50 protein-coding genes and 1 riboswitch (1 of these 51 only partly in view) are annotated in these 57,671 nt (G+C 33.1%); of the genes, 37 read left to right on the forward strand and 13 right to left on the reverse strand.

All coding sequences use genetic code 11. From position 1 onward, the window contains the following. Nucleotides 1-130 precede the first annotated feature (130 nt). The 6 genes from ACUUYC_RS11595 to ACUUYC_RS11620 all read left to right on the forward strand — a co-directional run bounded on the left by ACUUYC_RS11595 (nucleotide 131) and on the right by ACUUYC_RS11620 (nucleotide 7,634). A complete protein-coding gene (locus ACUUYC_RS11595; protein WP_474266000.1) occupies nucleotides 131-775 on the forward strand; it encodes a bacteriocin fulvocin C-related protein in 645 nt (214 codons plus the stop codon). 110 nt (nucleotides 776-885) lie between these two features. Further along, complete coding sequence (locus ACUUYC_RS11600; protein WP_474266002.1) at nucleotides 886-1,629, forward strand: TlpA family protein disulfide reductase; 744 nt, start codon at nucleotides 886-888, stop codon at nucleotides 1,627-1,629. 157 nt (nucleotides 1,630-1,786) lie between these two features. Beyond that, nucleotides 1,787-2,632, forward strand: coding sequence for a GLPGLI family protein (locus tag ACUUYC_RS11605; protein WP_474266003.1), 846 nt, complete (start codon nucleotides 1,787-1,789; stop codon nucleotides 2,630-2,632). 11 nt (nucleotides 2,633-2,643) lie between these two features. Then, nucleotides 2,644-3,828, forward strand: a complete 1,185-nt coding sequence (locus ACUUYC_RS11610) for a retropepsin-like aspartic protease (protein WP_474266004.1) — start codon at nucleotides 2,644-2,646, stop codon at nucleotides 3,826-3,828. A 150-nt stretch (nucleotides 3,829-3,978) separates the two neighbouring features. Next, complete coding sequence (locus tag ACUUYC_RS11615) at nucleotides 3,979-4,866, forward strand: GLPGLI family protein (protein ID WP_474266005.1); 888 nt, start codon at nucleotides 3,979-3,981, stop codon at nucleotides 4,864-4,866. 47 nt (nucleotides 4,867-4,913) lie between these two features. Next, the gene (locus ACUUYC_RS11620) at nucleotides 4,914-7,634 is read left to right on the forward strand and encodes a carboxypeptidase regulatory-like domain-containing protein (protein WP_474266006.1); all 2,721 of its coding nucleotides are present in this window, start codon (nucleotides 4,914-4,916) and stop codon (nucleotides 7,632-7,634) included. 81 nt (nucleotides 7,635-7,715) lie between these two features. Here ACUUYC_RS11620 and ACUUYC_RS11625 read toward each other — a convergent pair whose 3' ends face one another. Beyond that, complete coding sequence (locus ACUUYC_RS11625; protein ID WP_474266007.1) at nucleotides 7,716-8,051, reverse strand: hypothetical protein; 336 nt, start codon at nucleotides 8,049-8,051, stop codon at nucleotides 7,716-7,718. A 272-nt stretch (nucleotides 8,052-8,323) separates the two neighbouring features. Between ACUUYC_RS11625 and ACUUYC_RS11630 the strand changes: the two genes are divergently transcribed. From ACUUYC_RS11630 to ACUUYC_RS11645, 4 genes are read left to right on the forward strand one after another with little or no spacing between them, the layout of a single operon-like run. Continuing rightward, entirely contained in the window at nucleotides 8,324-9,076 is a 753-nt protein-coding gene (locus ACUUYC_RS11630) for a hypothetical protein (protein ID WP_474266008.1), read from the forward strand. Between the two features lie 10 nt (nucleotides 9,077-9,086). Next, entirely contained in the window at nucleotides 9,087-9,737 is a 651-nt protein-coding gene (locus ACUUYC_RS11635) for a hypothetical protein (RefSeq protein ID WP_474266009.1), read from the forward strand. Further along, the gene (locus ACUUYC_RS11640; RefSeq protein ID WP_474266010.1) at nucleotides 9,713-10,495 is read left to right on the forward strand and encodes a sensor histidine kinase; all 783 of its coding nucleotides are present in this window, start codon (nucleotides 9,713-9,715) and stop codon (nucleotides 10,493-10,495) included. Before ACUUYC_RS11635 ends, ACUUYC_RS11640 begins: the two co-directional genes overlap by 25 nt. Then, nucleotides 10,492-11,151 (forward strand): response regulator transcription factor, encoded by a 660-nt coding sequence (locus tag ACUUYC_RS11645; protein WP_474266011.1) that lies wholly within the window; start codon nucleotides 10,492-10,494, stop codon nucleotides 11,149-11,151. Before ACUUYC_RS11640 ends, ACUUYC_RS11645 begins: the two co-directional genes overlap by 4 nt. Before the next feature lie 144 nt (nucleotides 11,152-11,295). Here the strand turns inward: ACUUYC_RS11645 and ACUUYC_RS11650 are convergent, their stop codons facing one another. The 3 genes from ACUUYC_RS11650 to ACUUYC_RS11660 all read right to left on the reverse strand — a co-directional run bounded on the left by ACUUYC_RS11650 (nucleotide 11,296) and on the right by ACUUYC_RS11660 (nucleotide 14,256). After that, nucleotides 11,296-12,570: a paraquat-inducible protein A gene (locus ACUUYC_RS11650; RefSeq protein WP_474266012.1), complete on the reverse strand. Its 1,275-nt coding sequence runs from the start codon at nucleotides 12,568-12,570 to the stop codon at nucleotides 11,296-11,298. A gap of 67 nt (nucleotides 12,571-12,637) precedes the next feature. Then, nucleotides 12,638-13,630: a Gfo/Idh/MocA family protein gene (locus tag ACUUYC_RS11655; protein WP_474266013.1), complete on the reverse strand. Its 993-nt coding sequence runs from the start codon at nucleotides 13,628-13,630 to the stop codon at nucleotides 12,638-12,640. 65 nt (nucleotides 13,631-13,695) lie between these two features. After that, a complete protein-coding gene (locus ACUUYC_RS11660) occupies nucleotides 13,696-14,256 on the reverse strand; it encodes a hypothetical protein (RefSeq protein WP_474266014.1) in 561 nt (186 codons plus the stop codon). A gap of 283 nt (nucleotides 14,257-14,539) precedes the next feature. On the opposite strand from ACUUYC_RS11660, the gene ACUUYC_RS11665 reads away from it, so the two are divergent. After that, on the forward strand, nucleotides 14,540-15,121 hold the full coding sequence (locus tag ACUUYC_RS11665) for a hypothetical protein (RefSeq protein ID WP_474266015.1): 582 nt from the start codon (nucleotides 14,540-14,542) through the stop codon (nucleotides 15,119-15,121). Between the two features lie 194 nt (nucleotides 15,122-15,315). Here ACUUYC_RS11665 and ACUUYC_RS11670 read toward each other — a convergent pair whose 3' ends face one another. The 3 genes from ACUUYC_RS11670 to metK all read right to left on the reverse strand — a co-directional run bounded on the left by ACUUYC_RS11670 (nucleotide 15,316) and on the right by metK (nucleotide 18,244). Further along, nucleotides 15,316-15,840, reverse strand: a complete 525-nt coding sequence (locus ACUUYC_RS11670) for a DinB family protein (protein WP_474266017.1) — start codon at nucleotides 15,838-15,840, stop codon at nucleotides 15,316-15,318. A gap of 72 nt (nucleotides 15,841-15,912) precedes the next feature. Continuing rightward, on the reverse strand, nucleotides 15,913-16,668 hold the full coding sequence (locus ACUUYC_RS11675) for an eL34 family ribosomal protein (protein ID WP_474266018.1): 756 nt from the start codon (nucleotides 16,666-16,668) through the stop codon (nucleotides 15,913-15,915). A gap of 319 nt (nucleotides 16,669-16,987) precedes the next feature. Then, nucleotides 16,988-18,244, reverse strand: coding sequence for a methionine adenosyltransferase (metK, locus tag ACUUYC_RS11680; protein WP_474266019.1), 1,257 nt, complete (start codon nucleotides 18,242-18,244; stop codon nucleotides 16,988-16,990). Nucleotides 18,245-19,230: 986 nt separating this feature from the next. Between metK and ACUUYC_RS11685 the strand changes: the two genes are divergently transcribed. The 20 genes from ACUUYC_RS11685 to metF all read left to right on the forward strand — a co-directional run bounded on the left by ACUUYC_RS11685 (nucleotide 19,231) and on the right by metF (nucleotide 46,302). Then, the gene (locus tag ACUUYC_RS11685) at nucleotides 19,231-20,526 is read left to right on the forward strand and encodes an O-acetylhomoserine aminocarboxypropyltransferase/cysteine synthase family protein (protein WP_474266020.1); all 1,296 of its coding nucleotides are present in this window, start codon (nucleotides 19,231-19,233) and stop codon (nucleotides 20,524-20,526) included. An 11-nt stretch (nucleotides 20,527-20,537) separates the two neighbouring features. Further along, the gene (locus ACUUYC_RS11690; RefSeq protein WP_474266021.1) at nucleotides 20,538-21,530 is read left to right on the forward strand and encodes an alpha/beta fold hydrolase; all 993 of its coding nucleotides are present in this window, start codon (nucleotides 20,538-20,540) and stop codon (nucleotides 21,528-21,530) included. Between the two features lie 20 nt (nucleotides 21,531-21,550). Further along, nucleotides 21,551-23,953 carry a bifunctional aspartate kinase/homoserine dehydrogenase I gene (gene thrA / locus ACUUYC_RS11695; RefSeq protein ID WP_474266022.1) on the forward strand — a complete coding sequence of 801 codons (2,403 nt, stop codon included), beginning with the start codon at nucleotides 21,551-21,553 and terminating at the stop codon, nucleotides 23,951-23,953. Between the two features lie 65 nt (nucleotides 23,954-24,018). Beyond that, nucleotides 24,019-25,197, forward strand: a complete 1,179-nt coding sequence (locus ACUUYC_RS11700; protein WP_474266024.1) for a trans-sulfuration enzyme family protein — start codon at nucleotides 24,019-24,021, stop codon at nucleotides 25,195-25,197. Nucleotides 25,198-25,322: 125 nt separating this feature from the next. Then, nucleotides 25,323-25,574 carry a DUF2061 domain-containing protein gene (locus ACUUYC_RS11705; protein WP_474266025.1) on the forward strand — a complete coding sequence of 84 codons (252 nt, stop codon included), beginning with the start codon at nucleotides 25,323-25,325 and terminating at the stop codon, nucleotides 25,572-25,574. A gap of 1 nt (nucleotide 25,575) precedes the next feature. Beyond that, nucleotides 25,576-26,190, forward strand: a complete 615-nt coding sequence (locus ACUUYC_RS11710) for a phosphoadenosine phosphosulfate reductase domain-containing protein (protein ID WP_474266026.1) — start codon at nucleotides 25,576-25,578, stop codon at nucleotides 26,188-26,190. Between the two features lie 10 nt (nucleotides 26,191-26,200). Beyond that, a complete protein-coding gene (gene cysD, locus ACUUYC_RS11715) occupies nucleotides 26,201-27,106 on the forward strand; it encodes a sulfate adenylyltransferase subunit CysD (RefSeq protein WP_474266027.1) in 906 nt (301 codons plus the stop codon). Nucleotides 27,107-27,122: 16 nt separating this feature from the next. Further along, nucleotides 27,123-28,370, forward strand: coding sequence for a sulfate adenylyltransferase subunit 1 (locus ACUUYC_RS11720; protein WP_474266028.1), 1,248 nt, complete (start codon nucleotides 27,123-27,125; stop codon nucleotides 28,368-28,370). A 182-nt stretch (nucleotides 28,371-28,552) separates the two neighbouring features. Beyond that, nucleotides 28,553-30,646 carry a HEPN domain-containing protein gene (locus tag ACUUYC_RS11725; protein ID WP_474266029.1) on the forward strand — a complete coding sequence of 698 codons (2,094 nt, stop codon included), beginning with the start codon at nucleotides 28,553-28,555 and terminating at the stop codon, nucleotides 30,644-30,646. Beyond that, nucleotides 30,639-31,415, forward strand: coding sequence for a uroporphyrinogen-III C-methyltransferase (gene cobA / locus ACUUYC_RS11730; RefSeq protein ID WP_474266030.1), 777 nt, complete (start codon nucleotides 30,639-30,641; stop codon nucleotides 31,413-31,415). Before ACUUYC_RS11725 ends, cobA begins: the two co-directional genes overlap by 8 nt. Before the next feature lie 4 nt (nucleotides 31,416-31,419). Beyond that, the gene (locus ACUUYC_RS11735; RefSeq protein WP_474266031.1) at nucleotides 31,420-32,001 is read left to right on the forward strand and encodes a precorrin-2 dehydrogenase/sirohydrochlorin ferrochelatase family protein; all 582 of its coding nucleotides are present in this window, start codon (nucleotides 31,420-31,422) and stop codon (nucleotides 31,999-32,001) included. A 40-nt stretch (nucleotides 32,002-32,041) separates the two neighbouring features. After that, a complete protein-coding gene (locus ACUUYC_RS11740; protein WP_474266032.1) occupies nucleotides 32,042-33,097 on the forward strand; it encodes an NAD(P)/FAD-dependent oxidoreductase in 1,056 nt (351 codons plus the stop codon). Nucleotides 33,098-33,232: 135 nt separating this feature from the next. Continuing rightward, on the forward strand, nucleotides 33,233-33,475 hold the full coding sequence (locus ACUUYC_RS11745; RefSeq protein WP_474266033.1) for a hypothetical protein: 243 nt from the start codon (nucleotides 33,233-33,235) through the stop codon (nucleotides 33,473-33,475). Nucleotides 33,476-33,498: 23 nt separating this feature from the next. After that, entirely contained in the window at nucleotides 33,499-33,750 is a 252-nt protein-coding gene (locus tag ACUUYC_RS11750) for a hypothetical protein (RefSeq protein WP_474266035.1), read from the forward strand. A 22-nt stretch (nucleotides 33,751-33,772) separates the two neighbouring features. Next, nucleotides 33,773-33,904 carry a hypothetical protein gene (locus tag ACUUYC_RS11755; protein WP_474266037.1) on the forward strand — a complete coding sequence of 44 codons (132 nt, stop codon included), beginning with the start codon at nucleotides 33,773-33,775 and terminating at the stop codon, nucleotides 33,902-33,904. Nucleotides 33,905-34,186: 282 nt separating this feature from the next. Next, nucleotides 34,187-39,703, forward strand: coding sequence for a GEVED domain-containing protein (locus tag ACUUYC_RS11760; protein ID WP_474266038.1), 5,517 nt, complete (start codon nucleotides 34,187-34,189; stop codon nucleotides 39,701-39,703). Nucleotides 39,704-39,926: 223 nt separating this feature from the next. After that, nucleotides 39,927-40,907: an SAM-dependent methyltransferase gene (locus tag ACUUYC_RS11765; protein ID WP_474266039.1), complete on the forward strand. Its 981-nt coding sequence runs from the start codon at nucleotides 39,927-39,929 to the stop codon at nucleotides 40,905-40,907. Between the two features lie 101 nt (nucleotides 40,908-41,008). After that, nucleotides 41,009-41,111, forward strand: a riboswitch (SAM riboswitch). A 235-nt stretch (nucleotides 41,112-41,346) separates the two neighbouring features. After that, the gene (locus ACUUYC_RS11770) at nucleotides 41,347-42,348 is read left to right on the forward strand and encodes a homocysteine S-methyltransferase family protein (RefSeq protein WP_474266040.1); all 1,002 of its coding nucleotides are present in this window, start codon (nucleotides 41,347-41,349) and stop codon (nucleotides 42,346-42,348) included. A gap of 253 nt (nucleotides 42,349-42,601) precedes the next feature. After that, the gene (gene metH / locus ACUUYC_RS11775; RefSeq protein WP_474266041.1) at nucleotides 42,602-45,277 is read left to right on the forward strand and encodes a methionine synthase; all 2,676 of its coding nucleotides are present in this window, start codon (nucleotides 42,602-42,604) and stop codon (nucleotides 45,275-45,277) included. A 68-nt stretch (nucleotides 45,278-45,345) separates the two neighbouring features. After that, nucleotides 45,346-46,302, forward strand: coding sequence for a methylenetetrahydrofolate reductase [NAD(P)H] (metF, locus tag ACUUYC_RS11780; RefSeq protein ID WP_474266042.1), 957 nt, complete (start codon nucleotides 45,346-45,348; stop codon nucleotides 46,300-46,302). Nucleotides 46,303-46,388: 86 nt separating this feature from the next. Here the strand turns inward: metF and ACUUYC_RS11785 are convergent, their stop codons facing one another. The 4 genes from ACUUYC_RS11785 to ACUUYC_RS11800 form a co-directional block, all read right to left on the reverse strand. Then, nucleotides 46,389-46,583 carry a hypothetical protein gene (locus ACUUYC_RS11785; protein ID WP_474266043.1) on the reverse strand — a complete coding sequence of 65 codons (195 nt, stop codon included), beginning with the start codon at nucleotides 46,581-46,583 and terminating at the stop codon, nucleotides 46,389-46,391. A 31-nt stretch (nucleotides 46,584-46,614) separates the two neighbouring features. Beyond that, a complete protein-coding gene (locus ACUUYC_RS11790) occupies nucleotides 46,615-46,815 on the reverse strand; it encodes a hypothetical protein (RefSeq protein WP_474266044.1) in 201 nt (66 codons plus the stop codon). A 91-nt stretch (nucleotides 46,816-46,906) separates the two neighbouring features. Beyond that, nucleotides 46,907-47,098, reverse strand: coding sequence for a hypothetical protein (locus ACUUYC_RS11795; protein ID WP_474266045.1), 192 nt, complete (start codon nucleotides 47,096-47,098; stop codon nucleotides 46,907-46,909). A gap of 37 nt (nucleotides 47,099-47,135) precedes the next feature. Beyond that, the gene (locus tag ACUUYC_RS11800; RefSeq protein WP_474266046.1) at nucleotides 47,136-47,327 is read right to left on the reverse strand and encodes a hypothetical protein; all 192 of its coding nucleotides are present in this window, start codon (nucleotides 47,325-47,327) and stop codon (nucleotides 47,136-47,138) included. A 204-nt stretch (nucleotides 47,328-47,531) separates the two neighbouring features. Between ACUUYC_RS11800 and ACUUYC_RS11805 the strand changes: the two genes are divergently transcribed. From ACUUYC_RS11805 to ACUUYC_RS11830, 6 genes are all read left to right on the forward strand, one after another. Then, complete coding sequence (locus ACUUYC_RS11805) at nucleotides 47,532-48,626, forward strand: acyloxyacyl hydrolase (protein WP_474266047.1); 1,095 nt, start codon at nucleotides 47,532-47,534, stop codon at nucleotides 48,624-48,626. 231 nt (nucleotides 48,627-48,857) lie between these two features. Continuing rightward, nucleotides 48,858-49,649: a PfkB family carbohydrate kinase gene (locus tag ACUUYC_RS11810; RefSeq protein WP_474266048.1), complete on the forward strand. Its 792-nt coding sequence runs from the start codon at nucleotides 48,858-48,860 to the stop codon at nucleotides 49,647-49,649. A gap of 161 nt (nucleotides 49,650-49,810) precedes the next feature. Next, complete coding sequence (locus tag ACUUYC_RS11815; protein WP_474266049.1) at nucleotides 49,811-50,317, forward strand: nuclear transport factor 2 family protein; 507 nt, start codon at nucleotides 49,811-49,813, stop codon at nucleotides 50,315-50,317. Nucleotides 50,318-50,468: 151 nt separating this feature from the next. Next, nucleotides 50,469-51,035, forward strand: a complete 567-nt coding sequence (locus tag ACUUYC_RS11820) for a hypothetical protein (protein WP_474266050.1) — start codon at nucleotides 50,469-50,471, stop codon at nucleotides 51,033-51,035. A gap of 20 nt (nucleotides 51,036-51,055) precedes the next feature. Then, nucleotides 51,056-51,580: a hypothetical protein gene (locus tag ACUUYC_RS11825; RefSeq protein ID WP_474266051.1), complete on the forward strand. Its 525-nt coding sequence runs from the start codon at nucleotides 51,056-51,058 to the stop codon at nucleotides 51,578-51,580. Between the two features lie 118 nt (nucleotides 51,581-51,698). After that, the gene (locus ACUUYC_RS11830; RefSeq protein WP_474266053.1) at nucleotides 51,699-52,442 is read left to right on the forward strand and encodes a head GIN domain-containing protein; all 744 of its coding nucleotides are present in this window, start codon (nucleotides 51,699-51,701) and stop codon (nucleotides 52,440-52,442) included. 6 nt (nucleotides 52,443-52,448) lie between these two features. On the opposite strand, the gene porU is transcribed toward ACUUYC_RS11830, so the two are convergent. Together porU and gldA are read right to left on the reverse strand one after the other, a co-directional pair. Beyond that, nucleotides 52,449-56,339: a type IX secretion system sortase PorU gene (gene porU / locus ACUUYC_RS11835; RefSeq protein ID WP_474266054.1), complete on the reverse strand. Its 3,891-nt coding sequence runs from the start codon at nucleotides 56,337-56,339 to the stop codon at nucleotides 52,449-52,451. Nucleotides 56,340-56,939: 600 nt separating this feature from the next. Beyond that, nucleotides 56,940-57,671: the 3' portion of a gliding motility-associated ABC transporter ATP-binding subunit GldA gene (gldA, locus tag ACUUYC_RS11840; protein WP_474266056.1), read on the reverse strand. The gene runs 165 nt beyond the window's last position; 732 of the gene's 897 nt are visible here — the last part of the coding sequence; the start codon falls outside the window, past its right edge — the gene reads right to left on this strand; its stop codon occupies nucleotides 56,940-56,942.

The raw sequence follows: 57,671 nt of genomic DNA on the forward strand, positions 1-57,671 counted from the left end.
ACAAAAAATAACTTTTGTAAAATGACGATCTAATGACGGAAAAAATAAACATAATTGTAAGTAAATTATATTAAAAAATAATATATCTTAGTTTGTTTTTTAATTTTTAACCTTTAAAATGAGACAATTTATGAGAAAATTATTGTTGTGTGTATGTGTATTACAATTTATTTTGATAGGATGTACGCAAGAAGAAACTTGTTATAGTTGCGACGAAAGTGTAGATGCTTTTGTGAAAGAAAACCTAAAGGCGATTCAACAAATGGATCGCGCAGAAATTATCACCTATTCAGACGAACAACAACGAGCCATGTATAGGTTATTATCCCCTGACAGAAAAAAAGAAATATGGAAAGATAAATTCGGACAAATAAATTCCTTAGATTTGAGTGAAGACGAACGTGCTTTACTAAATAAATTTGAAGATTTTGTCAATAAAAGCGACTTTTCAACTTCCATAACACAAAAAGAAAAATACTATTTAAACAGCTTACGCGATGAAGGAATGCAAAAGTTCAATTGGTCGCAACGTTTTGTAGTAAGTGCATTTGGGTATTTAGAAAATATTGATAGAAACGGAATCATTATACAAAATACGAACGCCACAGAAGATGCATTTGACCCAGGAACACCAAAATGTGACTGCGATTGGGGATTTGGTTGTTTAGATGGTCCATGTGATAAAAGAAAAGATACTTGTGAGATAACACAAACTGATTGTGGTTGGTGGTGGAATGACAAGTGTATTGGTTTATGCAGTCCAGAGTTAGGATAATTATGAAAAAAGAAACGAGAAAAAAATACCTTAGATATTTTTTAAATTCCTTATTAGGAATATGTATTTATCTTTTTTTTGGTGTGATTTTCAATGGAAATAATACAAAAATGTTTCCAGCAATTTGTTTGACATTTTTTTTCGTAGCTTTTTGGATGGCAAGAAAAGAGCAATCTATAGCGCGCGATATTAGTTTATTCTTTCTAATGACCTTAAATATAGTATTAGTATTTATTTTTTCTGAAAGATTAGCAACTACAGCTGGGACAATTTTGTATATAATAATGATACCAGTAAGTGTACTTTTAGGAAGCTGGACCCAGAAGAAGAAATTAATGATTATCTACTTTATAGTATTTATTTTCTTTATAAGTTATGCTGCGAGACCAAATTTAATTCATTATTACAGAAACACAGATGCATTTCAAAATAAAAAACTTCCAAGCATAGCTTTTTATTCATTAAATCAAGAGCAAATAAACTTTGATACGGAAGTAACTGTTGTCGATCTGTGGTCAACAACATGTGGTGTTTGTTTTGAAGAGTTTCCAATATATGAAAAGCTAAAGCAAGAATTTGAAGGAAATTCCAAGATAAAATTTTATAGTGCAAATGTTCCGTTAAAACGCGATACTCGTGAAAAAACATTGGGCATTATTAAAGAACTCAATTATGATTACGAAACGGTATTTGCAGAAAAATTTGAAATGATTCGAGATAGTTTGGGAATCAATGGTTTTCCGCATTTACTCATTGTCAAAAATGACACGATTCGCTATTTGGGCGATATGGAAACGGATCGTAAAATTGTATTGACAAACACTCGAAATGTCATCAAAAATATACTTGAATAAAATATCAACATATAGTTGACTCTAAAAGGAGGCTGTTTAATTTTTTTAAATAGCCTCTTTTTTTCTTGCTTAACACTCGTTAACGTTCGTTAACCAAATAAAAATCTTTTCTCGCTCATATTTGTAACATCAAAAAACTAAAAAATAGCTAATACATATGAAAAATTACGCACAATCAATTATTGTATTTGTCTTCATCTTGGTCAGTACACTAGTAAATGCACAAGAGTTTCAAGGTGAAGCGACATACAAAACAAGTCGCAAAATGGATTTCAAAATGGACGATAAAGAACATCAAGGAATCGATGATGATATGAAAAAGAAGCTAAATGAAATGTTGCAAAAGCAGTTTCAAAAAGAATACAAACTTACCTTCAATTCTTCAGAGTCAATCTATAAAGAAGTAGGGAAATTAGCTGCGCCACAACCGAGTAGCGGTGGCATGCAAGTTATGGTTATGGGAAGTAGTGAATCGAACATATTATATAAAAATATAAAGGAAAAACGGTACACTAATCAAGAAGACATTTTCGGAAAAGTTTTTCTAATAAAAGATTCACTAAAAAATAAGGAATGGAAAATGGGTACGGAGACAAAATTTATCGGACAATATCAATGTTTTAAGGCAACGCGAACTATTGAAATGGAGAAAATGGAATCCATTTCATTTAATGATACTGATGAAGAGCCAAAAATAACCAAAGAGGAAGTAACGCTAACTGCTTGGTATACGATGGAAATTCCGGTAAATTCAGGTCCAAGAATGTATGGAGGATTACCAGGTTTAATATTAGAAGTAAATGACGGTTCGGAGACAATTATTTGTAGTAAAATTGTATTAAACCCTAAAAATAAAGTAACCATAAAAGAGCCAACAAAGGGTAAAAAGGTAAACCAAGAAAAATTTGAGGCAATCATGAAGAAAAAGTCAAAAGAAATGATGGAACGTTATAGAGGTAACGGAAGAGGTGAAGAGACTATGACAATTAAAATTGGCGGATAAAACATTAAACTATGAAATTATACTTAAGAAAATACAGCTTATATATGCTTCTTTGTGTATTTGTGAGTATTTCTACAATACAGGCACAAGTTGCAACAATTCCTTTTGAAAATGATAATTTGATGTTTATTAAAGTAACGGTAAATGATCATTCAGAACCATTAAACTTTGTGTTTGATACTGGCGCATCAACAATTGTGTTAGATGAAACTGTTGCTAAGCAATTAGGAGTAGAGGCTAATTATCAGCAAGAAGCAGGAGGCGCAGCAGGAACAGAAGTATATAATGTTGCTTTGTCGCAAACATTACACATTCAGGATATTACACTTGCTAATACACATATGGTTTTGGTAGATTTATCGCGATTGTCTAAAAGAGGAGATCAAAAAATTGATGGAATAGTTGGAGCAGATATTATGCAAAAATTTGTTACACGACTCAACTTTGATGAAAGTCAAATTGAACTTTACAAAAGTGTAGATGATATTGAAAATGTGAATGAATATAAAGCATTACCTGCATCATTAGATTTTGCAAATATACCTCAAGTTAAACTCGAATTTACACTTGAAAATAATCAAAAGTTTAATGGAGAATTTCTTTTTGATTCTGGTGCAAACATGACATTTCTACTAAATACACCTTTTGTAAAAGAGCAAAAAATTGAAAGTACTATTGGAAAAACGATTGAAAACAAAGCAGAAAGTTTAACAACTTCATCAACGTTTAAAATAGGGAAAATAGCCAGCTTAAAACTTGCTGATTTTGAATTTGGAGAAATGCCAATAGACTTATCAAACAGTAAATCAGGTGTGATGGCTTCTGAAGCATATGCTGGAATTTTAGGTGTGAAAATTATTAATCGATTCAATTCAATATTAGACTACAAAAACAAGAAGATTTATTTAAAACCCAATAAAACATATACAAATGAATTTGAATTTCCATTAAGTGGAATTTCCATAGAAAAAGAAGCTGAAAAAATTCAGATTTCAAATGTAGTTAAAGATTCTGAAGCCTTTACAAAAGGAATCCGTGAAGGCGATGAAGTAGTATCTATTGATGGTAAGAAACTATCAGATATAAAATTGTATCGAAAACTTTTAAAACAAAAAAACAAAAAAGTTGAGCTCATTTTAAAAGACAAAAACGGAAGTGCTAAAACGATTATCATCACACTAAAACGTCTCATCTAAATTGAATTTAGTTAAAAATTAAGACAATTTTAACAGAACTTAATTAAACTCAAACGGAAAAGTTAGGTCTAAATGATGTTAAAAGTGTAACTTTTCACTAAGTTACATACTAATTATCAAAAGAGTTAAAAAAATAAACACCTAACAAGAATGAAACGTATTTTAATTTGGAGCTTACTTATATGTACAACAGGTATGTTTGCTCAAGGTTTTCAAGGAAAAGCATACTATCAGTCAAAAACGACGATGGATACGAACTGGGGCGGAAGACAAATGTCTGAAGAACAGAAAAAACGAATCGCTGACCGAATGAAAGGTTTCTTAGAAAAAGTCTACATTTTAGACTTTAGTCAGTCAGCATCAACATACAAAGAAGAAGAAAAAATTGAAGCGCCAGGACAAGGTGGAGGAAGAGGTTTTGGACGTATGATGATGGGAAGTTTTTCTCCTGGAAAACAATACAAAAGCGTTAAAGATGGTGTCATGATGGAATCTAAAGAGTTCTTTGGAAAAGAATTCTTAATCAAAGATAGTTTGCCAAAGCTCGAATGGAAAATGGAAGGAGAAACTAAGCAAATTGGAAAGTATCTATGTTTCAAAGCAACTGCCTTAAAGAAAGTTGATGAGTTTGATTTTAGAAGCATGCGTAGAAGACGTAACAATGATAATAAAGACAAAACTGCTGAACAGAAAAAGCAAGATTCTATAAAAGCAACAAATGATCCAATGAGTCAAGTTGAAGTGCCTAAAGAAATATTAGTAACTGCTTGGTATACATTAGATATTCCCGTAAATCAAGGTCCTGGAGAATATTGGGGATTACCAGGCTTAATCTTAGAAATAAACGCATACAAAACAACAATTCTATGTTCTAAAATTGTAATGAATCCTGATGAAAAAGATCCGATTGAGGAACCAACAAAAGGAAAAGAAGTTACACGTACAGAATACAATGATATTGTGAAAAAGAAAATGCAAGAAATGCAAGACATGTATCGCGGACGCGGACGTGGCGGTAGAAGAGGAGGAAGAGGATAAAACCAAATCCAAACCAAATCTCTAACTAATCAGAGAAAACAAAATCAATGAAAAAAATAGTACTTATGTTGCTATGCTTAGGCATGGCACAGATAACTTATGCCCAAATTACATTTGAAGGTGTTGTAAAAGATACACTTGGAAAACCATTAGAATTGGCAAATGTAATTGCGCTAAATAAGAAAACAAATGCACTAGATTCGTACGGAATTACTAATCATGAAGGACGTTTTCGCCTCTCATTAAAGAAAAATACAAACTACGCTATCAAAGTAAGTTACATAGGATTTGCTACGATTAATGACTCTTTGACAACGACAGAAGTTGATCTCAAAAAAGACTTTGTAATGAAGACTGATAAGAGTTTGGATGCAGTTGAATTGACCTATGAAATGCCTGTAACAATCAAAGGAGATACAATTGTCTACAATGCAGATTCCTTTAAAAATGGCTCAGAAAAAAAATTGGGTGATGTTTTGAAAAAATTACCAGGTGTTGAGGTTAATGATGAAGGAGAAATAAAAGTTGAGGGAAAAACCGTTTCAAAAGTAATGGTGGAAGGAAAAGAGTTTTTTGATGGAGATAGTAAACTAGCCACGAAAAACATTCCAGCGGACGCTATTGATAAAGTAGAAGTACTGAAAAATCACAATGATGTTTCTCAAATGCGTGGACTTGGAAACGATCAGGATAATGTGGCAATTAATATCAAACTAAAAGAAGGAAAGAAAAATTTCTGGTTTGGAGAAGTAACTGCCGGAGTTGGTCCAGAAGAACGATATGTTGCGAATCCAAGGTTATTCTATTACAGTCCAAAATATAGCGTAAACATTATTACTGATTTTAATAATATAGGTTCAATTCCGTTTACACGAAGAGACTTCTTTAACTTTTCAGGTGGATTTAGAAATGTATCTCGTAACACGGGAACGAATTTTAATGTAGCTTCAAGTGATATCGGATTCTTAACATTACGAAACAATAGAGCACAAGCAATTGATTCCAAATTTGGCGCAGCAAACTTTAGTTATGAAGTAAAGAAAACATGGGATATTAGTGGTTTTGCAATCTATTCTGGTTCTCGAACGGAAATCAGCGAAAACAGTGTCAATGATTATTTAGATGAAAATATTCCTGACGAAAATACAGTCACAAACACACGTCAAAAAAGTGATTTAGGATTGTTTAAGTTGAGTACAAAGTATAAACCAAATTCAAACAATCAGTTAGATTACGATGCTTTTGGAAAAGTTTCCAATCAAGGTGAACGTACAGATTTCTTCTCATCTTTGTTAGGTGATATAGATGAAAATCAAACACAAAATCCGTACAGTATTAATCAAAACCTTAATTACTATTATACAGCAAACGAAAAAAATATATTCGCTTTTGAAGCGCAACATTTATTACAGGATGAAGATCCTTTTTATAATGCCAAATTAGCGCAAAGTGAACAATTTCGTTTTACAGATTTATTAGGTTTAAATACAACACAATCAGGCTTGAATATTGGACAAGATAGACGTGTGAAAACAAACAAGCTAGACGCACGCGTAGATTATTGGTATGTATTAAATAATAAAAGTAATATCAACATTACAGCGGGAACGACACTAAGTACACAAAATTTTGATTCTGAAATCTTTCAAATTTTGGACAATGGAAGTGTGTCTCCACTTACAAACTCATTAGAAGAGGTTACGAATGATGTAAAATATAACTTCAGCGATACATATGTAGGTTTACATTATAAAATTAAAGCTGGAAAATTCACATTCACGCCAGGAATTACAGCACATGCTTATGGTTTGAAGAATATTCAGTTTGGTTCAGAATTTAAAGATAACTTCACACGATTCTTGCCAGATTTAGACATTCGTTTACAATTAAAAAACTCTGAAAATATCAACTTTAGATATCAGATGCAAACCGATTTTACAGATGTAAATAATTTGGCAGAAGGATTAGTGTTTAACAATTACAATTCATTATTTAGAGGAAACAGAACTTTAGAAAATGCATTGTCACACAACTTGAATTTAAGTTACTTTAGTTTTAATATGTTCAATTACACAAACATATTTGCATTCCTAAACTATAACAAACGTGTGGATCCAATTAGAAATCGCTCTCAATTCTTAACGATTCCAGGAGCAAATCCAGGTGATCCAGATGTATTAAGTACAAACAGTGTTTCGTCTCCTTTTAACTCTAATTTTGCAGATGAAACGTTTACAGCGAATGGACGATTTGAACGCACATTTGGGAAACTAAAAGCTTCTGTTGGTGGAAACTTGTCATTGTCAAAATTTACACAAGAAATTAATGGAACTAGAAATGTGAATGAATCGTTTACACAAGGATATCAAACGCGTTTAAGCACCAACTTTAGAGATGCGCCAAATATTGAGATAGGGTATAATTTGACCATTAATAAATACGATCAAGGAAATATTACAAACACATTTACAACCAATAGTCCGTTTGTAAATGTAGATGCATATTTCTTAAAAAGTTTCGTCTTTACAGCAGACTATTCGTATTTCAATTACAAAAGTGAAGAACGTACCATAAACAATTACAGTTTCTTAAAAGCAGATTTAGCATATCAGAAAAAAGATAGTAGTTGGGAATATACGATTAGTGGAACCAACTTGTTGAATACAAAATCATTGAATCAAGACAATTCTAGTAATTTTTCAACTAGTACGAGTGAATATTTCATACAACCGCGATACCTAATTTTAAGTGTGAAGTATAATTTATAAAATTTATTGAGTAGCTATAAAGAAAGCCTTTCCACTATGGAAAGGCTTTTATTGTTGTAAATTTTTTAAAAGAAATTAGTTTTATCCTTTAGTAATAATTTGCTCCATATATACATAAGGTCCATCTGGTGCTGATTGTGCAATACGCGCGCAATACCAATCAGATCCATAATCGATGCCTGAATTCCAACCGCCAATTGGACTATTTGATTCTGCCCAAGTCCAAGCTTTTGCTTCCGAATCTGGGTTGTTTGGCCATTTCCCTTTGTATACCTCAATTTTATCTTTCTGTGCTCTAAAAGGCGCATCTGTTCTCCATTCTAACCATAATTTGCTTTGTTTTTCGAATGTTACTAATTGCCAAGAATAACTTTTTTCAGCCATTTGACGTCTTGAAGTTTTTTCTTCATTTCCCATAATGTAATAGTTTTAAAGATTTGCCTACTCTATAATAAGGTTTTCGGCTTCGCCTAGTTTTGATTGTTTGATGTTTCAAAATTCATCATAACACAGAAAAAATAATAGACTGTAAGTACTGAAAATACGCTTCCGTAGTTTCCCGTGATTTGCTGTGGTTTTTACGTATTTATAATATTATAGCTAGTAAACACAGGGTTTTTTAGCTAGTTTTATATCATAATTAAAGAAGAAAACACTACCAATTATATTAATCATATAAAATTTCACACATGAAAAAACAAAAAAACAAAATAACCGAAAAAGCATTTTTAAAGTATATAAGACGTTGGGAACGAGAAGATATGTTGCAATTATCGCATCATTTTCATAAAATAACAACTAATGGAAACCAGTATACAAGAACTAGTGATTTTCAAATGAGTGCTGATGAGGTGAAAGAGTTTGAAAAAATAAAGGATGGAATTGACACTCTTGAAATTTATTTAGGATTAAAAAAAGCAAACAAGAAAAAACAAACCTTTTTTCCAATCTTAAAAGTAACGGATGTACTTAAAAATAAACATTATTTTAGATTAGATCCTATTGAGACTATTGATGATTCAAAAGAAAATGCTGACCCGTATGAAGAAGTTCCAGGAGTATTTAAAGATATGGTTTGTAAAAATTGGAATGAGATTGATGTTCATTTAATCGATGATTTATTTACAGCACGTGCTAAGAAAAAAGTAGGAAAACGTATTGTAGAAGCTACAGAACGTGTTTTGAGTTATAAAGTGAATGACGCTATGATAAAAAACGTCATACAGAAACTGATAGGGATTAATGAAATTACCTTATATTCTGGAATCGATATGAATAAATTTTCAAGCAAAGAAGTCATCTCATTCACACCAGTACTTGGATTCAAATATGAAAAACGCAACAAAAAAGAAGAAACATTAGGACTTAAAGGAATAGTTGAATTTACAGGAGGAAAAGAAGTGTTTATTGAATATACAAGCCCATGTCCGCCAACGTGTTAAATGTAATAAAATGAGTAAAGAATTCTTTGGAAATCTGCGATTGATATCGTCACTTACGATAGTACTTCCGTTGCTTATAGCGATATGGAAGTACCATCGTTTATCGCAAATGCAGCGAAAATTATTCTATTTAATTATTCTATTTTCCATCACAGAACTCATTGCAAATATTTTATGGTATCAAAAAGAGAATAACTTACCTGTATATCATTTTTATACAATTATTGAATTCCTATGTATTATTTACATTTATAAAGATGCCTTGCATAAACTATTTCCCAAATATGTTTTTACCACAGCAGCCATAGTATTTACGGTATTTTGTATTGTGAATATGTCCTTTTTTCAAAGTATACGTACGTTTAATTCAAATGCAACAACAACATTAGGACTATTAGTCATCTTTTTAACCATAAGCTATTTTTATGCATTACTAAAAGAAGTAAAATATGCTTCGCTAGAACGGAATCCAATGTTTTGGCTTAATGCAGGGTTTTTAATATATTTTTCAAGTAACTTGCTCTTATTCTTTATTAGTAATAGTTTGTCTACAAAAGCTGCTGAGGTTAATTTCTTAGTTTGGGGATTGCATGCTATTGTTAATATTGTATTAGTCATTTTTTTCATAATAGCTATATGGGTGAATCCGAATCAACAATAACGTTACAAGTCATAATCATCGGAATGGTTATGATTTTTGTGCTTGCTTTAGCGGTAATTTTATTTTTTATTGTCTATCAAAAACGATTACTAGCACAACAAAAAAATCATCAAAAAATTGAAGCTGACTATCAACGAGAATTGTTAGCCGTTGCTATTGAAGGTGAAGAAAAAGAACGTACCCGAATTGGAAAAGAATTGCACGATGATGTTGGCGCTTTGTTAACGACAACCAAACTATATTTGAGTCAGGTTTCTTCGGAGCTTTCTCCAGAAGAATTAATGGCAACTACCGATAAAATGCGTTCACTTTTTGACAATATGATTCAAAGTGTTCGGAATATTTCACAAGACTTACGACCTGTAATTTTAGAAAAATTAGGATTAATAGAAGCTGTTGCTAGTTTAGCTCAAACAGTGAATGATACAGGTAAAATAAAAGTAACTTTTACAGATTTTACAACGAGTTCTATCGCGAAAGCAAACGAATTAAACACGTACAGAATCATTCAGGAATTAATCAATAATACCTTAAAACATGCATTAGCATCAAACATGTCAATCATGATGAGTACTGAAAGAAAAACGTTGAAAATTGTATATGAAGATGATGGAATTGGGATGCAACAAGAATATGTAAATCAAAAAGGAATTGGACTAAAAAACATAGAAAGTAGATTGTCTGTACTAGAAGGAACCATTAGTTTTAGTGCTCAAAAATCAGGAATGAAAGCAACGATTAATATACCAATAGCATGACTGAAAACAACATACAATTAGGCTTAGTAGACGATCATAATTTATTCCGAGAAGGTATAAAATCATTGCTCGATAAAATTTCAGGTGTTACATTGGTTTTGGAAGCTGTCAATGGAAAAGATATGTTTACAAAGCTGAAAAATGATGTGCCAGATGTCATATTGTTAGACTTAGAAATGGAAGAAATGAATGGTGTTGATGCGACGTTGAAATTGCAAGAAGAATATCCGGATGTGAAAATTTTAATCTTAACCATGCACAAAGAAGAACGCATGATTTCATATTTAATGGAAATTGGCGCAAATGGTTATTTATTAAAAGATACAACACGCGAAGAACTGGAAGAAGCCATAAAAACAGTTGTGAAAAATGGTTTTTATTTTAATGAATTTGTATCGCAAGCATTGTTGAAAGGATTAAAAAATAAATCTGGAAGACCTTTAAAAATAGGAAAAGATTATCACTTAACTGCGCGCGAATTAGAAGTGTTAGAACTCATAGCACAAGAATGCACAACTGTCGAAATTGCCGAAAAACTATTTCTCAGTACGCGGACGATTGAAGGACATCGTAAAAACTTAATCAGCAAACTTGGTGTAAAAAATATTGCAGGTTTAGTAATCAAAGCCATCAAAGAAAAGTTGATTGTTATTTAAGTCACTTCGTCATTCCGAACTTGATTCGGAATCACACATATAACTGTTATGAGAAGCTGAATCGAGTTCAGCTTGACGTTTAATTCGTTGCAATCTGTCTCATTAGATAACAGATTCTTCATTATTTCATAATGCTGTTTTAAGTTACGTTGCTTTCGATGTATCAATCAATTTCTGAATCGTTTGTGAAATAAAAATACTCATAATCACAAACCCCATAAAAAAGAAAAAACCGTTTTGAAGTTCGGAATTGTTTGTTGTCAATACATGTAAGCTTGACGAAATGTTTTCTAGCTGATCTAACTGGCTCGAAATGATTCCTGTAAAGCCAATATATGACATAAAAATTGCAACAACCATGACATCAGCCATTGACCATTTCCCACTTTTAAACACTAAAAAACGAATGATTTTATTATTCTGAAGAGACTGTTTAAACAATAATAAGATACTTGAAATTAATTTCGATACAGGAAAAATAACACTAAATAATAATACCAACAATCCAACCAACATCACTTTGATTTCGCCTTGTGATAACATCACTTTTGAAACTTCCATGATACTTTTGCTTTTATAATACAACACTTGATTTGTAAATGAAATTGGTTCGCCCATGAGTTGTAATTCCATCGAAGAAATTCGTGCATCAATAGCAATCATAGGAAGAAAAACACCTAAGATTAGTAAATGCAAAGCTGCTAAAATATAGAGTGTAATTTTTAATTTTGAATGGTTTTTTACGAAGAAAATCATCAATAAAATACTTAGAAACGAAAACAATAAAACTAAGTTTATAATGTTTTGTTTCCCGTTGATTTCTTCAAATTTTTCAGAAATCAGTTCTTTACAATCGCCTCCAGATTGCGCATTGTATTTGCTAATAATAGTATTGTACGTACTGTAATCTATCTTTTGAAAAGTTCCGTCTGTATACGAATTTATTTGTTCAAGAATGTACTTTTTAATGTTGTCTCGATTTTCATCATTCTCCAAGAAATCAAGAATATCTTCAGTAATGACAGGAACATGTTGTTTTAATTCACCAAAAATTTCAAAAAAGTCTGCGCCAAAATTTCGTAATACAGATCCGAAATCTGCTTTTCGGTCATTTTCAGCTTTGTAACTTGTTTCAAACTTATCAATAGCTTCATATAAAAAAGCTTGAACTTTAGCGCGTGCTTCTTTCCGATCGCTTCCTGTGAGTTTTAATTCTTTTAGTTTTTTCGTGATAATTTCAGCAAACTGTTCTTCCCATTTATCAATATTAAACATACCATACTTGATGTCCGAAAGTTCAATAAGATCAGCTTTTAACGTCCTTTTTTCGTTTTCTAAACGATACGATGTAAATGCTGTAAAACTTATCACAAGCAATAATAAAATCAGGATGCTATTTGAAATACGATTTTTATTCACGTTGGTTGTTTTGGAAATAGTATACTTAAAAGACGAACTATTTCGACTTTTGTTTCATTCTGTAAAATTAAGCGTCAAAATTATCAACTTCGTAGTGTAACCCAATTTGCGATTTTACACGATCTATAATTTGAATTAATTGTTCACTAATTGCTAGTGGTAATTTAGAACTTTCGGTTTCACCATTTCGAATACATTTGTTGACTTCTTCAATTTCATGAACATATCCGTTTCCTGTATATGGAAGTTCAAAAACAGTTTCTTCGTTGTTTTTAAACAGTGTAATTGTTGAAGGTTGATGGAATCTGCGGTGTAATTTTATAGTGCCTTTTGTCCCGTGAATATAAGCTTCCGTAGGAGTATCAGCTTCAATAGTAGAAGATAAAATTGCTTTTTCTCCATGTTTATAATCAAACAACATCGCGCAAAAACTATCAACATTTGTTGTAGTCATTCGCGCCATTGTTTTAATATCTGTTGGAATTCCTAAAGTTAATAAACTCAGGAAAATAGGATAGATGCCAATATCTAACAATGAACCGCCAGCTAACTTTTTGTTATACAAACGACTTTCCGGATCGAACTCACTTCTAAAACCAAAGTCTGCTTGAATATTAGTAATTTCTCCAATTATTTCTTCATCCAAAAGTTCCAACATTTTTTCAATAGAAGGCATAAAGCGTGTCCAAACGGCTTCCATTAAGAAGAGGTTTCTTGTTGTTGCTTCTGTAATCATTGTTTTCACTTGTGTGGAATTGATTCCTAATGGCTTCTCACATAAAACACCTTTGTTATGTTGCAAACACAATAGTGTATTTTCAAAATGAAATGTATGTGGTGTTGCAATATAAATGACATCAATTTTAGGATCATTTACAAGTTTTTCGTAGGAATCGTACGCATTGACTGCATTGTGTTTTAATGCAAATTCGGTTGCTTTTTCCATGCTTCTTGAAGCAACTCCTTGAAGAATTGCGTTATCAGAAAGTTGTAAATCTGCAGCGAATTTATTGGCAATTTTGCCCAAGCCAATAATTCCCCAATGTGTTTTTTTGTGCATATTGTGATGTTTCAAATACATCCAAATTTAGGGAATTATAAGCGGGTTTTTAAATAATTTTCATATCAGCCTTTCACACATTTAGTTATGCATTCATTGGTAAAATTACTTTTTTTACAATTTACTGATTTGCATTGTCTTTTCTCGCCTCTAAAAATTCTTCTGCAATCTCTCTTTGCTCTTCTAAAAGTTCTTCTGCAACTTCTTTTACATCTTCTTTTTTGTTTACCTTTTAAATTCCTTTTACAATTTCGGATGCAGGTTCTTTTATTTCTTCTTGCAGTATTGATACAATTCTTTTTATTTCGACGGGCTTCTTTTTTACAATCTCTTTTGTCTTTTCTACATGCTCTCGCTTTTTTTCGCGTGCATTTTCGTATGCATCTTGCGTTTTTAGAATTATGACAATTCAACTGATCTTCCAAATTTTTCACAATACATTTTTCTTTGCATTTTTTGATGGCATCTTCTTTCGATAATCCAGAGGAAGGATTGGGTAAGGATAATTCGCAATCCTTTTTACACTTTTCATATTTTGGTAAGGATTCACTTTTACAATATTCCATTAATTGCTTATTACAACTAGAAAATAATATGACAATTAAACATAAAAATAATTTTTTCATTACACTATAATTATAGTTTTGCTTACTCTATTCACTTTTCAGCTTCCGTGTTATGGTATGAAATTGCTGCAAATCTGTGTAGTTTTAAAGTGTAACTTTTTAAATTGTGAATATGAGTTGATTATGTGTCATACTCAATGGATAAAATGAAATTCGTTTTAGATGATATATCAAATAAGAAGAATTAGTAACTTAGTATAAGCTATTAAATCTACGTAAAACATCGTATGTTTTGAGACTGTTCTCTTTTGTAATTTTATAAATCTTAAATAAGGTAACAGTTATGAAAACCGATTTCTTTCGATATGTATTTGGACTTTTTATCATGAGTATATTATGTATGTCATGTAAATCTTCCGCATTAACACAACTTGAAGGTGAAAAAGATTTTATCATTCTCAACACTGGTGATACTATTTATGGTGAAAAAATCAGACTTTCCAGAGGGTTCAATAAAGTAGGTCGGGTAAAAGTTGTTAAAGCTAGCGGAAAAAAACTTGTGTATGAATACGATAAAGTATATCAAGTACATCAATATCGAAAAAGCAAAAATTTTTATGTGCAAGAATTCGTAATGTTAACACCAAATAATTCAGTTTCGTACACATTAATGGATATTAAAGTCAATACCGGGAACATAAAATTATTTGAGCACAATCCTACGCGAATGCCGAATATTCCGTTTGTTGTGAGTGATTTTTTTCATGGCTATGTTCGTAATCAAACCGAATTCAATAACTTATTAAATAAGTTAGATGCGTGTGAAGCATTTCTGGTAAAATTTACTAAAAAAGAGCAACGTAAAAGAAGTAATCTTAAGAAATTAATTGAATTTTATAATGCAAATTGTGGTAGTTATAAGTAAAATATCTCTTTTCTAATTAATTAATAAGGAGTCAATTCGTCCCAAAAAAAGCACTTCTTATTCCATTTTTTTATTTCAAATTCGCTTGCTTTTTTTCATACAACTCTTTGAAGTATTGCAGTTTCAGAAAGTTGTAAATCGGCAGTAAATTTATTGGCGATTTTGTCCAGACCAATAATTTCCCAATGTGTTTTCTAGCGTTTCAAAATTCCCAAATAGGCTTTCCAAGGACCAACTTCAGTAGTATATTGTTTTGCTAGGACTCTTGATATTTGAGCAATATGACCTAAATCGTGAACAGTCCAAGTGGCTAACAATTGCTTTAGATTAACGTCTCCTAGCTCAGGATGAATTCCTTTTTTTACGAAATCATTTTCTGAGAGTTGAAGTTTTTCTATTTCGTGTAAATTTTGCTTTCTTAATTCTGTAAATTCGGCTAATAATTCTTGAATAGTTTTCCCTTTGCTATCATTTTCTTGCGCAAATCTATCGAATGATTCAAACGTTTTATTGTCATTGTTGGATAAGATAATTTTAGCTCTAACAATCCAATCTGTTTTTTCTCCATGAATTAAATGACCTACAATATCATACGGACTCCATGTGTTTTCACCTTCATTATTGTGCAACCATTCATTTGATAAACCATTTAGTAATGTAGTTAGTGTTTCTGGAGTTTTGCTTAATATTTCAATTGATTTATGAATTGTGAAAGTCATTGATGTTATTTTACAATTAAAAACATGATGAAGTTACTCTTTTTATATGAATTACATTAATCGAGAAAATAATTAAGTTGCTATACCAGCTCCGGCTCCTGCACCACTATCATCATTGCCATCTTTTCTAAACTTTTTCCAAATTTCATCATCTCTAGCATCATCATCACTGAAATATTCTTCATCGGAAAACCCGCTATCAGGTAATTTTTTTGTGTTCTCAAATTTATGACTTTGATTGCAAACGGCACATAAAGGTCTCAATCTGCTTGGATCATCATGATCTTCTCTGATTTCAGCGTCACTTTTTCGTTGTTTTTTTAACTTTTTTAACCTTCCAGCCCACGGTGGATAATGGTCAAGTTGTCCAGATACTTGATTGTGTCGTTTCCCAGATTTGCTAGTATAATAGGTTTTTATTTCTCTCCCTTTTTTATCAGCCAAAGGTTTTCCACAACCTGGGCAAACATGCAAGCCACTTTTGTTTTTAGGTGCTTTTCTAATGACTCTTCTCCTCAGTCTTTGGCTAAAAGTTTGTCGATGTTTTCTTTTTTTGTGAGGTGGAACATATTCATCATCGCTATCACTTTTGCTACTAGGCTTCTTTCTTTTTTTTCCACCTAATTGCGCAACATCATTTGTTGATTTAGAAATTGTTTTTGATGGTTCGGTTTGTGTAGTATTACTGACTATTTTTTGTTGAATAATTGCTTTTGGTCTATTGTCAACAAATTGAAATGTATCATTTGTAGGCTGTTTTCGTTGAGAAACAGTATTTGCTACAGACTGTTGCTGTTTTTTTTGTTCTTTATGATCATGCGTGTTCATGAATACCAACTTAGGATGAAATTACTTTTTTAAGATAGTATATAATTGGGCAAAAGGAATAGTAAATAGAACTATAAATGTAACCTGTCTACGAATTGTATACGATACTGTATATTTTTCTTATGCTAAGTATTTATACACTCATTCCATAAATAAAGTGTCTCATTACATTTTTTTACGATCGCATTGATAATTTTTTCAATTTTGAACTATAATCAACACAAAAAATATTAGTTTATCAGGTTATATTTTAACGATGAAAGCCGCTTCTTTTTTTAAAGAAGCGGCTTTCTTAATATATAACTAAGCTACGAATTTCTTACAATCCGAAAGCAGTTTTTACAGTATCAACGTAATCTAATTTTTCCCAAGTGAATAACTCAACATCCATTGTTTTAGATTCTCCGTAAGGAGTTGTGAAAGTTTTAGAAACCGTTTCATTTTTACGTCCCATATGTCCGTAAGCAGCAGTTTCACTATACATTGGTGTACGTAAGTTTAAACGACTTTCAATTGCTGAAGGGCGCATGTCAAATACTTCAGTAACAACCTTTGCAATCTCTCCGTCTGTCATGTTTATTTTTGAAGTTCCATACGTATCAACAAAGATTCCCATTGGTTCAACAACTCCAATTGCATACGAAACTTGTACTAAAATCTCATCAGCAACACCAGCAGCTACTAAGTTTTTAGCAACGTGACGTGTTGCATATGCAGCACTTCTATCTACTTTACTTGGATCTTTTCCTGAGAATGCTCCACCACCGTGTGCACCTTTTCCACCATATGTATCAACGATAATTTTTCTTCCTGTTAATCCAGTATCTCCGTGAGGTCCACCAATAACAAACTTTCCTGTTGGGTTAATATGATACTTAATATCATCACCAAATAAAGCTTGAATTGCTGGATCTAATTTTGCTATTACACGTGGAATTAAAATCTCAACGATATCCTTACGGATTTTCGCTAACATTACTTCGTCACTTTCATCAAAATCATCGTGCTGTGTAGAAATTACAATTGCTTCAACTCTTGAAGGTACATTGTCGTCATTATATTCAATCGTTACCTGACTTTTTGCATCAGGACGTAAATACGTGATATCTTCATTTTCTCTACGTAGAGCAGCCAATTCAATCAACATTAAATGTGATAAATCTAAAGCTAAAGGCATTAAGTTTTCAGTCTCTTTCGTTGCATATCCAAACATCATTCCTTGGTCACCAGCACCTTGCTCTTCTTTAGTAGCTCTGTCCACACCTCTATTAATATCATCAGATTGCTCATGAATAGCTGATAAAACTCCACAAGAATTTCCATCAAACATGTATTCGCTTTTCGTATAGCCAATTTTGTTAACTACTTCTCTAGCAATCTTTTGAACGTCTAAATATGTGTTTGATTTTACTTCTCCAGCTAAGATAACTTGACCTGTAGTAACTAAGGTTTCACAAGCTACTTTCGATTCAGGATCGAATGCTAAAAAATTATCAATTAAAGCATCAGAAATTTGATCTGCTACCTTGTCTGGATGTCCTTCTGAAACCGATTCAGAGGTAAAAAAATATGACATAATAAATCTTCTTTTAAAAATTATATTAGATGGAAAACTAAAAAGTGATTGCTTTGTCGGCTAAAGAAGTAGAAAATTACTGCTTTAGCATTTTTTAATTTCTTGACGATATCAAGAATTGAGGTTGCAATCAGTTCAAATTTTTCCTCAAAAATCAGGTGCAAATGTATGAAAATCTACTTAGATATAAACAACAAAAAAATATAAATTAATATTTAACAATTATTAGTGTCTAATTAAAATTATTCAAAATGTTTCAAAGCTCAGTTATAATAGAGTTTTTTACGTTTTAAGCTCACAATGTATAGCTTCTAAAACTCTTAAGGAGATAGCAAACAGTTAATTATATAGTCAATGTAAAATCTTGACTCTTGATTCTAAAAGCGTAGCACTCTTTAATCTTTTATTGAGGAATATGGTTTAATTACAAAAATGTTAAAAAGTAAAATTTATTAAAAAATATTTGGATATTAAATAATTATGATATTACCTTTGTGCCAAACAAAGACGAAAAATGTTTAATAAAGTTTCAAATATGATGTGTTGTATGATGTGTAGCAGAAATGCCGCAGAGGACACTATTGTATTACGCTAACTTTAAAAAAGCATCTCACAATAATTTAAGCCTCTGCAATTGCAGAGGCTTTTTTCATGATTATATTTTAAGTTAATTTTTTTTCAAAAAACCAAATGGTAACAATTTTTCAAATAGCAAGATTCAAAACTACAATGACAATGTGTTGTTGTATGATGATGACTATGTGCATGCTATGCTGTAGTCAACTCCGCTATTATCGAAAAGTTCCTGATAAACTATAAAACGTTTATCGTATCTATATAAAAAGGTCCTTTAGGTAATACACTACCAAAAGGACTTTTTTTTGGTTTGAACTGAAATCATAATGACAAATTTTCAAAAAGGTATTAAAAATAAATAGCATATACACAAGAATAAAAAAGAAACAAATACATAAAAAAGAGAAAACATGAGCACACAAAAATTCGCAACAAAAGCATTACATTCAGGACACGACACTACACAAAATGGTGGAACAAGAGCTGTCCCAATTTATCAATCTACAGCGTATGTATTCAACAATTCGGATCATGCATCAAACTTATTTTCCTTAGCAGAACCTGGAAATATTTATACAAGAATAAACAATCCAACAAATGATGTTTTAGAACAACGCTTGGCATCATTAGAAGGTGGAATTGCAGCAGTAGTAACTGCTTCAGGAACTGCCGCAATTGCTACAACATTCCTTACATTACTTAGAGCAGGCGATCATATTGTAGCTTCCAATAGTTTATATGGCGGAACGTACAACTTACTCAACGTAACGTTGCCAAGACTAGGAATTACAACAACATTCGTTGATCCAGACCAAGAAAACAGTTTTAACGATGCTGTTCAGGAAAATACAAGAGCTATTTTTATTGAATCGTTAGGGAATCCAAAACTAGACGTATTAGACATTGAAGCTATTTCAGCACAAGCACAAGCAAATAAAATTCCATTAATCGTTGATAATACGATTGCAACTCCTTACTTATTGAATCCTATCAAGCATGGCGCAAATATTGTCATTCACTCACTTACAAAATACATTAACGGAAACGGAACGGCATTAGGTGGCGCTATTATTGACGCAGGAACTTTTGACTGGACAAACGGAAAATTCCCAGAATTTACAGAACCTTCAGCAGGTTATCACGGTTTAGTATATAGCGAAGCATTAAAAGAAGCTGCATTTATTGCCAAAGTTCGTATCGAAGGATTACGTGATTTTGGTTCGGCATTAAGTCCATTCAATGCGTTTCAAATTATTCAAGGATTAGAAACATTGCCAATTCGTATCAAACAACATAGTCAAAATGCATTAGAATTAGCAAAATGGCTACAAACACAAGAAGCAGTTGCTTGGGTAAATTACCCTGGATTGGAAACTAGCAATTATCAGGCTCTAGCCAAAAAATACTTATCAAAAGGGCAAAGTGGAATTGTAACCTTCGGAATTAAAGCCGGATATGAAGCCGCAAAACGAATTGCCGATGAAACGAAAGTATTCTCATTATTAGCAAATATCGGAGATACAAAATCATTAATCATTCATCCAGCAAGTACAACACACCAACAATTAAATGTTGAACAACAAGCGTCTACTGGTGTAACACAAGATTTAATTCGTTTGTCTGTCGGATTGGAAGATGTAGAAGATCTAAAAGCAGATTTACAAACGGTATTTGAAAACATAACAGCGGGAATTCCAGCATCATAAATACAGCTATTTTGGCAAAAAACACTTCAGATATTACAATTACGGATTTCTTTACCGAAAGTGGTGCGTACTATCCGAACCTAAAGTTGAGTTATCAAATTTTTGGTTCAGATAGTGCGGATGCGCCAATTGTTTTAGTAAATCATGCGCTGACAGGAAACTCGGAAGTTACAGGTGAAAATGGTTGGTGGAAAACATTAGTTGGTTCAAAAAAGTGCATTGATACCAATCATTTTCGCATACTGAGTTTTAACATTCCTGGGAATGGGTTTTCGAATGAAGAAAGACTTATTGAGCAGTACAAGGATTTTGTAGCAAGAGATATTGCAAAGATTTTCATTAGAGGATTAGAACATTTAAAAATCAATACTCTTTTTGCTGCTATTGGTGGATCGTTAGGTGGAGGAATAGCATGGGAAATTGCAGCATTAGAACCGAATTTGATAGAACATTTAATTCCGATAGCTTCTGATTGGAAGTCTTCCGATTGGTTAATTGCGAATTGTTTTTTGCAAGAACGAATTTTGGAAAATTCGAATCAACCGATTCAAGATGCGCGTATTCATGCAATGTTGTGTTATCGAACGCCAGGTTCTTTAAAAGAAAAATTTCAGCGAACGCTAAACAAAGAACAAGGTGCTTTTAATACGGAAAGTTGGTTGTTGCATCATGGTGAAAAACTACAAAGTCGCTTTCAATTAGCTGCTTATAAATTGATGAATCAACTATTAAAAACCATTGATATTACTAGATCACGTGAACCATTGGAAAAAGTAGTGGCAAACATTACATCAAAAATTCACATGATAAGTATCAATACAGATGTGTTTTTTACGGCAGCCGAAAACAGAGAAACTTATGAGCGCTTAAAGCATATCAAATCAGACATCTATTATGATGAAATTGATTCCATACATGGACACGATGCTTTCTTAATAGAATACGAACAATTAAGTCTATTACTGAGAAATATATTTAAAGTGCCATCAACCTCAATAGTGTAAAGAAAAAGAAAGAAAAAGATATGAAAATTTTAAAATTTGGCGGAAAATCTCTTGCAAATGGAAAAGGAATTAAAACCGCAATCCAGATTATTAAAGAGAAAGTAAAACAGCAAGAAGACATTGCAGTTGTGTTATCTGCGCGCGGTAATGCTACAGAAGAATTGCTAGAGATGTTGGAAAAAGCTTCACGTAAAGAATGGTATCATGAGCAATTGACAGCTTTTAAAGCATATCAAAGTCAAATAGAAAGATCATTAGATTTTTCGGAAGAGTTTACAACATTGGAAAACTTATTTCAAGGTGTTTCTTTATTGGGAGATTATAGCGAAAAAATAAAAGATAAAGTAGTATCTCAAGGTGAAATTATCTCAGCAAAGCTGGTGACAAATTTACTTAAAAAAGAAGGCGTAAATGCGCATTTTACAGATGCAAGAAAACTGATAAAAACGGATGATGTTTTTGGAAATGCGCGTCCTTTGGATGTAATTTCAAGAAAAAATATCATTAATCATTTTAAATCACACAATGGAAATACCGTTAACATAGTTACTGGATTTATTGCTTCAAACAAAAATAATGAAACGACAACTCTAGGACGAAATGGAAGTAACTATACTGCAGCTTTATTAGCGAATTTTTTAGATGCAGAGGAATTACAAAACTATACACATGTTGACGGTATTTTTACAGCAAATCCTGAACTGGTTACTGATGCCAAAAAAATAGAAGCATTGTCTTTTAATGAAGCCAATGAATTGGCAAACTTTGGCGCAAATATATTACATGCAAAAACGATTGTTCCTTTAATTGAAAAGAACATTCCATTGCGAATCTTAAACACGTTCAACAGTTCAGATAATGGAACTATTATTACACAAAAAACAACGACAAAGGGTATCAAATCAATTTCAGTATTAGACAATGTAGCATTGGTTAACTTGGAAGGAAGAGGTTTGCTTGGTAGAGTTGGAGTAGATGCTCGAATTTTTAAAACATTGGGTGAAAATGATATCAATGTGAGTATTATTTCACAAGGTTCTTCTGAACGTGGAATTGGAGTTGTTATTAATGTTGATGAAGCTTCAAAAGCAATTATTGCGTTAGAAAAAGAATTTGAAGACGATTTTTACACCAAAGATGTCAATAAAATATCTGTTATTGATGATGTCGCTGTAATTTCAATTGTTGGGCAAGATTTAAGTGAATTCCATAAGCCATATACAGCATTGATTAAAAATCAGGTTGTTCCGGTATTATTTAACAATACAGTTTCTGGTAAAAATGTGAGTTTGGTTGTGAAAAAATCACAACTACATAAAGCTGTCAACGTGATTCACAGTCAAATTTTTGGAATCTCTAAAAAGGTAAACATAGCTGTTTTTGGAAAAGGTTTGGTTGGAGGAACATTGGTAGATCAAATTATACAAAGTAAAAGCGACCTACTTGAAAAAAATAATATCAAGTTAAATGTGTTTGCTGTAGCAGATTCACAACATGTGTATTTAGATAAAAGTGGAATTGTAAACGATTGGAAAACTGAGTTTAAAAAAGAAAAAACTGCATACACCTTACAACAAATTATAGATTATGCGAAAGCAAACCATTTAGAAAATCTCATTGCGGTTGATACAACTGCAAGTAAAGACTTTATTCATGATTATATAAGTTTAGTTACAAATGGCTTTGATTTGGTTTCGGCAAATAAAATTGCAAATACAATTGAGTATTCGTTCTACTCAACATTGCGTGAGCAACTCAAAAAATATCAGAGGAATTATTTGTACGAAACCAATGTTGGAGCCGGATTGCCATTAATTGATACAATCAAATTATTACATAAGTCAGGTGAAAAAATCAAAAAAATACGTGGCGTATTTTCAGGATCATTGAGTTATCTGTTTAATACATTCTCAGTGGAAGAAATTCCATTCAGTACAGTATTAAAACAAGCAGAAGAAAAAGGATTTACAGAACCTGATGCACGTGAAGATTTATCTGGAAATGATGTAGCGAGGAAATTATTAATTCTCGCAAGAGAACTCGATTTAAAACATGAACTATCAGATATAACGATTCAAAGCTTATTGCCAAATGATTTACAACACATTTCGTTGGAAACATTCAAAAAGAAAGTAACTGAATTAGATAAAACATATAAACTTATCAAAGCGAATCAACAAGAAAATCATGTATTGCGTTATGTTGGTGACTTATCAACTGAAACAGGAATCTTGGAAGTAAAGTTAATTTCTGTACCAAGCAATAGTGCACTGGGACAAATAAAAGGCTCCGATTCTATTTTCGAAATCTATACAGAAGCATACAAAGAACAACCTTTAGTAATTCAAGGTGCTGGTGCTGGTGCGGCGGTAACAGCAAGAGGAGTTTTTGGAGATATTTTACGCTTGACGGAGAAATTATAACACTAAATATTAAATGCTAAATTAAAAACGTAAAATATTTTTTACGAGCAACAAACAACAAAAAAATGAATTCACAACATATAGAAACACAAGCGATTCGAACACAACTTGAACGCTCAACTTTCTTAGAACATTCCAGTCCATTATATCTTACTTCAAGTTTTGTATTTGAAGATGCAGAAGATATGCGTGCTTCCTTTGCGGAAGAAAAAGAACGAAATATTTACAGCCGATTTACCAATCCAAACACATCTGAATTTGTGTCCAAAATTTGTAAAATGGAAGGCGCGGAAGATGGTCATGCATTTGCTACAGGAATGTCTGCAGTATTTTCCACATTTGCGGCATTGTTAAATAGTGGCGATCATATTGTTTCATCACGATCAATATTTGGTTCAACACATAGTTTATTTACAAAGTTTTTACCAAAATGGAATATAGAAACGAGCTATTTCAAAGTAAACGAAATAGACACTATTGGATCATTAATTAAACCAAATACAAAAGTATTATATGCAGAATCGCCTACAAATCCAGCCGTTGATATTATAGATTTGGAGCTTTTAGGGAAGATTGCCAAGAAACACAATCTCATCTTAATTATTGACAATTGTTTTGCAACACCATATTTACAACAGCCTATACAATTTGGAGCAGATTTGGTGATTCATTCAGCTACGAAACTTATTGATGGGCAAGGTCGTGTACTTGGCGGCGTTACAGTTGGGCGAGCAGATTTAATTCGTGAAATTTATCTATTTGCAAGAAATACAGGTCCTGCATTATCACCATTCAATGCATGGATGTTATCCAAAAGTTTAGAAACCTTAGCAGTTCGTGTAGATCGTCATTGTGAAAATGCGTTGAAAGTTGCTGAATTCTTAGAAAATCATCCCGAAGTCAATTGGGTAAAATATCCTTTTTTAAAATCGCATCCACAATATGAAATTGCCAAAAAGCAAATGAAGCTTGGTGGAAATGTAGTTGCGTTTGAAGTAAAAGGTGGTGTTGATGCAGGAAGAAAATTTCTAAACAATATTCAAATGTGTTCATTATCAGCAAACTTGGGTGATACACGAAGTATTGTAACGCATCCTGCTTCTACGACGCATAGTAAACTATCGATAGAAGATCGTTTGGAAACCAGTATTACTGACGGACTCATTCGTATTTCTGTAGGATTAGAAAATGTAAACGATATTATTCATGATGTAGACCAAGCCTTAAAAATATTAACAATTTAAACAACAAGCTTTAAAAATATAACACTTTTTAACCTCAAACAATGTATGTTCTTAATAAAAAAAGAAATACATTTGACACTTAATCTAGTAAGTCTATAGAGTATTAGTATTTTAATTAAAAAAACATGATTTTAAATCAAATAGTCAGAAATAAAAGCGATTATAAAACAGACGTAAATTCTGAAAAACCGTTGCGCAGTTTTGTGAAATCAATCAGTTGGAGAATCATAGGAACATTAGATACTGTTTTAATTTCTTGGTTGATTACAGGTACATTGAGTGTGGCTTTTGCAATCGGATCTATAGAAATGGTCACAAAAATGGTATTGTACTTTTTTCATGAAAGATTATGGAATATTATAAAATGGGGAAAATAAGATGAGTGTAAATATTAAAGAAATAAACGAAATATTACAAACAAAAACGCCTGCTGAAATTATTTCATGGGCTTTAGAACAAGAAGGAAAAGCGGTTGTAACGACAAATTTTAGACCGTATGAAGGCGCAATTTTGCATGCGTGTACGCAAGTAAAATCAGATCTTGATGTGATTTGGTGTGATACAGGTTATAATACCCGAAATACATACAAACATGCGGAAATTTTAATAAAGCAGTTAGGATTAAATATCGATTTGTATGTACCAAAACAAACTTCGGCTCATAGAGATGTAGTATTAGGAATACCTGATATTGATGATGAAAAGCATAAACTATTTACGGAACAAGTAAAGTTAGAACCTTTCAGACGCGCAATGGAGTTTCACAAACCAAACATTTGGTTTACGAATCTTAGAAAAGGACAAACAGCATTTAGAAGTTCCATAGATATTGTTTCACAAGGAAAAGATGGCGTATTAAAAGTAAGCCCTTTTTATAATTGGTCAGATGAACAATTAGATATGTATTTAGAAGAGCATGGAATTCCAAACGAATTCAAATATTTCGATCCAACAAAAGTATTAGAAAATAGAGAATGCGGATTGCATTCATAAGACAAAAGATATGAGTACGAAAGTATTACAAACAAACGTATTAGAAAGCGAAGCAATACATATTTTTAGAGAAGTTGTTGCGCAATTTGAAAAACCAGTATTGTTATTCTCTGGTGGAAAGGACTCTATTACGTTGGTCAGATTAGCTCAAAAAGCATTCTTTCCAGCTAAGATTCCATTTCCTTTATTACATATAGATACAGGACATAATTTTCCGGAAACGATAAAGTTTCGTGATAGACTAGTGGAAAAATTAGGATTAAAACTAATTGTGCGAAATGTGCAAGACAATATTGATGCTGGTAAAGTAACAGAAGAAACTGGAAAATACGCAAGCAGAAATATGTTGCAAACAGAAACACTATTAGATGCAATAGAAGAATTTGGTTTTGATGCATGTATTGGTGGTGCCAGAAGAGATGAGGAAAAAGCAAGAGCAAAAGAACGTATCTTCTCTGTACGAGATGATTTTGGACAATGGGATGAAAAAAACCAGCGCCCAGAAGTATTTGATATGCTAAATGGTAAAATAAATTTAGGGCAAAATGTACGCGTATTTCCAATCTCAAATTGGACAGAACTAGATGTGTGGAGCTATATAGAAAAAGAAAACATAGAAATTCCATCAATCTATTTTGCACATACGCGCGCAACTTTCCTAAGAGATGGATTAATCTGGTCTGCAAATGATGAGGTTGTATACCGAGAAGAAGATGAAGAAACAGAAGAACGCGTAATTCGATTTCGAACAGTAGGTGACATGAGTTGTACGGCAGCAGTACTTTCAAAAGCATATGATATTGCTTCGGTAGTACAAGAAATTAGAAAATCAACGATATCGGAACGTGGTGCACGGATAGATGACAAACGTTCGGAAGCAGCGATGGAAAAAAGAAAAAAACAAGGATATTTTTAATAAAAAGAGCTAAAAAATGGATGTATTAAAAATAGCAACCGCAGGAAGTGTAGATGATGGAAAAAGTACCTTAATAGGTAGAATTCTATACGATACAAAATCATTGACAGATGATAAATTGGAAGCAATAGAACGAAAGAGCAAACAAAGAGGATTTGATTACCTAGATTTTTCGCTGGCAACTGACGGATTGGTTGCTGAGCGCGAACAAGGAATTACAATAGATGTAGCACATATTTACTTCTCTACGGCAAACAGAAGTTATATCATTGCTGATACTCCAGGACATGTGGAATATACAAGAAACATGGTAACTGGAGCATCTACATCACAAGTAGCAATTATTCTAATTGATGCTAGAAAAGGAGTGATAGAACAAACATCGCGTCACTTTTATATCAATAATTTATTGCGTGTGAAGGATATTATTATTGCAGTAAACAAAATGGATTTGGTTGATTTTTCCGAAGAAAAATACAATGCTGTACAGGAAGAAATACAAACGTTAATCTCAAAAACGACGTATAAAGAACAAAACATTACATGTATTCCAGTAAGTGCATTACAAGGTGACAATGTAGTTGAAAAATCTGAAAACATGTCTTGGTATACTGGTAAAACATTAGTAGAACATTTAGAACAAATTGAAGCGCAAGATGTATATGAAGAAGCGCAAACTCGTTTCCCTGTACAAACAGTAATCAGACCAAAAACGGAAGCATATCATGATTTTAGAGGATATGCTGGAAAACTTTACGGTGGCGAAATAACAGTAGGTGATGAAGTCACGGTATTGCCTTCTGGAACGCAATCAAAAGTAAAAGAAATCTATTTCTACAATGAAAAATTTGAACGTGCAGAAAGAGGAAGTTCTATCACGTTAACGCTAGAAGATGATGTCAATGTAAGTAGAGGTGATATGATTGTAAAAGCATCCGAAAAACCAACGATAGAAAAAGAATTACAAGCTACTATTTGTTGGATGGACAAAAAGCCATTAACGGCTGCCGCAAAATATAGTTTACAACATGGAGTACATAACGTATTAGCAAAAATTGTTGATGTACATACAATTGAAGAAACTAATTTTTCAGGAGAAAAAACAGCGGCATCTGAACTTCAGCTCAATGAAATAGGGAACATTCAACTCAAACTAAGTAAACCGTTGTTTTTTGATAGTTATCAAAAAAACAAACACAATGGCGGATTTATACTCATCGATTTACAAACGAACACAACTGCTGGAGTTGGGTTTATTAACTAATTTGAAAAATAATATGATAAATCATACTACAAAATATTCAACTCGATGCATGATTATGTGTTGCAAAAGCATCTTTCTAAAAACAAAAGGAACATGACGTAAAAATAGTATCTATATTTTTAATAAAAGTCCTTTTGAAACACAACTCAAAAGGACTTTTTTAATACTTGAAAATCAAACAAATGCAAAGCTTTAGAACAGAAATAGAAAACCCGATTGTCGAAAAAGACATCATCGAATTAGAACAAAAAATTCGCCAATTCAAAGAAGGAAAAGTAGACGAAGAAAAATTTAGAAGTCTTCGTTTAGCTAGAGGTGTATATGGTCAGCGTCAACATGGTGTACAAATGATTCGCATCAAACTTCCTTATGGAAAAGTGTCAAGCGCACAATTGCACAGAATTGCTGATGTTGCAGATGAATATTCAACAGGAAGATTACACATTACAACACGGCAAGACATTCAAATTCATCATGTAAGCTTAGATAGAACACCTGAACTTTGGGCACAACTAGAAAAAGATGATATCACATTGCGTGAAGCTTGTGGAAACACAGTACGAAATATCACAGCAAGTGAAACCGCAGGAATAGATATTGACGAACCTTTTGATGTTTCGCCTTATGCAGATGCAACATTCAAATTCTTCTTGCGAAATCCAATCTCACAAGAAATGGGAAGAAAATTTAAAATCTCTTTCTCGACAACAGATGCAGATACGGCATTATCATACATTCATGATTTAGGATTTATAGCGAAAATTGAAAATGGAATTCGTGGTTTTAAAGTGTTATTAGGTGGCGGATTGGGTTCACAACCGAGACATGCAGATGTGTTATATGAATTTTTAGCTGCGGATGAAATTATTCCATTAATAGAAGGAACGTTGCGTGTATTTGATCGATATGGAGAACGTGCTAAAAGAGGAAAAGCACGAATGAAATTCTTAGTCAAAGATATAGGTTTAGAAGCATTTGCAAAATTGATAGATGCAGAACGAAAAGCATTGTCACAAACTAAAGTTGTAATAGAAACGGCTGCATTTGAAGTTGCACCAACATTTCAAGAGTATTCAGTTGAAACAGTAACAATTGAAGATGAAGCAGCTTATCAAGCTTGGAAAACAACAAATGTCATTCCTCAAAAACAAAAAGGATTAGTTGCTATCGGAATTCGAGTTCCTTTAGGAGATTTTTATACAGACAAAGCACGATTGTTAGCAGACTTAATCAAGAAGTATGCAGCAGATGAATTACGATTTACATTACGTCAAAACATACTCATTCGTCATGTTCGAAAAGCATTTATTCCATTTTTTTATCAAGAATTAACAAAACTAGGGTTTACACAAACTGGTTACAATAAACTGGTAGACATTACAGCTTGTCCAGGAACAGATACGTGTAATCTTGGAATTGCAAGCAGTACAGGAATTGCAACAGAGTTGGAAAAAGTAATTGCGGCAGAACATCAAGAATTCATTACCACAAAAGACATTACCATAAAAATAAGTGGTTGTATGAATGCCTGTGGACAACACAACATGGCAGAAATAGGTTTTCAAGGAATGACCATAAAAGCAGGAAAACTTGTTGCGCCAGCATTGCAAATATTACTAGGTGGCGGTATTTTGGGAGATGGAAAAGGTCGTTTTGCAGACAAAGTATTAAAAATTCCTAGCAAACGCGGACCAATAGCATTGCGTCAAATCTTAAATGATTTTAAAGCGAATGAAACTGAGAATGAATCTTTCTCAGACTATTATGAAAGACAAGGAAAACCGTATTTCTATAATTTATTAAAACCATTATCTGATAGTACTGAACTTCAGCAAGATGATTTTATTGATTGGGGAAATGAAAAACCATATGTAAAAGCGGTTGGTATTGGTGAATGTGCCGGAGTTGTTATTGATCTGATAGAAACATTACTATTAGAAAGTCAAGAAAAAATAGAAAACGCTTCAGCTGCATTGCGCAATCAATTATACAGTGATAGTATCTATCATACCTATGCTGCCATTGTAAATTCAGCGAAAGCGTTATTACTTTCTGCACAACAAAAAACAAACTCGCATGCAACGATTATCAATCAATTTGATGCCGTATTTGTGGAAACTAAAAAAGTGCAATTGCCTGATACTTTTGCAACATTCATATATCAAATTAAACAAAATGAACCGACTGAAGTATTTGCGAAAAGCTATTTAAAAGATGCAGTTTGGTTTTTACAACAACTTAAAACCTACAGAAAGGAGGAACTAACACATGCATAAACCAAAACTAACAATATTAGGAGCTGGACCAGGTGATCCAGAACTAATTACGCTAAAAGGAGTAAAAGTATTAAAAGCTGCAAATGTAGTATTGTATGATGCATTAGTCAATAGAGAATTATTGGAGTACGCGCCAAATGCAATTCACATTTTTGTGGGAAAACGAAAAGGATTCCACAAGTACAGTCAAGATGAAATCAACGAACTTATTGTGAAAAACGCCAATGAATTTGGACATGTAGTTCGTTTAAAAGGCGGCGATCCATTCATATTTGGACGTGGCGCAGAAGAAATTGAATATGCAAAACAATACGGACTAGAAACAGCTATAGTTTCTGGAATAACATCTGCGATTGCGGTTCCTGCACACTTAGGAGTTCCACTAACAAAACGAGGTGTTTCTGAAAGTTTTTGGGTAATCACTGGAACAACTTCGGCGCGAAAACTATCATCAGATGTTGCCTTAGCGGCGAAATCTTCTGCAACTGTTGTCATTCTTATGGGAATGGGAAAACTATCGGAAATAGTAACACTATTTAAAACGGAAGGAAAACACAAAATTCCAGTTGGAATTATTCAAAATGGAACAACAAACAATGAAAAGTCAGTTTTTGGAACAGTCGATTCAATTGTGGAAAAAGTAAAAGACAAAAACATTTCAGCGCCAGCGATCATAGTCATTGGAGAAGTTGTAAATGAAGCTACAAGGCAAATTAAGAGTTATGAATCAATCAATAAAAACGCTTTTCCTCTGAGAAAAGTTATATAAAGTTATGGACAAAAATGAACTATATCCGATATTTTTAAAAGTAAATCAACTGAATGTACTTATTGTTGGTGGTGGCAATGTTGGTTTAGAAAAATTAAGTTTTTTACTGAAATCAAGCCCTAATGCAAAAGTATCATTAGTGGCACCTTTTATAAAAGAAGAAATCAGAACATTAGCAGAAACACATCAAACAGTAATACTTATAGAAGATGTGTATGCCAAAGAATATTTAGATGAAAAACACATTGTAATTGCGGCAACTGATGATCAAATGGTAAACTTGAATATATTCTTAGAGGCAAAACAAAGAAGTCTATTGGTAAACTTGGCAGATCAACCACAATACTGCGATTTTTATTTAGGCGGAATTGTAACCAAAGGAAATGTGAAAATTGCAATTTCCACCAATGGGAAATCACCAACGACAGCAAAACGTTTACGTCAGTTTTTTGAACAAATTATTCCAGAAAGCATCAACGAACTTGTGCAAAATTTACATGTGTATCGAAAGAGGCTTAAAGGCGATTTTGAATACAAAGTTGATACATTAAACGAACTCACAGAAACACTATTAGACAAAAAATAGTCTCAATACTCAATACTAAATTTCAATACTTAATATTAAAATGATACAAACAGATATACTAATAATAGGCGCTGGGCCAACTGGTCTTTTTACTGTCTTTGAGGCAGGATTATTAAAACTAAAAACACACTTAATAGATGCGTTGCCACAACCAGGTGGACAATGTTCTGAAATTTATCCTAAAAAACCAATCTATGACATTCCAGGATTTCCAGAGATTTTAGCAGGAGATTTGGTGAAAAACTTACTAAAACAAATAGAATCGTTTGAACCTGGATTTACCTTAGGAGAACGTGCAGAAACTTTAGAGCGCTTGGAAGATGATACGTTTGTTGTAACCACAAATAAAGGAACAAAACATCAGGCGCCAGTAGTTGTTATTGCTGGTGGATTGGGTTCTTTTGAACCAAGAAAACCACCAATTGCAGGAATTGAAAAATATGAAGACAAAGGAATTGCGTATATCATTCGAGATCCGGAAGTATATCGTGACAAAAAAGTAGTCATTGCTGGCGGCGGCGATTCAGCGTTAGACTGGTCTATTTTCTTAGCAAATGTAGCTTCAGAAGTAACACTTGTACATCGAAGAAGCGAATTTCGTGGTGCTTTAGATTCTGTAGAAAAAGTGCAAGAACTCAAAAATCTAGGAAAAATTAATCTAATTACGCCTGCGGAAATTACAGATTTGCATGGAGAAGGTGAACTTTCAGGAGTAACGATTACAAAAAAGGGAGAAGAGCCAGAACTTTTAGAAGTAGACCATTTCATTCCACTATTTGGACTCTCTCCAAAATTAGGTCCACTAGGAAATTGGGGATTAGACATTGAAAAAAATGCAATCAAAGTAGACAATTCATACGATTATCAAACGAATATTCCGGGCGTATATGCTATTGGTGATGTAAACACGTATAAAGGAAAATTGAAGCTTATTCTTTCAGGATTTCATGAAGCTGCTATTATGTGTCAAAGTGCATATCAACGTATCAATCCAGGTAAAAAATATGTAATGAAATACACTACGGTTTCTGGTGTAGAAGGTTTTGATGGTTCTAAAAAAGAAGCAAAAAAAGAAATAGTACAAGCGATATATTAATTAATGTGTTCTTGATAAGTATGGTTATGAATGATTTTAGTTATATAAAATGAGTGTTAAGTATGGGAAACCCGTAATTCATGTTGAAGAATAAATTTTAACTTATTGATTATTAATCTTAAAACATTAAAAATCATGAAAAAAAAGAATCTAAAAAGTTTAGCCTTAAACAGAAAAACAATCTCTAATCTTGATATATCAAAGAACACAGGAGGAATTGCTAGAACTGAAATATGTCCCTTAACAATAGTGCATATTAATGGCGGAAACATTTGTATTCAAAGTGTTGAATGTGTTCTAACTGAAAAGAATTGTGCAAGTATAATAATAACATGTATTACACAAACAGAGTTTCCTACATGTAGAAACTGCGAATAATTAGAACCGAAAATACTAGAATCATGAAGAAAAAACAATTAAAAAGCTTATCGCTCAATAGAAAAACAATCTCTAATCTTGATGCATCAAAAAATAAAGGAGGAAACACGACAAATTCTGTATTGGTATGTATCCGAACTTTTGTAGATGCAAATGGTGTCAATATCTGTCTTAGGACACTCGATTGCCAACGAACACAACAAAAAGAATGTGTAAGTGTATTTATAGATTGTATCACACAGACAGAATTTCCTACATGTAGAGACTGTGCATAATTAAAACCAAAATAACAAAACCATGAAAAAAAGAAATCTTAAAAGTTTACAACTTATCAAAAAAACAATTTCAACATTTACACAACAAAAAACACAAGGAGGCTTACCTCCAGATCGTACTTTTACACGTTGTTACTTGTGTAACTTACACTAATATTAAAAAGTGAGCTTCGGCTCGCTTTTTTTATTAAAAAGAAATTTTTTGTATGAAATTAGAAAATTTCCTTAAGATTAATTATTTTTTACGGAAAACCGTAAACGTCTTATATGTAGGAGGGTAGAAGGGGTTTTGATTTAAAAAAACGACGTTCATTTCGGTGAAGTGTTTGAAAATAAGGTTGAAATGCAGTTTTCTAAAGTTAAATGAAAAGATATATTTTTTAATTTTAAAAAAACAAAATAGCCCTATTACCCGAACCCTAAACCCTACCAATCTATGAAGTTCCCCTTTTGGATGACACTCTTAGTTGTGTGTCTTTTTTATGTTGATGCTACAGCACAATGTGCTGGAATAAATAGAGTACAATGTACAACAGCGGCTCCTACTGTTGTAGGAAATAGTATTAGTTGTACGCCACCTCAAAATAATGGAGGCCGCAGAAATTTCTTAATTACAAATATGATTGCTGGTGCTACATATCGTGCTTCAAATTGTGGCTCTGGATTTGATACGCAGATGACAATACGTGATTCTGGTGGAACTTCCGTAGCATTCAATGATGATAATGGTCCTGCATGTACTACTAGTACAGAAGCTTCCATTGATTTTACTCCAACGGTTACTGGCGATTACAGAATTCACTTAAATAGATATGATTGTGCAACAACAAACAACCTTAACGGAGATATTGTTGTAACATTGATTACAAGTGCTCCAAGTACTGGTCCTGCAAATGATGATTGTGCCAATGCAACTTCATTAAGTGTAAGTCCAACAAGTACATGTGTAACGCTTACTGCGGGTGATTCTACAAGTGCTACACAAAGTATTACTGCAATTAGTTGCGGTGGTTTTACAGGGAATGCAGATGATGATGTTTGGTACAGCTTTGTAGCAACAGCTACAAGTCACGATATAACAGTAAGTCCAGGAACCATAAATGATTTAGTAGTAGATTTACGATCTGGAGCATGTGACGGAACTAATATAGATTGTGCAGATGGAACAACAGGAGGTAATGACGAGGTAATAAATGCTACAACATTAACAATTGGAGCTACCTATTATGTTCGTGTATACAGTTATGGTAATGCTGGAAATGCAGGTACTTTTGATATCTGTGTGACTACACCAATAGTTGTACCTCCAAATGATGATTGTGCAAATGCTATTGCATTAGGCGTAAGTCCTACAGATACTTGCGTTACAAGTGCAACAGGAACAACAGAAAATGCTACACAAAGTATTGCAGGGATTACTTGCAATGGAACCGCAGGAAATGCAGATGACGATGTATGGTATAGTTTTGTAGCGACTGCTTTTGAACATGACATTACAGTAACCCCAGGAACATTAGGTAATGCAGTTATAGATTTAAGATCTGGTGCTTGCGATGGAACAAATATAGACTGTGCCGATAATACTGGAGGCTCAAACGCAGAAGTAATAAACGCAACTGGGTTAACCTTGGGAGCTACATACTATGTTCGTGTATACAGTGCAGGAGGTGCAGGGCAAGTAGGAACCTTTGATATTTGTGTTACAACACCACCACAACCGCCAATAAATGATGACTGTGGTAATGCAACAGCGTTAACTGTAAGTGGAACAACATGTACAACAAGTGTTTCAGGAACCACAGAAAATGCTACGCAGAGTTTGGCTGCCATAAACTGTGGAGGTTCTACAGGAAATGCCAATGATGATGTTTGGTATAGTTTTGTAGCTACGCAAGCAAATCATGATATTACTGTAACGGCAGGAACACTAACAAACGCAGTCATAGATTTACGCTCAGGAACATGTAACGGAACAAATGTAAGTTGTGCAGATGCTACCACAGGAAGCAGTTCGGAAGTGCTTAATGCAACAGGTTTATCTATTGGAACTACCTATTATGTTCGCGTGTATAGTTTTGGAGGTTCAGGAAACGAAGGAACATTTGATATTTGTGTCACAACACCAATAATTCGACCTTCAAATGATGATTGTGCCAACGCAACTTCATTAGCCGTAAGCCCTACAACAACTTGTGTTACAAGTGCCTCAGGTACTACAATAGATGCTACGCAAAGTATTACCGCAATTAGTTGTGGTGGATTTACTGGAAATGCAGACGATGATGTTTGGTATAGTTTTGTTGCAACAGCCACAGATCACGATATTACAGCAACAGCAGGAACCATAAATGATCTTGTATTAGATTTACGTTCAGGCGCTTGTGATGGAACTAATATTACTTGTGCAGATGGAACTACAGGAGCTGGTACAGAAGTCATCAATGCAACAGGATTAACAATAGGAACAACATACTATGTACGTGTGTACAGTTATGGCAATGCAGGGAATGCAGGTACATTTGATATCTGTATAACAACGCCGTCACTTGTAAATTGTACACCTACAACAGATTCTCCTGATGAAAGATATATTGATACAATAAGTTTTTTAGGTACACTAGAAGATGTTACCAATGCAGGAACTGGATTTAGTAATGGTTATCAAGATTTTACAGGATTGCCAACACTATCTCGACAAGTAGAAGGAGAAGGAGTAAACGTATATGTAGAAGCAAACTTAAGAGGTAGAATCAAAGCTTGGGTTGATTGGAACAAAGACGATATATTTGATTTTACAACAGAAGAAGTATATGATTCTGAAGACGTAGCAACGACAACAGTAACCTTTGGTTTTGTAATTCCATTAGGAACTGCAATAGGAGATTACAAAATTCGAATTAGAATTTATAACACTGTAAGTGATGATCATGTCTACGATTTTACACCTTGTGAAAATTTTGTAGATGGAGCGCCTTCTGACCAAATTGGAGAAGCTGAAGATTACCTATTTACAGTAGAACCGTTTTGTGATGCCTTAATTACAAGTGTAACAGGTGGAGAAACTTGTGGTACTGGAACAGTGGATTTATCCGTAACAGGAACTGGGACGCCATCGGTTACAGAATACAGATGGTATGATGCGGAAACTGGCGGAAACTTAGAAGGAACAACACTCACTGGAAACTGGACAACACCTTCAATAAGTACTACAACTACCTACTATGTAACAGCATTCAATGGAACTTGTGAATCATGGGTGCGTGAACCAATTACTGCACAATTCAATCCTGTGCCAGCACTAACAGTAACGCCCGATGTGCCCGAAAGAGTAGTCTGCGGAGAAAATGATATGCTACAAATATCTGCTGCAGGTGATATTGACGACGTATTCCTAATTGATGAAGATTTTGAATCAGGAACTTTAGGTGCGTTTACAAATGTGATTCTCAGTGACAATGGTACAACAATAAACAATCTTACGGCATGGCAAAACCAAACGAGCACATTCATTCCTGCCGAACAAGTATGGTTTCCTGCAATATCGTCAGGATTTGGAACTGATCAATTTGTCATCAGTAACTCAGATGTTGGAGAAGATGGATTTGGAACTCCCTATACAACGGACAATGCGTTGCAATCAACCACTTCATATGATACTACCGACTATGTAAACCTTACTCTAAGTTTAGATTGTTATTATTCACACTATTTAGCCGATGGTGTTGGTGCTACGGACGATTACTTAGCGATAGAAGCTTCTACGGATGGTACCAACTGGACAGCTGTTACACCAAATATTGTTGTGGATGTAGGAATTGGAACAAAATTTGAAACGCTTTCATACGATCTAACAGCATATATAAACGAACCAACACTAAGTGTAAGAGTACGATTTTATGGAGTTTGGGTAGATGGAGTTGCAGTCGATAACATTAAACTATTTGGAGACAAAGATGTAAGTGTTGTAGATTGGACCACGTCACCATCAGGTATAGTAGATTTATTTATAGACACTACAAATGACGGAATAGGAGATACTCCATATGTTTCAGGAAGTTATGCTACAGTATATGCAATGCCAACATTGGCACAATTAGAGCAACCATCATATTCATTTACTATCAACGCTAACTTATCTAACGGATGTGGAGCGGCAAGTTATGATTTCGATATTACAAACAATACACGAGTATTCGACAGTGGTGTTGATGCTTGGGGCGTAGCATCAAATTGGGCACAAAATTTAGTTCCAACATCAGACGATTGTGTCATCATAAAAGACAATGGTCTAACATTTGATACGACGATTTCAGGAGCAGCACTAGCAAAAAATATAACTATAAAAAATGGCGCACATTTAGAAATGTCGTCGTCGTCGTCACTAACAGTTACAGATTGGATTACAGTAGAATCAGGAGGAACATTAAACATAAACGATAGTGCAAGCCTAATTCAAGTCACAGACGTAACCTCTAACAACAATACTGGAAACATCAATATGAATAGAGCAGTTACAGGTCTCAATAGTACTGATTACATATATTGGTCAGCTGCAGTAGAAGGATTTGATATTGCAAATGTTTCACCTGGAACACAACCTTGGTACATTTACCGATGGATTCCTTCGGTAGTTGGTAATGGTGTAGGTGAATATGGAGAATGGCAAGGCGCTTCTGGAACTATGGGAGCAGGAAGTGGCTATATCATAAGAGGAGTATCAGGAACTTCTGTTGCAAATACAGCCGAATTTGTTGGACGCCCAAATAATGGTGTGATCAACACGGCAGTTACAAGAGGTTCATATACAGGAGTAGACTATCCTGGATACGGATCAACAATGGCAACGAACTTAGATGATAACTGGAACTTAGTAGGAAACCCATATCCATCAGCGATATCTGCGGACGCATTTATTACTACAAATTCTTCCATAATTACAGACGATACAAATCCAGGAACAATTACAGGAACAGTATATCTTTGGAGACATTTAAGCTCGCCAAGTGACGCATACAGCGATCAGTTTTACAGTAACTATGCGTATAACTATAATGAAGACGATTACATTCAATACAATAGTACAGGATCAAACCCTGTAGGTTTCAATGGCAACATTGCAGCGGGTCAAGCATTTTTTGTGCTCATGGATGATGCAGCACCAGCTTCGTCAACCATCGAATTCAATAACTCAATGCGTGGAGTTGCCTATACAAATGATCAGTTTTACAGGCCAAATACTGACACTTCAATAGGTCAAATAGAAAATACACCTATCGAAAAAAATAGAATTTGGCTAGACATTATTGCATCAAATAATACAGCAACATCAACACTAATTGGATACATTGAAGGAGCTTCTAATGACAGAGATGGACTTTTTGATGGAGACAATCTAAGTAGTGCTAGCTTGCAAATTTATTCAATGTTAAATGATGAAAAAATGTCTATTCAGGGAAGAGCAGTACCATTTCAAGATTCAGACATTATACCATTAGGAATTAAAACAGGAGAAACTGGTAACTATTCAATAGCTATCAATGCTGTTGATGGACTATTCGAAAATACAAGTCAAGATATCTATTTAGAAGACACATACACTGGAACAGTACACGATTTACGCACAACACCATACAGTTTTTCTACAAGTAAAGGAACATATGAAGATCGTTTCGTACTTCGATATATTGATAACAGTACACTAGATACAAGTGAGTTTGAATCCAACACAGGAATTGTAATCTATACGGCTAACAATCAAATTAAAATTAATTCAAACAACAATCAAATAGAAGACATTATTGTGTATGACATTTTAGGTAAACGATTAATACAAGTAAAAGATGTCAACCAAAACAATTACAACATCACACAATTAAAACCAACATACAGTCCATTAATTGTAAAAGTAATGCTTCGTAATGGAAAGCAAAAAATACAAAAAGTCATTTATTAAGCGGCAAGTAGGTTAAGGCGTTAAAATATGGAAATCGCAATTAAATGGCTTTTTTTTAAAATATTAATTATACAATAAAAAGGTGAAAAAAAAGCTTTTTGCAGCAATGCAAGAAGCTTTTTTAATTATAACCAAAACTCAAAAACCTAAAACAGAATCACATATAAATACGGGTTGTTAAATACAAAAGGTTCACTTACTTTTATGCAAAATAAAAACGAGCATGCAAGCCAATACCATCAAACAACTTTCAACAGTCATATTAGAAAACCAATCGAACCCTTCAAAAGCTAAAGAAGCTATCGATGAAGTACACAAACACTTTCTTGAAATAACAGATATAGCTAACATCGATAAAGGTTTTCAAAATGTGTCAGCTGTTCCAACAGCAAGCGGAATGGCAATATCATTAAACCATGCTGCTGCTTGTTTAATAGATTACCAAAGAACCTCAAAATTCCTAAAAGGAATGGTATCGCTCATTCATGAGAAACAACAACAGCATCCAAACGAAACCATTAATATATTCTATGCAGGTTGTGGACCATATGCACCATTTGTAACCTTAGTAGCACCATTATTTAATCCAAAAGAAGTGCAATTTTCAGTATTAGAAATCAATTCAGCTTCCATAAAACTAGCCGAAAAACTAATCAACGAACTTGGATTGTCTGCATACGTAAATACATATCATACGGCTGATGCAGTAACATTTCAAATTCCTGATGCAAAAAAATATCATATCCTATTCAGTGAAACTTTAGATGCATTGCTCTACCGAGAATCATATGTGCCAATCTTGTGGAATATGTTGCCGCAACTATCAAAAAACTGTGCAGTAGTTCCAAACAATGTTATAGTACAAGCAAGTTTAACATATCCAAAACAAGAAGGAGAAGATGTTAAAAAAGAAAAAGAAGCGGTTGTTATACTAGATGTTCGTGAAGCTGTAAAAATCAATGATGGAAGCAAATCACTACCAGAATCATTCCCATCTATAACAATAAACATAGGCGGTGAAGAAAAATACAGCACAATGATTGTGGATACCAAAGTACATGTACACAACGATATTTGGTTAGACAGAAATGAATCATCACTCAGCATTCCGTTCGAAATGGAAATTGCATATCCACTAGATGCGCCAAATGTGAACTTTTTCTATCAACTAAAACCATCTGTTGAACTCAAATTAAAGAATTAAACAAATAACTAAAACGTTATCGTTTAAAAATCATCACAAAATACTTGCATCTTCTTAAAGGAAGCCGTTAATTTGTGTAAAATAGTTCATACCTATACTGATAGTTATCAAGAAAGGCAGAGGGATTAGACCCGATGAAGCCTTAGCAACCCTTTACACATAAAGAAGGTGCTACATTCTACTGCGCAAGCGGATAGATAACCAAAGAGAAATTCTCGTTATTTCCTCACACTTTTTTGATACACATTATTTATTTGGGCGTTACCCTAACGGGTCAGGCTATTCGCTATATCTTTTTTTTAAAAAAAGGATGTCGCTACTATCCTTAACGCTGAAGTTTTCATGAAAATGAGAAACTCTAAGAACGAAGAAAAAGAAAACATTCATACTGTCATTCCTGCGCAGTCAGGAATCCATACGTAAAAGAAGAAAAGAGAAAATGAAAAATATCTGGAACGAAATAGAAAAAAGAATCCTAGTCCTCGATGGCGCTATGGGAACCATGTTACAAGCGTATAAATTTACGGAAGCCGATTTCCGTGGCGAACGTTTCAAAGACTATGCAACACCATTACAAGGAAACAACGATTTACTGTCCATCACGCAACCATATGCTATCAAAGAAGTACATGCGAAGTACTTTGCAGCCGGAGCAGACATTGTAGAAACAAATACATTCTCCGGAACTACCATTGCTATGGCTGACTATCAAATGGAAAACTTAGTCTACGAACTCAACTTTGAATCGGCAAAAATAGCGAAAGAAGTCGCAGACGAATTCACAAAAAAAGAACCACACAAACCACGTTTTGTGGCAGGTTCTATAGGTCCAACAAACCGAACGGCAAGTATGTCTCCAGATGTAAACGATCCAGGGTTCAGAGCCGTAACTTTTGACGAATTGCGCATTGCGTACAAACAACAAACGGAAGCACTATTAGATGGTGGCGTAGATCTATTACTAGTAGAAACTGTCTTCGATACGCTCAATGCAAAAGCAGCACTATTTGCCATTGAAGAAGTAAAAGCAGAAAGAAACATTGAAGTGCCAGTAATGTTAAGCGGAACAATTACAGATGCAAGTGGGCGTACACTATCTGGTCAAACTGCTGAAGCATTTCTAATCTCTGTATCACACATTCCATTACTATCGGTAGGATTCAATTGTGCATTAGGAGCAAACCTATTACAGCCGCATTTAGAAGCCATTGCTAACAAAACGGACTTTGCAATCTCAGCGCATCCAAACGCAGGATTGCCAAATGCTTTTGGAGAATATGACGAATCGCCAGCAGAAATGGCAGCACAAATAGAAGAATATCTAAAAAAGAATCTCATCAATATCATTGGTGGTTGTTGCGGAACAACGCCCGATCATATTACAGCAATTGCTAATGTTGCAGCAAAATATGAACCACGTAAAATGGTTGTTAGTTCATAATTTTATTTAGGAAAGTTAAAAGAAGACCTATAAAAACAAAGACCTTTCCATAATAATAAAAACGTTGTTTAAATGTAGTATCTGTAGAAATAAAAATAGGTTCAAACAAAGCAAATACTAAGCCTAATAAAGCACCAAAAATTGGAGAGATAAAAAACTCCCATTCGATATACATAAGTAGATGATTTTTGAAAAAACAAATTAGCAAAAATCTCTCTAAAAATGAAGAGAAAAGATAATTGAAGAAGTAATCATGAAAATAAAGCAAACAAAATTCATGCGACTTTCAGGTTTAGAACCATTAGTTCTAAACGAAAATAGCAACTTTATAAATGTAGGAGAACGTACTAATGTAGCAGGTTCGCGTAAATTTTTGCGACTCGTCAAAGAAGAGAAATTTGATGAAGCGTTGGCAATTGCTCGTCACCAAGTTGATGGTGGTGCGCAAATCATCGATATCAATATGGATGATGGTTTAATAGATGGAAAAGAAGCAATGGTAAAGTTTTTAAACTTGATTGCTGCCGAACCAGATATTTGTCGTGTACCAATCATGATCGACAGTTCAAAATGGGAAATCATCGAAGCAGGCTTGCAAGTTGTACAAGGAAAATCGGTTGTAAACTCAATATCTCTAAAAGAAGGTGAAGAAAAATTCATTTGGGAAGCAACGCAAATCAAACGCTATGGAGCTGCTGTTATTGTAATGGCTTTTGATGAGGTTGGACAAGCAGATAACTATGAAAGACGTTTGGAAATTGTTGAGCGTTCTCGAGATGTACTAGTTAATAAAGTAGGTTTCCCTGAAGAAGATATCATCTTTGACTTAAACATATTTCCTGTTGCAACAGGAATGGATGAGCATCGTAAAAATGCTATCGATTTTATAGAAGCAACACGTTGGACGCGCGAAACGTATCCAAATGTAAGTGTAAGTGGTGGTGTCAGTAATGTATCGTTCTCGTTCAGAGGAAACAATGTGGTTCGTGAAGCAATGCACTCTGTATTTCTATATCATGCCATTCAAGCTGGAATGAACATGGGAATCGTAAATCCTACAATGTTAGAAGTCTATGACGACATTCCAAAAGACTTGCTCGAACATGTTGAAGATGTAATTCTGGATCGTCGAGAAGATGCAACTGAACGTTTATTGGATCTAGCGGAAGCGTTCAAAGGAATCAAAAAAGAAGATACAGAAACGGTGCAAGAATGGCGTAGTTATGAACTGCAAGAACGTATTACACATTCACTTGTAAAAGGAATAGACAAATATATCCTTGAAGATATAGAAGAAGCGCGTCAAAAAGCCGAAAAGCCAATAGAAGTCATTGAAGGAAATCTAATGATTGGAATGAATGTCGTTGGAGATTTATTCGGTTCTGGAAAAATGTTCTTACCACAAGTAGTAAAATCGGCACGTGTAATGAAAAAAGCAGTTGCCTATCTAAATCCTTTTATTGAAGCAGAAAAAGGAGAAAAACAACAAGCTATCGGTAAAGTGTTAATGGCAACAGTAAAAGGCGATGTGCATGATATTGGTAAAAATATTGTAAGTGTAGTACTTGGTTGTAATAACTATGAAATTGTAGATCTTGGTGTGATGGTTCCGCCAGAAAAAATCATCGCAGCAGCAAAAGCTGAAAACGTAGATGTTATCGGATTATCTGGTTTAATTACGCCTTCGTTAGATGAAATGGTCTACTTAGCTAAAGAAATGGAACGTCAAAATTTCAACATTCCATTGCTTATTGGTGGCGCAACAACATCTAAAGCACATACGGCAGTTAAGATTGATCCAGAGTACAAAAATGCAGTTGTGCATGTCAATGATGCATCAAGAGCAGTAACGGTAGTTGGTGACTTATTAAACAAGAAAAAATCAAAAGAATACCGTGAGAAACTTAAACAAGACTACGATGAATTTCGTGAAAAATTTCTAAAACGTAGAAAAGCAAAATCATACATTTCTTTAGCTGATGCTAGAAAGAAAAAATATAAAATCGATTGGGAAACGAGCAACATTACAAAACCAAAAGAGCTCGGGATTCAAAAGTTAACACAGCTTAGTTTAAAGGAACTTGTTCCGTTCATTGATTGGAGTCCATTCTTTAGATCATGGGATTTACACGGTCATTATCCAAAAATATTAACAGATGATATCGTAGGAGAACAAGCGACACAATTATTTGTTGATGCGCAAGAAATGATTAAAGAAATCATCACAAAACAATCGTTAAAAGCAAAAGGAATCTTCGGACTTTTTGAAGCAAATACAATTAATGATGATGATATTTCTATTCAGAAAAAAGGAAAAGAAATTGGTGTTTTTAGAACGCTTCGTCAACAATTGGAAAAGCGTGCTGAAGTTCCAAACATTGCATTGGCAGATTTTATAGCGCCGAAAGAAAGTGGAAAAACGGATTACATGGGCGCGTTTTGTACTGCGATATTTGGAGCAGACGAATTGGCAAATAGTTACAAAGAAAAACAAGACGATTACAATGCAATTATGGCGCAAGCAATTGCAGATCGTTTTGCAGAAGCATTTGCAGAATACTTACACAAACAAGTCCGAACGAAACATTGGGGTTACGGAAGTAATGAAGAGTTGACGAACGAAGATTTAATTAAAGAAAATTACAAAGGAATTCGTCCAGCGCCAGGATATCCAGCTTGTCCCGATCATTTGGAAAAAGAAACTATTTGGGAATTGCTAGATGTCGAAAAAGTTATTGGTGTTACGTTAACCGAAAGTTTGGCAATGTGGCCAGCGGCAGCAGTTTCAGGGTATTACTTTGGAAATGAAGAAGCAAAGTATTTTGGATTGGGGAAAATTACGCACGATCAGGTAGTAGATTTTGCAAACCGAAAAGGAATCACAATAGAGAAAGCACAAAAATGGCTGCACCCAACATTAGCAGATTAAAAAGAAAAATATAAGAGCCGAGTAAGCAAGTCTCATACAAATTACTCAAAACTCAATACTAGAAAAGCATGAAAGTAACAGATCATATCGCACAAGCCAACGGAGAAACACTATTTTCTTTTGAAATATTACCACCATTAAAAGGGCAGGACATCAAATCAATTTTTGATAATATTGATCCGCTAATGGAATACAAACCACCATTTATTGACGTAACGTATCACCGTGAAGAATATACATTTAAGGAATTGGACAATGGATTGTTGAAAAAACAAGTGGTAAAAAAACGTCCAGGAACAGTTGGAATTTGCGCGGCAATTCAAAATAAATACCAAGTAGATGCCATTCCGCATATTTTGTGTGGTGGATTTACAAAAGAAGACACAGAAAACTTCTTAATTGATATGGATTTTCTAGGAATTGACAATGTCGTTGCCTTACGTGGAGATGCCGTAAAAAGCGAAACGTATTTTAGAGCAGAACCAGAAGGACATAGATATGCTTCAGAATTGGTTGGTCAAATACAAGATTTAAATAATGGAAAATATTTGGATGAAGAGTTACTCAATTCTTCAAAAACGGATTTTTGTATTGGTGTTGCTGGTTATCCTGAAAAGCATATGGAAGCACCAAGTTTAGATTCGGATATACATTTCTTAAAGAAAAAGATTAAAGCTGGCGCGGAATATATAGTGACACAAATGTTTTTTGACAATCAAAAATATTTTGAATTTGTTGAAAAATGTAGAAATGAAGGAATTACAGTTCCTATTATTCCAGGATTGAAACCAATAGCAACAAAAAAACAATTGAACTTAATTCCACATCGCTTCAAAGTAGATTTGCCAGATGATTTAATTATGTCCGTAGTACGTTGCAAAGACAATAAAGAAGTTCGTCAGGTAGGAATTGAATGGTGCATTCAACAAAGTAAAGAATTGGTTGCTGCAAATGTGCCAATACTGCACTATTATTCTATGGGGAAATCAAGTAATATTGAAGCAATAGCCAAAGCAGTATTTTAAATTTAAGCATAAAAAAAGAGGAAGAACGCCTTAAATTCTTCCTCTTTAACTAATTACTAAACGGGTAAATAGTTATTTAATATTATTTAAAGGTTTGTGTTTGGATCAAATAATCCACAGTTCCAGTTTCCATAACATCTTGTAACATCTCTAGTTACACAAAGATCTATAGATTCACAGATATATACTGAATCTCCAAATCCACCTCTAACTTTTTCAACATTCAAAGCAGAAACAGATGCTTTCTTTAATTTTAACTTAAGAATTGATTTTTTTTTCATGGTTGTAGTTTTTTAAATTAAGAATAGTTATCTAAAAATCTTGAGTAGTTGTAAATTGGTACAACTGACAATTATATTCACCTCTGCATCTTGTGTAATCGATAGTTTCACAAAAATCTTGAGATTCACATACAATTACAGAAAGAGCTGTTCCTCCTTTTACTGAATTTGCATTTAATGTGGATATTGATGCCTTATTTAAACTAAGTTTTTGAATTGACTTTTTTTTCATGGTGTTTTTTTAGGTTATTATGTCAATTTTATAGGAAAAACTGACAAAAAAGTGGAATGATAACATTCCACTTTTTATAATTTATATCTGATTATCGCTGTGGTTCAAAGTAAATTTGACAGAAAAACTCTCCATTACAAGCTGTATAATCTATAGTTTCACAGAAATTAACTGAAATACAAAATTGTGAATTGCCAAGTGTTCCTCCTGATAATGCATTAGCTGTTAAAGTTGAGACAGCATTTTTATTTAAATTTAATTTTTGAATTGATCTTTTTTTCATGATTTTGAGTATTTGTGGTTAAAAAAATAATAATTAATTATCGTTCGTTTCTATCATAAATTTGGCAATAAAGCTGTCCATCACATCTTGTGAAATCAATAGTTTCACAAATGTTTACTGATTGACAGAACAATGTTCCTCCAATAGTTCCTCCAGTTAATGCATTTGCGTTTAATGTAGAAATTGATGCTTTCTTCAATTTCAATTTTTTAATAGACTTTTTTTTCATGATCTAAGTTTTTGGTTAAGTCTAAATATATAAAAACGAAATAGTTAGCTGTAGCGGTTTTCCATTACAACTAGTACGTGTATGCAGTAGTTAACACTTTGATACAGTAAATGTTTTTTCATTTATCTAATAACTTTGCTTTTTATCAAGAAATGTGTTGGAAAAAAGCTTCTTTTTAAAATAAAAACTACATTTGTCTTCCCTATGAAGAATGTAGTTTTTATTTTACTTTTCTATTCTGTATTTGCATTTGCGCAAGAAGAAACGTCAAAAGCAGCTTCTATTGATGTAAATTATTTTACAGGAAACATTGTACGACACAATAATGATATTCTACACTTAATCATAGGACATCCAGAAGGTTTTATTGTAAGTTACAATCGTAAAACATTTGGTAATGACGATTGGTCAGAGTTCTATAACTATCCAGATTATGGAGTTTCACTGAGCTATCAAAACTTTAACAATGAATACTTAGGGAAAAATGTTGCCTTGTATGCGCATTATAATTTCTACTTTTTAAAGCGAAATATAATGTTACGTCTTGGGCAAGGATTGGCATACACAAACAATCCGTATGATAAAAAAGATAACTTCCGAAACATTGCATTTGGTTCTCGTTTGATGAGTAGTACGTATTTAATGCTCAATTATAAAAAAGAAAACCTATTCAAACGATTTGGTGTGCAAGCTGGTTTGTCATTCATTCACTACTCAAATGCAAATATTAAAGCACCAAATACAAGTATCAATACATTGGCTTTAAATGTTGGAGTCAATTACAGTTTAGATGATACTTCATTGATTGAATATCAAAAAAATGAAGTTGAACAAAACTTTTCCGAACCTATAAAATTCAACTTTGTACTACGTGCTGGAATCAATGAAAGTGATGCCATTGGAAGTGGACAATATGGTTTCTATATACTTTCTGCATATGCAGACAAACGTGTAGGACGCAAAAGTGCCATTCAATTAGGAACAGAAGTATTCGTTTCAAATTTCTTGGAAGAATGGATTCGATACAGATCAATTGCATTTCCTGAAGGAAACGTAAAAGGTGATGAAGACTACAAACGTGTTGGGGTTTTTGCAGGACATGAATTATTCATCAATAAACTTTCTGTAGTCACACAATTTGGATATTATGTCTATTATCCAGTTGATTTTGAAGGACGTACCTACATACGTATTGGAATGAAACGTTATTTTGGTAAAAAATGGTTTGCAGCTGTGACGCTAAAATCGCATGCAGCCAAAGCTGAAGCTGTAGAATTTGGTGTTGGAATTCGCTTGTAAAACTAATGTCAGTTTAATACAATAAACCTATTCTTCTCTTAGGTTCTGTATGATTAATATTTCTAATTTAATGAAATGCTAACTTAAGCCGTGTATAATTAATAGTTAATACTCGCTTACTTGGAAATTCCTATGAAATTTGCACTGGTTCGTTTCGATTACTAAATTAGTTGCTGAAACATTCAACGAAATCATACACAAAACCATTATGTGGTATTAAAAAACAGAAATATGAAAATAACAGCATTGACTTCTTGTTGTGTAGATTTTTTTCCAGAAAAAGATAAAATATATGTAGGAGGAAATTCATTAAATTTTGCAACTCAATGTAAATTATCCAATATTGAAAATGTATCGGTTATTGGAGCAGTAGGAAATGACAAATTTGGAAAATTAATAATGAAGCATCTTGATCAAAACAAAATAGATCATTCTCATTTGTATGAAATAGGTAAAGTAACAGCTTCAAATAAAATTTTTATAGATAACGAAGGAGATAGGTATTTTAAACCTGATAGTTGGAATGGTGGCGCTTTTGATATTTTTAGACTTTCTGAAAATGATTGGAATTACATTGTTGATAGTACAATTGTTGCAATGCCAGCAGGAGATCCAAATTTAAAAGAATTATTAAAAAGAAGAAATAACAATCAAACAGTTGTTATTGATTTTTTAGATTATTTTACAGTAAATCAAATTGAGAAATTTATTGATAAAATTGATATTACTTTTTTGAGCGCCAAAGAAAATATGTTAGATGATTTGAAAGAACTATCTACGAAATCTGGAAAAATGATAGTTGCAACTTTGGGTTCCAAGGGAAGTGTTGCTTTTTTTAAGAACAATTCATACTATCAAGAAGCTGTCAAAGTCGATAAGGTTATTGATACAACTGGATGCGGTGATTCTTTTCAAGCAGCATTTAGTATTGAATGGGTTAATACTAAAAACATAACAAAATCATTGAATGCTGGTTCAATTGCTGCAAGTAAAGTTTTAGGATTTATGGGAAGTGTGGAATGAAAAATTAAAAAATAGAAGTAACACTGTGTATGATTAATTGCTTGATACATGTGTATTTTGAAAACCCTACAGATTCCCCTTTGGTTCGTTTTCTTTTGCTAACTTAGTCCTAGTCAATGCTATTAATTATACAAGAACACATTGGTAACAAACTAAAAATTATGTACAAAACTAAACACACTATAATAACATTACTATTAGGGTTGTTATTCCTTTCATTTTTTTCTTGTAACGGGTCGCACGAGCAATCAATAGAAAAAGAAAAGGAGGAAATATTGAAACTTCATAATGCTCAAAGAGATTATCATTTTAAAAAAGATTCAATTGCTTTTGCAAATCAACTTTCTGAAAATTTCATATCTGTTAATAAAGGGAAAATTAGTACTCCAATGAAGAATGAAACAATAGCAAGGTATAATGGATACTTTTCTGCCGTAGAGTTTTTAAAATGGGATGATGTTTCTGAACCAATAGTGAAGTTTTCAGATGATGGTAGTATGGCTTACACAATAGTTGATAAAATAGTTACTGTAACTTACAAAAATGAAGATGGAGAAGCTGTAGAAGGTAAGACACATTTTGCTTGGACAGCCATTTACAAAAAGTATGGAGAAGATTGGAAAATTGATTGTGTAACTTCAACCGAAAAACCAAGCGCTGAACAGTAAAAGCTAGTTGCCGACAACATCTATAAAACATGGCTAATAAACCCAAAATATAAAAGCTTGTACTTATTTACAAAATTTACTTGTAAAATTACATTACTGTAACAATCAGACATTCACATGATCTTTATGATATCAATCAAAAAATAAAGACATGAAAAAACAAATGTATACAGTACTACTACTTTTACTAGTATTTCAATTTGGAATTGCACAAATGGCTCCAGAAGAAGATAAGACAATAAAAACGTCAACAAATAAAGAAAAATGGCAAAATTTTTTAGACTATCCTAAACTAGAAGGCCTTCTTTTTGGTGTTCATGGAGCAAGGCAAACCATGTTTGAAATTGGTTACTTCAATTATTTATGGGAAGAAGATTCAGTTAGCAAAATACCTATTATTGGTGGATTAGGATATTCAATTTCTACAGAACATTATATCAATCATAATTATATTATTGCGCCAAAAGCGGCTATTTGGGCAAATGTCTTATACTTCAATGTAGGAATGAGTTTTCCTTGGTATTTTGATATGGAAAAGAATAACAGTTTGCGTGTACGACCAGAAATAGGAATTGGTTCAGGAGATTTTAAATTGACGTATGCTGTAAATATGACAATTACGAACAAAGACATGAACTATATTAGTAAACATATGGTATCTGCAATTTATTTTTTAAATTTCAATAGAGAAGCAGGGAAGGAAAAACGAAAATGGTAACACATAATCAAACTATTCTAATGAAAAAAACATTTATTTATTGTGCGTTACTGCTATTAGTAACTAGTCAATTTGCATTGGCGCAAGTTGTTACAAAAAAAACTTCTACATCATTTAACGAAATTATAGAAGAGAAAATTAAAAAGGAAGGAATTCTTTTAGGAATACATGCTGCCAAAGAAACCATGTTTGAAATAGGTTATTTTAAATATGAACTTGGCGGTAATGGAAAAGAATATCAAGGAAAAGGATATAGTATCTCAACCGAACATTATATCAATCGGAACTATGTTATAGCACCAAAATTAGCAGTTTGGTCAAGTCTTTGGGGATTTCATATGGGAATTGCTTCTGTGTGGTATTTTGATATGAAAAAAAATAATAGCCTCAGAGCTCGACCAGAAATCGGAATTGCTATCAAAAGGTTTAAATTTACGTATGCACTAAATATGGCTATCACCAATAAAAATATGTCAAATATTAGTAAACATATGTTATCGATGACCTACTTTTTAAATCTCAATAAGAAGGCAAAATGGGAATAAATTTATTGAGGTAAGTTTAATGAAAATAAAAAAAATGTTGCGTCAGGATTAAATATTGCAGAATAACTATAAATTTGCAAATCCCAAACCTACAAAACTGTATCGCAAGCAAGCAACAATGAAAAAAATATACTTCGTATTCTTATTACTAACAATTATATCTTGTAACAAAGAAGATGCAAACGATTGTTTTCAAACTTCAGGAAGTATCATTACAGAAGAAATTAGTGTAAATGAATTTTTAAAAATTGAAGTGAATGAAGGCATCAATTTAGTTTTGAAAGAAGGCACAAGTCGAGAAGTTTTAGTGGAAACAGGATCAAACTTGATCAATGATGTAGAAGCAAAAGTTGTAGGTGAGACGCTGATTTTACACGATCATAATAATTGTAATTATGTTCGTGATTATGGAATTACAACGATTTACGTTACTGCGCCAAATATTACAGAGATTAATAGCAAAACGCAATTTGAAGTCCGCTCAGAAGGAATCCTTACGTTTCCAAAGCTTACATTGATTTCTGAAAACTTTACAAATGATAGCCCAGCTTCTGGGAATTTCAACCTGCAGGTTCAAAATCAAGAGGTAAGCATTGTCTTTAATAATTTATCAAACCTATTTATTTCGGGAAGTACAACTGATTTTACTATTAGTTTTCCAGGAGGAAACTCTAGAGTAGAAGCTGAAAATTTTATAGCAGATGTAGTAACGATTTCTACACGTGGAAGCAATGATATCATTGTAAATCCAAAACAGGAACTTTTAGGAAATATGTATGGAACCGGAGATGTTATTGCAGTAAATCATCCGCCAATTGTAACATTAATAGCTCACTACACAGGAAAACTGATTTTTAATTAATCAACTTTACAACAATACAATTTTTTCATACTTTTCAACCTTTTGATTGGTCGCTGCAGATTTTACAATAAGTTTATATACATACACACCTTTTCCAAGCTTATCACCAAAATCATCTTTTCCGTCCCAAGTAATATCTCGCGAAAGCGAACTAAAATCTTTACTACTCGATCCTGTATTTGCTTTTCCAATAAGTGTACGGACAACTTTTCCTGAGATTGTAAAAACTTGTACCGTAATATCTAATTCACTTGAACTGTTGTGATTGAACCAAAACTCAGTATGACTCACAAATGGATTTGGATAGTTTAAAACATTGGTAATTGTTAGCGAATTATTTTCATTGAATACGGTAAATTGTAACTCAGAAGTTGAAGAATTGTTATATACATCCCACGCTTTTAATGTCAGTGTATGTGTGCCTTCGGCAAGATCGTAGAATGGAAATTTGACAATTCCGTTGGTAAAATCGTTTAATTCTGTTTCATAATAATCATTCAAAATAATTGGATTGGCTTCGTCTCCATCCAAAATCCCAACAATATCATGTCCAATTCCGCTTGCGGTATTAATTCCATTTTCATCTGATAATTTTGCAAGTAAAAATGGTGACTCGTTCGTAATTCCACCAGATACAAAACTTTCATCATTCATGAATACATTTACAGTTGGTGGTTGATTGTCAAGTGGCGCATCTTCATTGAGTTCGCCAATTCTTAAATCTTCACTGGAACCTGTATGATCTTCTAATACGCCTTCTTGTTTTGCATAAAAACTAATACGACCATTTCCAACAGGAATTACAATATCACGCGGAACAATAAACTCAAATGAAAATGTTCCGTCTGTTACACTAGCTTTTCCTCTAAAAATAATTTCACCCAACGTATCAAAATCCATTGTCATTTGATACTCTGGATCATTCGCTAGTGTTTGACGTTGAATTCTTTTGTCATAAATGGTAGAAAAAACAGTTCCATTATAATTGGAAAGTAAGTTGCCAGCATCATTGGTGATATTTCCAGAAATTTTAACTCTACTCAATGCTTTTAAAATATCTGTTGTTTGTGAAATTGGTACATCGTTAATTGCTGTTAGATTGATTCTTTGTTTTGGAATTGCAATAGTAAGTAGCGGATCGCCAATGTAGAAAACAACGCGTTTGTTGGAATTGCTTTCTGCATTTTTAGCCAATCGTAAGGCTTCTGAAACTGGAATGTAATTATTGGATCCGTATGCAAACATTAATTCTGATAAATCTTGATTCAGGTGAAGTCCAACATCTTTAAAAATGAGTCGAGTTGTTGATACTAAAGAAATTGCGCCACCTTTTTCATTCCAATACATAAATTCGCCTGCAGTTTGACGCAATGGATTATCAAATCGAGTATATTCACAAGTAATTGTGATAAACAAAGGCAATCGGCATTCGTTTTTTAATTCTTGCGATTCCGTTTTTTCAAAAATTCGTTCTCCTGCCAATCCATCTTCTCCACCATGACCAAAATAGTTGACGACCAAAGAACCTAGAGCAATATTATTTTTAATGGTTGTATTTACTTCTGGATAACGAGATCCACCAGCAGACGATTCTTGAACAAATGAATCCGAATGTATTTTAATAACATTAATAAAAGGTTTATTCGCAGCAATGGTATCTCCTAAAGCATCCAAATCAGTTTGTAAAGTAGCATCTTGTGGAATATCTGCATCATCTGATATAATAGTCATGTTGTTTCGCCATCTTCCATAAGCGCCTTCGGCATAGTATGATAAGGTTTTATCAACTAAAGTTTTTGCCTGACTTGGTGAGTTTACCAACATTCTTCCTATTGCAATATCTAAATGTTGTAGCGTTGGTAAAATATCGAGATTACCTTCATCATCGTCCATCATTCCATAAAAGTCATCCGTCATAATACCGGCGGTAAGGCTGAAACTTTGATAGGTATGAAACACAGGAATTATGTTTGTATTTCTTTCAATTCGATCTTTATAATCAAATGAAGCATCACCAAACATACATATGTATTTTAGTTTGTTTTGGTTAGAAATTGCATTGTCATATACATATTTTATAAAATTACGAATAGCACCAATATCTGGATTTCCTGTGTTGAATTCGTTATAAATATGTTCCAACGCAACGACTTTTACATTTATACCTGATCTTGTTCTATGGAAATCCGCCAAACGTTCCGCTTGTGAAGCAAATGCTTGTGGCGTAATAATAATATAATCAACATCGCCTGTAGAAAATATCGTTCCTTTTAGGTTTTCATTTGTAATTAAGCTGTTTGGTTCTATGTTTGGAATTAGAATTTCTGAATTGTCCAATGCAATATATTCCCGAACTTCTCCCATAGACGTTTTGAACGAAAAATTAGTTGCAGCTGATTCATTAGTGATTTTGGATACATTCCAGATGTTTGAAATATCCCAAACTTGCGAAACGTTAGTAGCATTTGCAATAATATATTCGCCAATTCCAGTAGTTGACGCGGCATCTTTATGTCTAAAAAAGAATTGTTCGTTCATGCCTACTAAATTTCTTTTGGCTTCTATGGAAATGTAATCTAAGTATCCAATTGATCCAGCAACGCCATTATTATCATAGTTTAGTGTAATGCTTACGTCTTCTGAATTAACAGTTACTTCTTTTTCCAATAAACCAGCTCTTAGTTGAATACCTGAAGCATTTTGGGTAGCATAGAAATTGGAAGTTATAGGAGGGAAACGAAAGCTAAAAAGAGGTAGGCCGTTTATATCCTGAAAAGCTTCTCCATTAATTAATGTAGTCATAAAGGTCTCAACATTGGAAATAGCAGCAGGTTTAATTCCGATGAGTACAGGTTCAGAAGTTACAAGATTTGGAATATTGAAATCAAATGTTTGTTCGGATTCAATATTAAAAATATTTCCAAACCATCTTCGTCCCAAACGCACCAAATTTACATTGTCTTCTTCGTGAAATTGATAATCGTCAAATGTTGTAATAGTAGTATTTGGTGTTCCTGATGGTTGCACCATTTCAGGAATTCTTTTCCCATCTTCAATACCTTCTGTTGTAATATAATAATAGGTTTTGTCTGTAAATGCATTAATATGAGTTTGACTTTCATTGTTCCATCTGTCAGGACCTTCTGCATAAAATAGAATATAATCTTCTGCATTAAATACATTATCATCTTCTCCAATAACTGTAATAGCGTTTTCAGGAATGCCGTAGTGTTCGTTGTCCGAGTTTTTTAAAGGCAACATGCGTCCGCCATTTCCGTAAATTTTAAGCTTTTTTGGATTGATATTTCCAGTGTTGAATCCTATTTGATTTAGAAAACTTGCGTCAATCTTATAAATTCCAGATTCCGTTACCGAAAATTTATAAAAGCTTCCTGTAGCTAATATTGAATTTTCAATTGTTTCGGGATTGTTGAAATTATTAGCATTTTGTGAAGTTGTGTTATAACTAATGTCAAAACTCAGCACCTTTTTTATAACGCCATTTTCGTTTATCAATGGAGAAACGATCAATACATGTTCATGTCTATCTCTTGCTTTTGCGTTGTATATATTTGCTTTAATTTCTGTAGGTAACTTTGTTTTGTCAATTGCGCCCAAAGCAATCGTACTCATATTTCCGTATATAATATTTTCAATACGTAATGAAGCTTCGTTTGCTTTACGGTTATCGTCCCATTTAGATACGAAACGAATTGTTCGGTCCTCATTGTGAACAAAATATTCATCATTAAATGTTGGTAACTGAATTGCTGTTGTAGCATTTCCTATAGAAAAATCGGTGGTTGTTTCTTTCCATGTGAGTTCAAAATGTTTGCTTTGCGCATGAACATTTATAAAAAAAATACACAAGAATAGAAATGTAGTGGTTGTTTTCATCACTTTTTTAACGATAAAACATATGCGAATAGTATGAATAGATTATCTAAAAGTGATAAAAATTTTCTGAGAGCTGTTTTTTTGACTGCTAAAAAGTTGTTTTTATTGTTGATTTATTTAATGAAAATTGCACATTAAAGTGAAGTTGGATTGTTTTACAATTTATTTTCTAAATTAATTAATAAAACCAGTGAGATATGCTGCTGCTGACAAAAACCATAAAAGAATTAGTATCGCTACACAATTGTGAACAAGAAAAGAAAACCTTTTTTTCCATACTGTAAAATGATCAGCGCCTCTGTGATAAAAATATATACCTGAAAAACTAAGTGTGCTTAATACACAAAAAATGATTCCATAAAAAAGCGATACACCTCTACTTGCTTTTTCAGGTTTGAATATTGTTAAAAGAATAAAAATACAAACTAAGAGTAAATTAATGATAGCATATCGAAATGATCTCTTAGAATAACTTAATGTATAATTTTCCATAGCAAGCAATTTTCTATCTTAAAGATATTAAAAAAAGGAAATATTGTATGCAGTATTGTTCCGTGAAATAACGAATAAAACTTAATATTTGTAATGCGTAATTCTAAATTACTCAGCTGTCAATTCTCTAAACAAACTTTCTAGGTTTTTGTTTTTCTGATTTATTTGTAATGCCTTCAAACTATTGTCATGTGCAAAATCAAATACTGTTGAACGCATATCTTTTGAAGTATCAAATGTAATTTCATACACCAATCCATGTGTATTGTCAACTTGTATAACATGCGGAAGTTGTTTAAGTAGTACATCTTCAATACGATAATCAAACTCTACCTCAATCACTTGTTGTTGATCCTTTTTAAGTCTTGCTAATGTAGTGTCAGCAACAATCTCACCTTTATTAATGATGATCACACGATCACAAATGGCTTCCACTTCTTGCATAATATGTGTTGATAAGAAAATAGTTTTCTCTTTTCCAATGGAAGTAATCAAGTTGCGAATTTCAGTTAATTGATTTGGATCTAAACCTGTAGTAGGTTCATCCAAAATTAGTACTTCAGGATCGTGTAACAATGCATTTGCCAATCCAACGCGCTGGCGAAAACCTTTAGAAAGTTCACCAATTTTTTTACTGGCTTCTGATGTTAAGCCAGTCATTTCTATTACTTCTTCAATTCGTGATTTAGCTGTTTTATATACATTCGCATTAAATGCTAAATACTCACGAACGTGCATATCTAAATACAACGGATTATGCTCTGGTAAATATCCAACACTTTTTTGAACACTTCTAGCATTTGCGTTTGTATCAAACTCATTTACAGAAGCATTCCCAGT

It is taken from the genome of Kordia sp. E (assembly GCF_056033805.1).

Coding starts and splice junctions, on each gene's coding strand:
- ACUUYC_RS11610 (WP_474266004.1), top strand. CDS start 2,644: ATGAAATTATACTTAAGAAAATACAGCTTATATATGCTTCTTTGTGTA.
- ACUUYC_RS11830 (WP_474266053.1), top strand. CDS start 51,699: ATGAAAAAAATATACTTCGTATTCTTATTACTAACAATTATATCTTGT.
- ACUUYC_RS11750 (WP_474266035.1), top strand. CDS start 33,499: ATGAAGAAAAAACAATTAAAAAGCTTATCGCTCAATAGAAAAACAATC.
- ACUUYC_RS11735 (WP_474266031.1), top strand. CDS start 31,420: ATGGACAAAAATGAACTATATCCGATATTTTTAAAAGTAAATCAACTG.
- ACUUYC_RS11755 (WP_474266037.1), top strand. CDS start 33,773: ATGAAAAAAAGAAATCTTAAAAGTTTACAACTTATCAAAAAAACAATT.
- ACUUYC_RS11670 (WP_474266017.1), bottom strand. CDS start 15,840: ATGACTTTCACAATTCATAAATCAATTGAAATATTAAGCAAAACTCCA.
- metF (WP_474266042.1), top strand. CDS start 45,346: ATGAAAGTAACAGATCATATCGCACAAGCCAACGGAGAAACACTATTT.
- cysD (WP_474266027.1), top strand. CDS start 26,201: ATGAGTACGAAAGTATTACAAACAAACGTATTAGAAAGCGAAGCAATA.
- ACUUYC_RS11785 (WP_474266043.1), bottom strand. CDS start 46,583: ATGAAAAAAAAATCAATTCTTAAGTTAAAATTAAAGAAAGCATCTGTT.
- ACUUYC_RS11705 (WP_474266025.1), top strand. CDS start 25,323: ATGATTTTAAATCAAATAGTCAGAAATAAAAGCGATTATAAAACAGAC.
- ACUUYC_RS11625 (WP_474266007.1), bottom strand. CDS start 8,051: ATGGGAAATGAAGAAAAAACTTCAAGACGTCAAATGGCTGAAAAAAGT.
- ACUUYC_RS11745 (WP_474266033.1), top strand. CDS start 33,233: ATGAAAAAAAAGAATCTAAAAAGTTTAGCCTTAAACAGAAAAACAATC.
- ACUUYC_RS11770 (WP_474266040.1), top strand. CDS start 41,347: ATGAAAAATATCTGGAACGAAATAGAAAAAAGAATCCTAGTCCTCGAT.
- ACUUYC_RS11765 (WP_474266039.1), top strand. CDS start 39,927: ATGCAAGCCAATACCATCAAACAACTTTCAACAGTCATATTAGAAAAC.
- ACUUYC_RS11665 (WP_474266015.1), top strand. CDS start 14,540: ATGAAAACCGATTTCTTTCGATATGTATTTGGACTTTTTATCATGAGT.
- ACUUYC_RS11760 (WP_474266038.1), top strand. CDS start 34,187: ATGAAGTTCCCCTTTTGGATGACACTCTTAGTTGTGTGTCTTTTTTAT.
- metK (WP_474266019.1), bottom strand. CDS start 18,244: ATGTCATATTTTTTTACCTCTGAATCGGTTTCAGAAGGACATCCAGAC.
- ACUUYC_RS11645 (WP_474266011.1), top strand. CDS start 10,492: ATGACTGAAAACAACATACAATTAGGCTTAGTAGACGATCATAATTTA.
- ACUUYC_RS11810 (WP_474266048.1), top strand. CDS start 48,858: ATGAAAATAACAGCATTGACTTCTTGTTGTGTAGATTTTTTTCCAGAA.
- ACUUYC_RS11655 (WP_474266013.1), bottom strand. CDS start 13,630: ATGCACAAAAAAACACATTGGGGAATTATTGGCTTGGGCAAAATTGCC.
- ACUUYC_RS11660 (WP_474266014.1), bottom strand. CDS start 14,256: ATGAAAAAATTATTTTTATGTTTAATTGTCATATTATTTTCTAGTTGT.
- ACUUYC_RS11725 (WP_474266029.1), top strand. CDS start 28,553: ATGCAAAGCTTTAGAACAGAAATAGAAAACCCGATTGTCGAAAAAGAC.
- ACUUYC_RS11795 (WP_474266045.1), bottom strand. CDS start 47,098: ATGAAAAAAAGATCAATTCAAAAATTAAATTTAAATAAAAATGCTGTC.
- ACUUYC_RS11630 (WP_474266008.1), top strand. CDS start 8,324: ATGAAAAAACAAAAAAACAAAATAACCGAAAAAGCATTTTTAAAGTAT.
- ACUUYC_RS11640 (WP_474266010.1), top strand. CDS start 9,713: ATGGGTGAATCCGAATCAACAATAACGTTACAAGTCATAATCATCGGA.
- ACUUYC_RS11710 (WP_474266026.1), top strand. CDS start 25,576: ATGAGTGTAAATATTAAAGAAATAAACGAAATATTACAAACAAAAACG.
- ACUUYC_RS11815 (WP_474266049.1), top strand. CDS start 49,811: ATGTACAAAACTAAACACACTATAATAACATTACTATTAGGGTTGTTA.
- ACUUYC_RS11805 (WP_474266047.1), top strand. CDS start 47,532: ATGAAGAATGTAGTTTTTATTTTACTTTTCTATTCTGTATTTGCATTT.
- ACUUYC_RS11790 (WP_474266044.1), bottom strand. CDS start 46,815: ATGAAAAAAAAGTCAATTCAAAAACTTAGTTTAAATAAGGCATCAATA.
- ACUUYC_RS11825 (WP_474266051.1), top strand. CDS start 51,056: ATGAAAAAAACATTTATTTATTGTGCGTTACTGCTATTAGTAACTAGT.
- cobA (WP_474266030.1), top strand. CDS start 30,639: ATGCATAAACCAAAACTAACAATATTAGGAGCTGGACCAGGTGATCCA.
- thrA (WP_474266022.1), top strand. CDS start 21,551: ATGAAAATTTTAAAATTTGGCGGAAAATCTCTTGCAAATGGAAAAGGA.
- ACUUYC_RS11675 (WP_474266018.1), bottom strand. CDS start 16,668: ATGAACACGCATGATCATAAAGAACAAAAAAAACAGCAACAGTCTGTA.
- ACUUYC_RS11700 (WP_474266024.1), top strand. CDS start 24,019: ATGAATTCACAACATATAGAAACACAAGCGATTCGAACACAACTTGAA.
- ACUUYC_RS11600 (WP_474266002.1), top strand. CDS start 886: ATGTTTCCAGCAATTTGTTTGACATTTTTTTTCGTAGCTTTTTGGATG.
- ACUUYC_RS11720 (WP_474266028.1), top strand. CDS start 27,123: ATGGATGTATTAAAAATAGCAACCGCAGGAAGTGTAGATGATGGAAAA.
- ACUUYC_RS11740 (WP_474266032.1), top strand. CDS start 32,042: ATGATACAAACAGATATACTAATAATAGGCGCTGGGCCAACTGGTCTT.
- ACUUYC_RS11605 (WP_474266003.1), top strand. CDS start 1,787: ATGAAAAATTACGCACAATCAATTATTGTATTTGTCTTCATCTTGGTC.
- metH (WP_474266041.1), top strand. CDS start 42,602: ATGAAAATAAAGCAAACAAAATTCATGCGACTTTCAGGTTTAGAACCA.
- ACUUYC_RS11635 (WP_474266009.1), top strand. CDS start 9,087: ATGAGTAAAGAATTCTTTGGAAATCTGCGATTGATATCGTCACTTACG.
- ACUUYC_RS11685 (WP_474266020.1), top strand. CDS start 19,231: ATGAGCACACAAAAATTCGCAACAAAAGCATTACATTCAGGACACGAC.
- ACUUYC_RS11620 (WP_474266006.1), top strand. CDS start 4,914: ATGAAAAAAATAGTACTTATGTTGCTATGCTTAGGCATGGCACAGATA.
- ACUUYC_RS11595 (WP_474266000.1), top strand. CDS start 131: ATGAGAAAATTATTGTTGTGTGTATGTGTATTACAATTTATTTTGATA.
- ACUUYC_RS11800 (WP_474266046.1), bottom strand. CDS start 47,327: ATGAAAAAAAAGTCTATTAAAAAATTGAAATTGAAGAAAGCATCAATT.
- ACUUYC_RS11615 (WP_474266005.1), top strand. CDS start 3,979: ATGAAACGTATTTTAATTTGGAGCTTACTTATATGTACAACAGGTATG.
- porU (WP_474266054.1), bottom strand. CDS start 56,339: ATGAAAACAACCACTACATTTCTATTCTTGTGTATTTTTTTTATAAAT.
- ACUUYC_RS11820 (WP_474266050.1), top strand. CDS start 50,469: ATGAAAAAACAAATGTATACAGTACTACTACTTTTACTAGTATTTCAA.